Here is a 53788-nt window from a genome sequence, read left to right as displayed (position 1 = left end):
GGGGGGGGGGGGGGGGGGGGGGGGGGGGGGGGGGGGGGGGGGGGGGGGGGGGGGGGGGGGGGGGGGGGGGGGGGGGCCCCGCGGCGTCCCCCTCAACCGGACCCACCCCGCCATCCCAAGGAATGCCGGCTTTTGACGTTGCCCTGGCTTGCAGCAGGTGCAGGGCTGCAAGCCCTGCAAAACAAACACCACCCTACTTTGCCTGCTCGCAGAACTTCTGCCGGTACTCCAGCGCCTTCGGCATCAGCGCCTGCAGGTTCTGGATCCGGGTACCCGGGTTGGGATGCGTCGAGGAAAACTCCGGCGGCGACTGTCCGCCACTCGCCTGCCCCATCCGTTCCCACAACGGCACCGCCTCGCGCGGGTCGAAACAGGCCGCTGCCGCCAGCATCAGCCCCACCTCATCGGCCTGGGTCTCGTGGCTGCGCGCATATGGCAGCAGATAACCGTAGCCCATCGCCGACATCATCATCTGTTGCTGCTGCGCATCCATGCCGCTCGCCGCGCCTGCCACCTGGCCGATCTGCGTCAGCTTCTGCTGCGCCATCCGCTGTGCACCATGGCGCAGCAGCGCATGGGCAATTTCATGGCCCATCACCACCGCCATCGCATCGGTCGTGCGCGCCACCGGCACCAGGCCGGTGTACACCGCCATCTTGCCGCCTGGCAGGCAGAACGCGTTGGCCTGGTCGGACTGGATGACGTTGACCTCCCAGTCGAAATCACGCGAGAAATGCCCCGGCTGTACGCCGTGCTCCTGCGCCAGCGCGGTCTCCACAACGTCCACCTTGGCGATCAACCGCTGCGCGATGGCACGGATGTCGCGCGAGATCTGCGCGTTCGGATCCAGCGGCCGCTCCTGCGACAGGATCTCCTGGTAGGCCTGCAGGCCCAGCGCTTTTTCCTGGCTGGCATCCAGCGTGCTGTCGATCAGCACCTTCTCGCCGGTATAGGGGTCGACCGTGCGGTTGGAAAACCAGTAGAACGCCGCGTAGCCGGCCGCCAGCAGCAGCACCCACCAGCGGATGTTGCCGAACAGGCCGCGCCGCGGGCCCTGTTGCGGCGAGCGGGAAAAGGGATCGTTGCGCATCGACAGGTCTTCCAGCAGACCCCGCCGGCCGGCGGGCACGGCGCAATCTTAGTGCGCCGCCGCCCATGGCGGGTGAAGCCCGGCCCGTCTCAGATGCCGCGCACCAGGCGGAAGCCGATGCGCGCGCTGGTGGTGTCCGAGTCCTGCGACTGGCGCCAGGCCGCGCGGGTCTGTTCCGGGGCATTGGCCCAGTTGCCACCGCGGATCACCCGCGAGCGGCAGCCGGGGTTGAACCAGGCCGCACCATCGGACGGCGCGCGCCGGTAGCTGGCGTGCCAGCAATCGGCCACCCATTCACTGAGGTTGCCGGACAGGTCATGCAGGCCGAAGGCATTGGCCTGGAAGGTCGCCACCGGTGCCGGCCCCCACCAGCCATCGCCATAGCCGACGAAGGCGTTCTGCCAGTGCCGGCCCGACGGCGAGACGTCGCGGCTGCCGGTGTAGTTGCCGTTGCCTTCCGGTGGGAGGCCGGCATCGCCCCAGGGGTAGCGGCCGCTGTTGCCACCACGCATCGCGTATTCGAACTCGGCTTCGCTGGGCAGGCGGTAGGAACGCCCGGTCTGCTCGGACAGCCAGGTGGCGTAGTTCTCGGCGTCGCGCACGCTCACATGCATCACCGGCGAATTGCCCATCGCCCGACCGCCGTCGTAATCCGAGCGCCAGTCCACGCCGCTGCGGCGGATGAAGTTGCCGCTGCGCTCGTCATAGACCACCGAATGGCCACGCCGCGTCGCGCGCGGACGGGCGTTGGTCGCCTTCACGTAGCGCTCGAAGTCACTCACGGTGACCTCGGTGATGGCCATCGCAAAGCCGCGCTCGAAGCGCACGTAGTGCGAGGGCCGCTCGGCGTCGCTGGCGCCGGGCTCGGTATCGCCGGCGCCCATCTGGAAGCCGCCATGCGGCACCACGATCATCTGCGGGCCGCGGCCGCCGTCACGCAGCGCATCGCTGAACACCTGGCCCGGGCGGAAACTGCCGTAATGGGTGGCCAGGTCGATGCGCTCGCGCAGCTGTGCAACCACCGGATCACCCGGCAGGGCGATGCGCAGGGCTTCGGCCAGCTTCTCGCGCGCCGGCTTCAGGCCCTGCGGGGTGGTCAGGTCGCGCAGGCCACCGTCGCGCAGCTGCACCAGGGCGGCGGCGCGGATCTGTTCGATGCGCTCGAAGGCATCAGCGATGGTCGGCGAGGAATCGCGGACTTTGCTGGCCTCGGCAAGCCAGGCACCGGCACTGGCGAAGTCGCGCGCACGCGCGGCGTCCTCGGCACGACGGATCAGCCCGCTCTCGGCCGCAGCCAGGCCCTGCCGCGCACGCTGGTTGTCCTCGTCCAGGGCCAGGGCTTCACGGAAATTGGGAATCGCACCGTCGCCGTCTTCGCCGATGCGGTCGGCACGCAGGTCCTCCTCACCGGCACGGTTGTAGGCCACCACGCGCTGCGCGGTCTCGACCCGACCCTGCAGCACGCGCACTTTCTCGTCCTTCGGCGCGAGGGTCAGCAGCACCAGCGCCTGGCGGCTGGCCTCGGCCAGTGCTTCGCGCTGCTTCAGCGGCCGCGCCAGCAGCGCATCGGCCTGCTGCAGCAGGCGCCGCCGGGCACGCTGCAGGCCGGCACGGGCCTGGCGATCGTCCGGATCAACCTCCTGCACGGCCAGCCACAATGGAATGGCCGCCTCGGCATCCTCATACAGGTGGTCGCGGGCGAAGGCCTGCTCGGCCGCACGCCGCAGCTGTGCCTGGTTGCGCTGCTGCCGGTCCACCCGCGGCGGGGTCCATTGCTGGATGTCCTCGGCCGCATCGTCATCGGCGATGGTCACCGTGCCCTGCCCCGGTGCCGGTGCCGGCTGCTCCCGGGCCGGGCGCTCGTCACCGGCCCCGTCGGCGGGCACCGGAGGCGGCGGTGTGCAGCCGACCAGGGCCACGGCCAGGGCGGTGCACAGCGCGGACGACAGCGGAAAACGCAAGCGGGAGCTCCTTCAACACGGACGCGGACCGACGTTAGGCTATTCTCCCCTGCCTGAGCAAACCCGAGTAGTAGGCCCTGACCCGTGGCAACCTGGATCACCACCCCCGCCGAGCTGGACACCTACCGCCAGCAGCGCCCGAGCCGCATCGGCCTGGACACCGAATTCATCCGTGAACGCACCTTCTGGCCGCAGCTTGCGCTGGTGCAGATGGCCGTCGGCGATGACATCCTGCTGATCGACCCGCTGATTCCCGGCATGCCCGAAGCGCTGGCGCCGTGGCTGGCCGACGAATCGATCACCAAGGTGATGCACAGCGCCAGCGAAGACCTGGTGGCCTTCAAGTGGACCTGCGGGGTGATGCCGCGGCCGCTGTTCGACACCCAGATCGGCGCGGCGTTGGCCGGTATCGGTGCCGGCATGGGCTACCAGAAGCTGGTGCAGGAAATCACCGGCGTCGCCCTGGCCAAGGGCGAGACGCGGTCGGACTGGATGCGCCGGCCGCTGTCCGAATCGCAGCTGCAGTACGCCGCCGACGATGTCGAGCACCTGTTCGCGCTGCATGATGCGATTGACGGCAAGCTGCAGGCGCTGGGCCGCCAGCAGTGGCTGCACGACGATGCAGAGCGCCTGCTGGCCAGTGTCGCCAACGATGAAGAGCGCTGGCCGCACCTGGCCATGCGTGCGGCGCAGTTCCTTGATGCACCGGCCCAGCACCGCCTGCTGCGCCTGCTGCGCTGGCGTGACGTGCAGGCCCGCAGCAGTGATCGCCCGCGCAGCTGGATCCTGGACAACGAACTGGCCGCCACCCTGGCGCGCACGCCGCCGGCCGATGCGGCCGCGCTGGGCAAGCTGTTCGAGCAGTTCCCGAAGGCACCGCGCAAGCTGGCCGGCGCGGTCTGGCAGGCGCTGTCGACGCCGCTGGACGACGAAGCAGATGCGCCGCTGGCCATGCAGGCCACCGACACCAACAAGCAGCTGGTGAAGAAGCTGCAGGATGCGGTGGCCGAGCGCAGCCGCGAACTGGGCCTGGCCGACGGCGTGCTGGCCTCGCGCAAGCACCTGGAAAGCTACCTGGAGCGCCGGCAGTGGCCGGCCGCCCTGGTCGGCTGGCGCCAGCAGGAGCTGGAAGCCCGCCTGAAGGCCTTGCTGCCGGCACGTTGATGGCACGGCGCCGGTTCGTGCCGGCGCCATCCTCAGCGCATCCCGGCTGGGTAGAGTCGACCGCTGGTCGACTATCGCCCGCAGCGCGGGAACTCTTCTGCAGCGCCCAGAGCAGTCGACTGACAGTCGACTGACAGTCGACTCTACCGGGGAACGTCCACAACGCTTCCCCGCCGCCGTCGCTCAGACGTAACCGCGCTCCTTCAACCGGGCCCAGCGCTCCGGCCCGATCGCCCGGTGCATACCGGGCAGCGGATCGATGCTGCCCGTGTTGTCGGCCACGGCCACGGCCACCACGAAATCATCGGTGGTGTTGAGCAGCGCGCGGCGCTCGGGCGCGTCCAGCCAGGCCGCGACGTTCTTCAGCACCCGTTTGGCCGACACGTCGCTGCGGCGCAGCTCCACGTACTGCGAATGGTGCTTGCAGGCCTCGACCAGCGCCTCGTCATCGAACCAGCATTCGTCCGCATCGCCCTGCCCGCCGCGCATCTCATCCGGCGCCCACAGGTAGTACGCCACATCCTCGCCACGGGCCAGCACCGCGTCGCGGTATGACTGCCGGCCCCACACCAGGAACGGTGGCCAGGCCGCGGTGAAGTCGCTTTCGGTGAAGCACAGCAGCAGGCAGTACAGCGGTTCATCGCGCGGGATGCGGGACAGCTGCGGTAATTGCCTCGACCAGCAGCCGCTCGACCCCGGCGGTGACCGTCGCCAGCGTCTCGCCCGGGCGTGGCCGCTGGTACTGCAGGCGGCGCTGGCCGGTAACGCGGCCATTCTTGTCCAGGTACTCCAGCACGATGCGGTCGAGCTGGCCGGCATCGTCATAGCTGTAGACATCCTGGCACCACCACGTGCGCCCCGCCGTGCTTTAGTTGCACATCACTTCACGCAGCAGGCGGTCGCCTTCGCAGTGGCAGGTGCGGTCGATGCCGCGGCCCTCGTCCACCAGGTCCAGCGCCTGCAGTCGTCCTCCTTCCTCGCGGAACTCCCAGGCGGCGTTGATGCGGCCAGCGTCATGGAAGCTGAGGTACTGGCGACGACCCGGCGCATGCAGCCACACGCCGATGCGGCCGGACGGGCAGCGCTCGAACACGATGCGCCCTGCCTCATCCAGGCCGTGCTGCACGTGCTTGCGCGCATCCGCCTTCGCGTCGGCCACCCAGCGCGGCGGCGGCGTGCCACTGGATTCGCGCGGGAACGGCGTGATGTACCCCATCGATGCGGTCGCCCCGCGCCAGCTGACCACCTGCGCTTCGCAGCGCGCCTGCAGCGGGAGGGCGGCAGCGGGTTCGGCGTGGGCCTGGTACAGCGCCTTGAGCATGGTCGAGATCCATTCAACACGGCGCGCGACCATAGCATGTGCATCCGCGCCGTCATGGCACGCAGGTCGCGGAAACGACAACGCCCCGCAGATGCGGGGCGTTGCCGGGTGCCGCATGGAACCTGTGCTTACCAGTTCATGTTCAGCGAGACACCCACGGTACGCGGTTCGTTGTAGACCGCGGCCATGTAGTTCTCGATCACGCCCTTGAGGTTCTTCTCGTTGGTGATGTTGCGCGCGAACAGCGCCACTTCGTAGGCACCGTAGTTGCCGGAGTAACCCAGCTTCAGGCCGCCTTCGAAATCACCCTTGGAGTTGAACTCCTTGCTGTCGTACAGGACGAAGCTGGTGTAACCCTGCTTGTTCCAGTCGGTGGACACGAACATGGTGCCGGCGTCGCTGACCGGGAAGTCGTAACGCGCAGCGAAGTTCACGTTGTACTTCGGCGCGTTCGGCAGCGGGTTGCCGTCGATCTGGGCGAAGGTGTTCGCACCGACCTTGATGGTCGGGTCGTTCACGGTGCACACCACGGCGCCGTTCAGCGCGCAGACCTGCGCATACACGCGCTTGTCCTGGATCTCGCTGTGCAGCAGGCTCAGGCCGGCGCTCAGGGTCAGGTTCGGAATCGGGCGCAGTTCCATGTCGGCTTCAAAGCCGTAGGCCTTGGCCTTGTCGGCGTTGAACAGCACGCCGTTGCCGTCCGAATCATTGCCGTTGAGCTGGATGTCGTTGACGGTGTAGGTGAAGGCGGTGGCGTTCAGGCGCAGGCGGTTGTCCCACAGGCTGCTCTTCACGCCCGCTTCCCACGACAGGATCGTTTCCGAATCGGCGGTGGTGAAGTCGGCGTTGAACACGGCCGAGCGGCCCTGGATGGTCGGGCCGCGGAAGCCACGTGCCACCTTCGCGTAGACGCTCACGTTCGGGTTGAACTGGTACATCGCGCTCAGGTCCCAGCTCGGGGTGGTATCGGACATCTTCACGTCCGTACGGCCCTTGTAGGTGACCACGCCCGCAGCGGTGTCAGCGGTCTTCAGCAGGCGGGTGTGCTTCTCGTCCTTGGTCTGGCGCAGGCCGGCGGTGATGCTGAACTTGTCGGTGAAGGCGTAGCTGATCTGGCCGAAACCGGCCCACGAGGTGTTCTTGTTGCGCAGGCGCACCCAGTTGTTCGGGTTGCGGGCCGCGCCCTGCAGGAACCACGCGCGCTGGTAGAAGTCGGTGGTGTCGCTGCCGTTGAAGTAGAACGCGCCGGCCTGCCACTGCAGGGCGTTGTCGTCATGGCTGGCCAGGCGGAATTCCTGGGTCCACTGGTCCAGATCGCGGATCTGGCCCATCGACTGGCCGTAGCCGTTCGGCACGCCGTTGACCGGGAAATTTACTGCGGCGCCGCCGTCGGTGTCGCCACGGCTGTAACCAGAGGTGGTTTCGTAGGCAGTGATCGAAGTGAAATCGACCGCGCCGAAGTCATAGCGCGCCTTCACCGAGCCGCCGTAGGTCTTGTAGGCCTGCGGGTTGTTGTCGGCTTCGTCGTAGGCGACCTTGTCGCGCGGCACGTCGGTCTGGTTCGAGCCCTTGGTCAGCGCGTTGCGCAGGAACAGGGTCGAAGTGCCGTCGTAGTCGCGGGCGTGGGCTGAGGCCAGGATCGAGAACTGGTCGCTGGGCTTGAGCAGCAGCTGCGCGCGCACGTTGCGGTCGTCGAAACCGCCCATGGCATTCTTCTTCGGGCTGACCGTGCCATCGGCACTGGGGCCGGTGTAGGTGTTGTCGACGTAGTCGTCGCGGTGCTGGTACAGGGCCGACACGCGGAACGCCGCGACGTCATTGATCGGGCCACCGAAGCCGCCGTCGATCGACACGCTGTTGTAGCTGGCGTAGCTGGCGCTGACGCGGCCGGTGTACTCGTCGGTCGGCTTGAGGGTGTCGAACTTGACGATGCCGGCGGTGGTGTTGCGGCCGAACAGCGAGCCCTGCGGGCCGCGCAGCACTTCCACCTGGTCCACGTCATAGACCGGGTTGGACTTCAGCACCACGTGTTCCAGCACCACGTCGTCCTGGATGATCGACACCGGCTGCGAGGCACCCAGGTAGAAGTCGATGTTGCCCAGGCCGCGGATGTAGAAGCGCGGGAAAATGCGGCCGGTGGTGGTTTCCGCATACAGGCTCGGCACGCGGCCGGACAGCGCCAGCAGGGTGTCGTCGCCGCCGGCGGTGAAGTCGCGCATGCGCTCGCCCTGCACCACGCCCACCGACACCGGCACTTCCTGCAGGTTCTGTTCGCGGTGCTCGGCGGTCACGGTGATCGTGTCCAGCGCGGTCGCGCTCGGCGCGTGGTCCTGCGCGGCGGCGCCGAAGCTGGCAGCCAGGGCCAGGCCGGCACAGGCCAGGGCCAACGGATGGCGACGGAAGGAAACAACGGACGACATGCCCGACGAACGGCGGGAATCGATATGGGAAGGCATCGAGAGCTCTGAGGAGGCATCCGTGCGGCCTGCGCGAGCCGGGCGGTAGAAAAGGGAGACGCTGCGCAAGCGTTCATTATCGCCCGAATTGTTACGATTTCGTTGCGCACCCCGTCGCAGTCAGGTTGCCGCCCGCTGCGGCAAAGTGGGCCGTGCCCCCTATTCCTGCGCCGCGTTGGCCGGTCCGGGCCCCAGCAGCGTGCGTGCACCCGGCTGCCCATCGGCGCCCAAAGTCGCCACCGCATGCAGCTGGTCCAGGCGGATGCGTCGCTCGCCATCGTCCGTATCCAGCAGCAGGAATTCCTCCTTGTCCGCAGTGCTGATCGTGGTCCGCGCACGCGCAACGAAGCGGCTGCCATCGCGCAGTTCGACCTGCAGCAGGGCGTGGTGCAGGCAGGCGATTTCCAGCACATCGTGCAGGTCGCAATCCAGCGGGTGGTAGTCGGTCATGCGCTGCTCTTCCATCAGGTGAGGAAACAAAGTCTGTCACGGCTGAGCGCCTGCGGCCTGACCGCCCTTGCGGCAGCGCCGTCCATCATGGCCGTTCCGACCCAGTCTCCGGCCCGGCCTGCGCCGCCGTGCGCCACTGCCACCGCAGCGGTGGCAGGCGCTCGCCCTGTGCACTGCGAAAGCCGCCAGGCACGTCGGGATCATTGAGCAGGATTTCATACTCGCGGCCGGCAGCCATCCTTACCGGCATCACCAGCGCCCGACCGTCCGGGCTCCACTGAGGAGGTCCAAGGAAATCAGGCAGTTTTTCCCCGAACACGCCAATCGCACTGCGCATCGGGCGATCAAACTGCAGGCGCAGCTCGGCCTGTCCGGGCGCGACCCCAGTAGCGCCCCTGGCGGGCCAGTACTGGAGCCTCCACGCCTGCCAGGCTGGCGGCATCCGCGGCGCGGCCAGCACCTGCCTCAGCACAGCCACGCTCGCATGTTCGTGCAGCGGCGCGTGCATGCCTGCCCATCGTTCGGCCAGCGCAGCCGTCCATTCAAACCCGCGCTGCACGTCCTCTTCCATCGCGCGTCGCGCGGCGTCGGGACGCGCGTGATCCAGGAAATAGCGGATCGTCAGCGCGCGCGCCACCGTTTCATACAGCACCGGTCTCCATTGGCCATAGACACCCGGAATCACCCTCCGCTCGCCCGACGTTCGCAGGGCTGCCGCATTACGGTCCACCCAGGGATTTGCCCACGCATGCGCTGTCTCGTGCACGAGCAGGCGCTGCACGGCTTCTGCATTCCACTGCACATGTGCCGCGTCCGGTGCCTGCCCGACCCCGATAACCGCCCAGGCGTCCATGCTGCCATCGGCACGGACGACACGAGGTCCGTAGTTCCCACGGCCATGCAACGGGGCCACGATGATATGCAGCCGTACGACGTGTGCCATGCCTTCCAGCGCGCTGAACCAGGACACGTCGACGCCATCACCCAGCGCAGTTTGCAGTCCCGCGGCCATCTGCTGCAGTTCGCCCCGTTGCGATGCAAAGAAAGCTGTCGCCCGGCTTGCTTCTGCGAACGCGGCCAGGTCGCGCATCATCCGAGTGGCGGAGACCTCATCCCAATGGGTGGAAGCAACGGGCAGCCAGTCACTGACGGGGACAGCCGGCGTCCACTCCGCATCGGCAGCCAGTACCGCCAAGGCAACTGTATCGCCGTAGCCGATGTTGCGTTCGTGCCTGTACTGGCGCAAACGAAGAACCGCAGGGTGCGCGGCGAAGGGCAGGAAATAAGCCGCTACAGCCGCATCGTAGGACGCAACACCCTCGCCTTGGAACTCCTCGAAGCCGGCCAGGCGAGCCACGACCGCAGCCAGTTCGATGCGTTCATCAACGGACACCAGAGGCGACCCAAGCTCCGCCGCATGTGTCACCGGGCACAGCGAGAGCAGCAACGCGAACAGGCAGCGGCGCATACGGATTCCTTCCCATGGCGATGAATGGCCCATGCTGGCAGTTGTGGCGGCATGCCCGCAGTGGCGGAAGTCATCTTGCCCTGCACTTGGCAAGGGGTGTCCGCAGCGCTACACTAGCCCCGCCGTGGGGCCATAGCTCAGCTGGGAGAGCGCGTCGTTCGCAATGACGAGGTCAGGAGTTCGATCCTCCTTGGCTCCACCACTATTCAGAGAAGCCCGTAGATCCCAGCGATCCGCGGGCTTTTTCTTTGGGCCGCCGTCGCGGTGGCGGTCACCCATCCCACGCCCCTGCGCTAGGATCATCATCTCGACACCGACCGAGGATGCACGGATGCATGCAGTCACTGCCCTGCTGGCGCTGGTCGCACTGGTCGCGCTGGCCGTTCCCGCCGCCCCTGCACTTGCCGACGATGGCGCGCCGGAAGACAGCGCACAGTGGGGCCTGCGCAAGGAAAGCCCGATCAAGGTATGCCAGCCTGATGGCCAGCGGGCCTATCTCGAACAGCTGGTCTGCAGCGATCAGACGCGCCCGCGTTTCGAGCGTGGCGGCAACGTCGGCAGCCGCAATCCACCGTCCAGCGACCGTGTCGTCCGCGAACATCAGTTCGAGGCGATGATGACCTTCGCGCCGCTGGCCGAAGGCACGCCCGACTACCACGTCATCGACCGTTACGACGTGCACTGCGGCGAGACCACCACCGCGGTCTACATGGACATGTACCACTGCCCGGCCGTACCTGTGCCGCGCGCGCCTGCCGGGTTCACGCTGCAGGACTGAACGCCCGGGCAGCCGCAGCCGTCGCCGCCCTCAACCCGGCTCCTGGCTCCCATCCTTGCGCTGCGGCCGCCGCGAATGCGCGTCATGCACCTGCTGGTCCCGCTGGCCAGGCCGCTGCTTCGCCACCTCGTCCTGACGGCGGTCCTGGCGGCTTTCCTCGGCACCTTCGCGGGCCTGCTGCTGGTTGGGATTCTGCTTGTCGTTCATGGGGGCTCTCCGGCCGGCAACAGGCCGACCCGGTCAACGCACGCTAGACGCGCGCCGGTGATGCGATGGTCAGGCCGCCGCGAGCGCCGCGTGCAGGACGCCTGCGGCTCAGGCCTGCACGCACTCGCGCACCGCAAACGGATGTCCACAGGCACTGCATTCGGAATGACCGAAGGCCAGTTCCAGCAGCTGCTCGGCGCGGATATCACCATCGCCGCGCACCTGCTGCATCAGCCACTGCTCGGCCACGCCAACCGGTTCACCGGGCAGCAGCGCAGACGTCGCCGACGGGGCACCGGACACCGGGTCCTCATGGCAGACATACGGCGCTTCAATATCCAGCGTGCAGTACAGATCGGGCGAACAGGCCACGCACTCACCCACGATCTCGCCCTCGGCAAGCCGGTCCAGGTGCTGCGACCAGGCTTTTTCACCGCTCAGCCCAAGCCAGGCCTGGCGCAGCCAGCCACGCTCGCCATGTCCATCCTCGGACAGTGGCACCGCCTCCCGGCCACTGCCCCGCAGGCGTTTCTGCACCTTGCTGCGCAGCGCCTGGATGACATCGCCATGCGGCACCAGCCCGGGATCGCCCACGTCCGAGCCGGCAACGATGGCGCCAGCCAGCAGCAACGCATCATCGCCGTCGCTGCGCCCGGTCTGCCGTGCGATCGAGAGCAGCACCGGCAGCGCGGCGTGGCTGGCCGGGTAGACCGTGCCCTGGTGGCACAGATGCGACCAGATGTCGTTCCAGTCCTGCTGGTGCTGCGGGTCCATCAGCTCGGCCAGCAGTGCACCCGCTTCAGAGGCGTCGCCATAGGCACACTGCAGCGTGCCCCAATCGATGGCATGAACTTCCGCGGTCCTTGGCATGTCCTTCCCTGGTCGATGCGGTAGGCGCCCAGCATGCCCCATCAACGGGCCGATTGGACAGCGCGCTTGTGGCTGCAACCGACGCCCGGCCACAATCGGCACAGCCACCGACGCACAAGGAAGCGCCATGAATCGCCCCGCCCTGCTGGCCTCACTGCTGGTCCCGCTGCTGCTGACAACCGGCTGCGCCCACCGCCTGGCCGCCGCGCCGCCGGTGCCCGGCTACATCGGCAACTACGAAGCCGTGCGTGCCGCGCAGGACGATCCAGCGCGCGGCATTTCCGGCACCTTCGCCTTGTCCGTGCAAGCCGTCGGCAGCGAAGGTGGCCGCATCTACCTCAACAGCGAACGCGACTACCGGCACCCGCTGAACATCACCCTCAGCATGGATGCCGCGCTGCGCCCCGCACTGGAAGAAGCACTGGGCCTGAAGCTGGACTACCTGCAGAATCGCCGCCTGCTGGTGGGCGGTACCGCGCGCCGGGTCCGCATCGACTTCATCAACGCCAGCGGCCAGCCCAGCGGCAAGTACTACTACCAGACGCAGATCAGCGTCAGCGATCCACGCCAGGTGCGTTTCGCCCCGTGAGTGCGCCCGGCAGCGCACCGCGGGCGCTTGATTTCGATGCCGCCGACGGCAGCATCGGCCTGGGTGAGCTGCCGCTGAGGATCGGCCCAACGCTCACGCTGGCGCAGGCCCGCGCGGGTTTTGCCGTGCTGCTGCAGGACAGCCGCGACCTCGGCAACGGCTACCAGTGGCTGCACCTGCGCGGCCTGCAGCTGCAGGGCGTGCCGGCGGCAGTCGCCCTGTGCTTCCACGGGCAGGCGCTGTCGATGCTGTCCATCGGCGTGCAGCTGCCCGGCGCGCCGATGGAAGACGGCTGGCCTACCGAGGCCGCCATCGATGCCGAAGTCGCGTTCATGCGCCGCGCCCTGGCCAAAGCGCTCGGACGCCCGCTCAACGCCGGCCGCGCCCGTTTCGAGTGGGGCGAGGCCTGGGCGGTGTTCGACCCGAAGGGCTTCATGGCCAGCAGTGGGTTGTCCTACCGCTAGCGCACCGCCCTGCCCGGCCGAATCGCCTTGACAGGCTCAATCAAGCTTCACCACCAGCTTGCCGAAGTTGCGCCCCTGCAGCAGGCCGAAGAATGCTTCCGGGGCACGCTGCAATCCTTCCACCACGTCCTCTCGGTACCGGATGCGCCCTTCGCGCAGCCACTGCGCCATCTCGCGCTCGAACTCCGGCCACAGGTGCTTGAAGTCATGCACGATGAACCCGCGCACGGTCAACCGCTGGCGCAGGATCTGGCTGAACAGGGCTGGCAACCGGTCCGGACCCGGTTGCTCGACACCGCGTGCGTTGTAGGTGGCGATGGTGCCGCACACCGGAATACGCGCGAAATCGTTGAGCAGAGGCAGCACCGCCTCCAATACATGGCCGCCGACGTTCTCGAAGTAGACGTCGATGCCATCCGGCACTGCGTCGCGCAGCTGCGAGGCGAAGTCCGGCGCGCGATGATCCAGCGCCACGTCCACGCCCAGCGTGTGCAGGTAAGCCTGCTTGGCAGCGCCCCCGGCAATCGCCACCACGCGCGCGCCCTGCAGGCGCGCCAGCTGGGCAACGGTGGCGCCGACCGGCCCGCTCGCCGCCGCCACCACCAGCGTCTCGCCCGGCTTCAAGCGGGCAATTTCATGCAGACTGGAATACGCGGTGAAGCCAGGCATGCCGAACACGCCCAACGCCGTGCTCAGCGGCAATCCGGCCACGTCGAGGCGGCGCCCCAGCGCGGCGGCCGGCAGCACCGCATGGGTCTGCCAGCCACCCGGTGCCAGCACATGGTCACCCACGGCAACATCGGCCACGGTGGACTGCAGCACCTCAGACACGGTCTGCCCTTCCATCACCGCGCCCAGCGCTACCGGCGCAGCATAGGACGGGCCATCGTCCATGCGTCCGCGCATGTACGGGTCCAGCGACAGGTAGCGGTTGCGCAGCAGCACCTCGCCTGGCTGCAGTGCCGGCAGCGGGGCCTGTTCCAGGCGGAAACTGGCGTCGGTCGGCGCTCCCTGCGGGCGTGAGGCCAGGACGATGCGCGTGGTGTTGATCGGGGTATCGGACATGGCAAGGGTCTCTGCTGCGTGCAGCATCGAAAGGGAGAGCCGACGGTACGCCTCCGCGCCGGCCTTGGGCGGCGACGGAAACAGCGTTCCACCGGCCGCCGCACACGCAGCCCGACACAGCCCCTGCCGCTGCGACTTTGCCGATATCGGCGCACCGCTGATTTCCGTCGCAGAGCACGCTCGCGGGGCATGCCCCCGCGCTACCTGCATCCCCGCCAACCAGCCGCGCGCATTCCGCCGCGCACGCAGGATCAAGCACTTGCGCGCGCGCAGACGGCAATGTGAAGGTTTTTTGCCAAAACGCTTGCCGAATGCGGTCTACCTCCGTAACATGCGCGTCCTCGGCAGCGACCTCGCTGCAACGAAACAAGTGGCCGAGTAGCTCAGTTGGTAGAGCAGGGGATTGAAAATCCCCGTGTCGGCGGTTCGATTCCGTCCTCGGCCACCACTTTCGAAGGCCTGCAGAAATGCAGGTCTTTTTTTTCCGGCCACTGCGTCCGCGCGGTTGGCCTGCCAAACTGGCCGAGTAGCTCAGTTGGTAGAGCAGGGGATTGAAAATCCCCGTGTCGGCGGTTCGATTCCGTCCTCGGCCACCAGTTTGAAGACCTGCAGAAATGCAGGTCTTTTTTTTTGCCCACTCGCGGCATTCACACCCCACCACCGCCACTCGCCTACGCTCGAAGCTCTCGCCCGGAGCCCGCCCATGCCGATGCGCCTGCGCCCTGCCCTGCTGACCTGCCTGCTGCTGGCCGCCGCGCCGGCCTTAGCTGCCGAACCCGTGCGCGCCGTCGAGGCCCTGGACATCGACCGCTATGCCGGCCAATGGCACGAAATCGCGCACCTGCCGGTATCGTTCCAGAAACAGTGCGTGGGCGAGATCACCGCGAACTACGGGCTGCGCCGCGATGGCCGCATCAGCGTCACCAATGCTTGCCGCAACCGCGAGGGCGAACGGGTGGTCGCCGATGGCGTGGCACGCCCGGTGGAAGGCCAGCCCGGCCAGCTGCAGGTGCGCTTCGCTCCGGACTGGCTGAGCTGGGTGCCGCTGGTCTGGGCCGACTACTGGGTGATCGCCCTGGACCCGGAGTACCAGTGGGCCGTGGTCGGCGAACCCGACCGCAGGTACCTGTGGATCCTCTCGCGCCTGCCGGACATGGACCGCAGCCTGTTCGAGCAGCTCAAGGCCAAGGCCGAAGCGATGGGCTACGACCTTGCGCCGCTGAAGATGATGGCCCCGCTGCGCGATCCCGCGCCCACGCCGGCCGACTGAATGCCGCCATGGGCGGCGCTCAGCGCGCGCCTGCGTTCATGTTCACGCGCTACCCTCTGCGGCGGGTCGCCGCCGGCGATCCATTCCACCATACGCCGTAGTATGCTTATCCCACGCACCCCCTATAAAGGACCTGCGCCCATGCTCCACCGTTTCCGTTTCGCCTTGATCGTCCTGTGCACCCTGACCCTGGCTGCTTGCAGCGATGGCATCGTCAAGCGTGTTTCGGAACCGGCGGCCAGCCTGCAGCAGCTCACCGTGGGCGCCGACGGCAACTGGACCGTGGCCCTGCGCCTGCAGAACTACAGCTCGATGCCCATGACCTTCGACGATGTCTCGCTGACCCTGACCGTCGGCGACACCGAAGCGGGCACCCTGCAGGCCAAGCCGGCCATTTCCATCGGCGGCACCTCGGCCGACGTCATCAACATCAACCTGGTGCCCAGCTCCGGCGCGCGCCTGGTCGTGGCCGACGCCCTGGCCGGCAACCGCACCCTGGCCTATGGCCTGAAGGGCACGGTGGCCGCCACCCCGCAGGAAAAGAAGCAGCGCAGCTTCGACATCAGCGGCCGCAGCACCCTCAACCAGGCCCCGGGCCTGCCCGGCGTGCTGCGCTGAGATTCCCCTTTCGCCGCGGCATTGCCTGCCGCGCCCTTTTGTCCTGATCGAGACGTCACCGATGAGCAGCTACACCGCCCCGCTTTCCGACCTCCGTTTCGCCCTGCACGACGTGCTCAAGGTCGAACCGCTGTTCGCCCGCCTGGGTTTCACCGACGCCACCGCCGACGTTGTCGATGCCGTGCTGGAAGAAGCCGGCCGTTTCAGCGCCAGCGTGCTGGCTCCGCTCAACAGCGTGGGCGACGAGATCGGCTGCGTGCTCGACCAGGCCACCGGTGAAGTGACTACTCCGCCCGGCTTCAAGCAGGCCTACGACCAGTTCGTCGATGGCGGCTGGACCGGCCTGACCGCCGCACCGGAACTGGGCGGCCAGGGCTTGCCGCACACCCTGGGCGTGCCGCTCAACGAGATGATCAACGCCGCCAACCTGGCGTGGGGCAACTTCCCGCTGCTCTCCCACGGCGCCATCGAAGCACTGAAGCAGCACGGCGAAGCCTGGCAGCACGACGCCTTCCTCAAGCCGCTGATCGAGGGTCGCTGGACCGGCACCATGTGCCTGACCGAACCGCATTGCGGCACCGACCTGGGCCTGCTGAAGACCAAGGCCGAGCCGAATGCCGATGGCAGCTACTCGATCACCGGCACCAAGATCTTCATCACCGCCGGCGAGCACGACCTGACCGAGAACATCGTGCACCTGGTGCTGGCCAAGCTGCCCGACGCCCCTCCGGGTGCCAAGGGCATCTCACTGTTCGTCACCCCCAAGTTCAAGGTCGACCGCGACGGCAACGTCGGCGAGCGCAATGCACTGCGCTGCGGCTCGATCGAGCACAAGATGGGCATCAAGGGCTCGGTCACCTGCGTGATGAACTTCGACGGTGCGCAGGGCTACCTGGTCGGCCAGCCGCACAAGGGCCTGCAGGCGATGTTCACCATGATGAACACCGCACGCCTGGGCGTCGGCCTGCAGGGCATCGGCCTGTCCGAACGCGCCTACCAGAACGCGCTGAAGTACAGCCGTGAGCGCCTGCAGTCGCGCGCGCTCAGCGGCGCTAAGTTCCCGGAGAAGGCCGCCGACCCGATCCTGGTGCACCCGGACGTGCGGCGCATGCTGCTCACCATCAAGTCGCTGGTCGAAGGCAGCCGCCTGCTGGCCCTGCACGCCGCCACGCTCATCGATGTTGCGCACAGCGCCGACGATGCCGCCGAGCGTGAGCGCGCCGACACCCTGGTCAGCTTCCTCACCCCGATCTCCAAGGCCTGCCAGACCGAATGGGGCATCGAGAACACCTACAACGCCCTGCAGTGTTTCGGTGGCCACGGCTACATCCGCGAGCACGGCATGGAGCAGCTGGCCCGCGATGCGCGCATCACCACGCTGTATGAAGGCACCACCGGCATCCAGGCGCTGGACCTGATCGGCCGCAAGACCGCCTCCAGCCAGGGCGCCGGCCTGAAGCTGATGCTGGCCGAAATCGAAGCGTTCGCGAAGGAACACGAAGGCAACGAGGCACTGGCCGAGTTCATCGGCCCGCTGCAGGCCAAAGCCGCCGAGTGGGGCAGCCTGACGATGGACGTGCTCAAGCGCGCCGCCGGCAACCCGGACGAACTGGGCGCAGCCAGCTACGACTACCTGTTCTATTCGGGTTACGTGGTGCTGGCCTACTGGTGGGCGCGCAGCGTGGCCGCCGCCGACGCCAGCGCGCACGGCGCCGACTTCGCCCAGGGCAAGCGCGAAACCGCCCGCTTCTACTTCGCCCGCGTGTTGCCGCGCACCCTGGCTCACGCCGCCGCCATGCAGGCCGGCGCCGCCCCACTGATGGCGATGGACGACGAGCGCTTCGGCGCCTGAGCCCAAGGGGTCAGAGCCCCCGCGATGTATCTGGAGGAGAGCCCCCCTTTGTTAAGGGGGGCGCGCCAACGGCGCGGGGGATAGGAAGAATGCGCGGACCCGAATCATTGCGATTTGGATATCGCCCACCAAGCGATATCCAAATCGCAATGATTCGGGTATAAGCTGTTTTCCCGATGGAGACAGACACTACACGCTTGGGTCTGATCGAAGCCGGAGCCTCAATTTCTGCTCCGGGCGCCGCGTCATCGCCCAATGCCAGCCCGCTGCATCGCCCCGGCACCGTCCGCCTGCTCTCGCTTGATGCCCACGGACGCGTCCTGGATTGGATCACCTGGCAGGATGCCGCCTGTCTCTACGCCCGCAATGCGGTGTCCTGGACACTGGGCGACCCGTGCCTGCACATCCACGGCGGCACCAACCGGCTCAGCGGCCTGCAGAGCGGCATGGACCTGCATCCGATCATCGCCGCCCGCGGCCACGCCCGCTCGCGCGCCCCGGACCCCACGCCGAACCTGACCAACCCGGCCCTGTTCGCCCGCGACGCCCACCTGTGCCTGTACTGCGGCCAGCAGTTCAACCGTCCCACCCTGACCCGCGACCACGTCATGCCGCTGTCCAAGGGTGGCCTGGACTGCTGGGAAAACGTGGTCACCGCCTGCTTCCAGTGCAACTCGCGCAAGAGCAACCGCACCCCGCAGCAGGCCAACATGCCCCTGCTGGCCATCCCCTACCGGCCCAGCTGGATCGAGCACCTGATCCTCTCCAACCGCAACATCCTGGCCGACCAGATGGCCTTCCTGAAGGCGCAGCTGCCCAAGCGATCCAAGCTCAGCACCTGAACATCGGCACCGGCAACCCTCACCGTCCTGTCACGGACGGCGGCGTTTGCTTGCCCCACCCCCGATTGAGGGCGAAAATGGGCGTTCAGAACAAGTGCGAACACGATGATCGACTCTGCCCGCTATCCCCGCCTCGCGCGCATCCAGACGCCCGATGACCTGCGTACGTTCGACGAATCCGAAATGCGCGCGGTCGCCGATGAACTGCGCGCCTACCTGATCGAATCGGTGGGCAAGAGCGGTGGCCATTTCGCCGCCGGCCTGGGCGTGATCGAACTCACCGTGGCCCTGCACTACCTGTACCAGACCCCGCACGACCAGCTGGTCTGGGACGTCGGCCACCAGACGTACCCGCACAAGATCCTCACCGGCCGCCGCGACGAGATCCACACCGTCAAGCAGAAAGACGGCGTGGCGCCGTTCCCCAAGCGCGAGGAAAGCGAGTACGACACCTTCGGGGTCGGCCACTCCTCCACCTCGATCTCGGCGGCGCTGGGCATGGCCATCGCGCGCCAGTCGCAGGGCGATGACCGCAAGGTCGTGGCCGTCATCGGCGACGGCGCGATGACCGCTGGCATGGCCTTCGAGGCGCTGATGCATGCCGGCGGCATGGACCCGGAACCGAACCTGCTGGTGATCCTCAACGACAACAACATGTCGATCTCCGAGGCCGTCGGCGGGCTGACCAAGATGCTCGGCCGCGCCACCGGCAGCCGCACGCTCAATGCGCTGCGCGAGGGCGGCAAGAAGATTCTCGGCGACAAGAAAAACAACCCCGCGCGCTTCGTCAAACGCTGGGAAGAACACTGGAAGGGCATGTTCGTGCCGTCCACCATGTTCGAGGAAATGGGCTTCCACTACACCGGCCCCATCGATGGCCACGACATGCCCGCCCTGCTGTCCACGCTGAAGACGCTGCGCGCCTCCAAGGGCCCCAAGCTGCTGCACGTGATGACCACCAAGGGCAAGGGCTACGAGCCGGCCGAGGGTGACCAGATCGGCTACCACGCCGTGGGCCCGTTCGATCCGGACAAGGGCCTGGTGGCCAAGGCCGGCGCGAAGAAGCCGACCTATACCGATGTGTTCAGCGACTGGCTGTGCGATGCCGCCGCCGCCGAGCCGCGCCTGTACGGCATCACCCCGGCAATGCGCGAAGGCTCGGGCCTGGTGCGCTTCAGCAGGGAATACCCGCAGCGCTATTTCGATGTGGCCATTGCCGAACAGCATGCGGTCACCCTGGCCGCCGGCATGGCCACCCAGGGCGGCAAGCCGGTGGTGGCGATCTACTCGACCTTCCTGCAGCGCGCCTATGACCAGCTGGTGCACGACGTGGCGATCCAGGATCTGGACGTGCTGTTTGCGATCGACCGTGCCGGCGTGGTCGGCCCGGACGGTGCGACCCATGCCGGCAATCTGGACCTGAGCTTCCTGCGCTGCGTGCCGAACATGGTGGTGATGGCGCCGTCCAACGAAGCCGAATGCCGGCAGATGCTCAGCACCGGCCTGCAGCACCCGGGCCCGGCCGCCGTGCGCTATCCGCGTGGCACCGGCACCGGTGTGGATGCCGGCAGCGACCTGTCGACCCTGCCGATCGGCAAGGGCGAACTGCGCGTGCAGGGCAGCCGCATCGCACTGCTGGCCTTCGGCAGCAGCGTGGCCGCCGCCGAACAGGTCGGCCGTGAGCTGGGCCTGAGCGTGGTCAACATGCGCTTCATCAAGCCGCTGGACCGGGAGCTGGTGCTGGCCATGGCCAACAGCCACGACGGCCTGGTGACGATCGAGGACAACGTCGTGGCCGGCGGCGCCGGTTCGGCCGTGGCCGAGCTGCTGAATGCCGAAGAGGTGCTGCGCCCGATCCTGCACCTGGGCCTCCCCGACAGCTTCCAGCACCACGCCAGCCGCGAGGACCTGCTGGCCGAAGCCGGCATCGATGCTACCGGCATCCGCGCCGCAGTGCTGAAGCGCTGGCCGAAGCTGGCCAGCGGTACGCCGCCACTGAGCGCGGCGAGCTGAGTAGATCCACGCCATCCGTGGATGAGGGGTCAGAGCCCTTTCCTGCGGAAAGGGATCCGGCCCCAACTTCGACGCTCAGCCGTAGCTGACCGCCTCGACATACGCGCCACTGGCTTCCACGCGCACCGCGGCACGCTGCCCGGTGTCGGTGAAGTGCAGGCGCGCGAGGGTTTCGGCGAAATCGAAGGCGCGGACACCGTCGCGGAACTCGATCGGCTCCGGCTTGTCCGGGTGCAGCACGCGCCACTGGCGCTGCTCACATTGCAGACGGATCAACATGCGTTGCTCACTCCTTGAACAGCGTATCGATGACGGTGGGCACACCGGGAGGCGCACTGCCCCCGGCTGCCGACGATACGAGGAATGAACTGTGATCGCCATCAGATTAATCTGAATCTGAATGACGAAAACGCCAACGTCGTCCGATCAGTTGATCTGGAACTGGGCCCGGCAGCCATCACTGACCCACACACCCCGGCGGTCCCAGCCCCAGGTGCGGCCTTCCACGCAGGGGCTGCGCGAATCCTGCTTGACCAGGCGCACGTCGCGGCGGATGCGCGCGTCGCAATACTTCTGCCGGCGGTCGTTGGAATGGCAGGCGATCACCTGGCCACCGTTGCCGCCCCAACCGCCGCCATGGCCCCAGCCGCCGCCGCGGGATTCACCCACGAACTCGGCGCGGCAGCCTTGGGTCACCCACACACCACCGCGCGACTGGCCCCAGGTGCGGCCCTCCACGCAGGGCGAGCCGGACAACTGGCGGATCAGGCGCGCGCGCCCGTCCAAGCGGCATTCGTTGCTGCGGTTCTTGACCGACTCGCAGCGCACGATGCCACTGCCACGGTTGTCGTAGCGGTCGTCGTAGCCATAGCTCTGAGCCTGTGCAGCACCGGCAGATGCCAGCATCGGCAGCACGACGCACATCACGCTGCGCCAGTTGAATCCCTTGCCCATTCCCCATCTCCCGATGAATACGATGGGGGCAAGCATCCAAGATTCCGCGCCCGCCGCACAGAGGGGCTACCGGCACGGTTACCCATTCGTTCAAGCAGCTCAACCGCGCCTGACCAGCACCGGCGCCGCCGTCAGGAATCGGCAAGGCCCGCGCCAAGCGGCGTGCCAAGTTTCTGCTCGAACGCAAAGGCAAACAGCTCGGCATCGTTGTTGAACCCAAGCTTCTTCATCGCCGAGAGCCGCTGCCGGCTGATGGTACTGACCGTCCGCCGCAGCTGCGCGGCGATCTCCGTGATCGATGGACCGGATACGTAGAGGCGCAGCACTTCCAGTTCCTTGGGCGACAAGACCGACAGTGATCGCTCGCGCCCGGTCTCCAGCAGACACGACGCCAGTGCGGGGTCGAGATAGAGACGCCCGGCAAGCACGGTATCTACCGCGTCACGCACACTGCCCACGCCGCTGGCCTTGTGTGCCAACCCGCGCACCCCGGCACGCAGTGCCATCTGCAGCGAGGTGGCATTGGTGATCATCGTGGACAGGATCACCGGGACATCGGGGTGATTGCGACGCAGTGCCTGCAGCATCGCCTGCCCATCTGAGCGGTTGCTGCCGGGCATCGAAAAATCGGTTATGACCAGATCAACAGGCTCGCTGGCCAGGATCGAGAGCAGCTGTTCGGCGCAGTGTGCCTCCGCCACTACACGGTGCCGATCGCCAGCCTCGATCACCACGCGCGTACCCAGCAGCACGATCGGGTGATCGTCCGCAATGGCGATTCGAGTAAGCATGCTTGATATTCCCAACTGAAAACGCCGCAGAGCGCGACCACCAAACTAAATAATCATCAAGGCCGCCGTCAACTTAACAACGGGGATTTTTCAACAATCCTCAAAATCTTAAGAGCTCTTGAGAATTCAATTATTTGCATACCCTGAAAAATACATCGGAATGGCATTCAACTTTCCCAAAAGTTTCATGGATCAGGATCCACCAATCCGGTCATATAGGCCCCCCGATCATTCACCGCGCCACATCCATGGTCCGATTCCGCCGCACCTCGTTCGAGGATTCCAGGGCGCCATCCGCATCGTCGCTCTCCTCGTGGACACCGATCACGCAGGCCACGCTGCCCAGCGCTGCGCTGCCGTTCGTGCAGCAGATGCGCGTGTTCCTGGCGGGTGACACTTCGGCAGCACGCAGACCGGCCCATGCCGCTGTCATCCACGACGACGCCATCGTCTGCTGGCTGGACGCGAAGGACGACCGGATGATGACCACCGCACCCGCCCCCATCGCACTGGCGCTGCTGCATAAACTGCTGGCAGACGAGCACCCGCCATTGCGCCTGGCCCCGGTGACGCACGAAATGTTCATGCAGCGCGCGACGGTGTCCAGCAATCTGCCGCTGCGCCCGACGCTGTGGAATGTCGGCCTGGCCGCCACACGGCTGGACCGACCGATGCAGCCGCTGACCATGGATGTGAAGCTGCGCCTGCGCCGCTGGCCTGATTTCCGCATCCTCGCCCACCGTCACGATCACTTCCGCCTGTGCGCGCTGCTGATCAAGCAGGGAGCGTCGGTGCAGGCCTGCTGCGAGATCCTGGATCTGCCGCCGCGCCAAGTGCAGTCGTTTTTCAATGCCGCTTTCCTCACCGCCTACGCCTTTCCGGTCATGGGCGAGGACCTGCCCGCCCGTCCCTCGCCCACTGACGGACTCGTCAAGCTGTGGCGCCAACTTCGTATCCGCTGGAGTGCATGACCGTGCGTGAGCACAAGATCGTAGTAATGGGGCCTCTTGGCGCCGGAAAATCCACCCTGGTGCAGACCCTCACCCACGGAAAAGCCGTGGTGACCGAGGCCCGCAACACCGACCCCACCGTGGGCAAGGAATACACAACCGTCGCGATGGATTACGGCGACATCGACCTGCCCGGCGGTGACCGCCTGCGCCTGTACGGCTCGCCAGGCCAGGAACGGTTCTCCTACATCTGGCCGATCCTGCTGGCCGGTGCCGAAGGCGCCATCGTGCTGGTCGATGGCAGCACCGACGTGGACACCACACTCGCCGGCCAGCACCTGAAGGCGATCGCCGACACCGCACCCACGCTGCCGGTGGTCATCGGCATCACCAAATGTGGCCGCACCGACGACCCGCTGCTGCCGCACTGGCAGGCCTGGCTGGGCGAGCACGCGCCGCACCTGCCCGCGCTGCCATTGGACCCGCGTGACATGAAACAGGCGATCACCGCCATGGACCTGCTGATGAGCCAGATCGAATGCAACGCCATGGCGGCCGCACATGAATGACACTGCCTGCACCACGTCGGCACTGAAAACACTGGCGCGCGACGTCTCCGGCATACAGGCCATCGTCGTCGCCAGCGCCGATGGCTTCGCGTTGGCACAGGCCGGCCCGAAAGGCAGCGTTGCCGACCGGCTGGCGGCGATGACCAGCTCGATGCTGGGCCTGGCAGGCGCGCTCGGCCACGAGCTGCGCTTTGGCAAGCTGGACACGCTGATCCTCGATGCGGCCGGCGGCAAAGTGCTGATGCTGGCCATTCCCGGCGCACAGCAGCGCCTGCTGATGACGGCCTGCGATCACAGCTGCGTCATCGGCAATGCGCTTTGGCATGCCAAGCAATGCGTACGCACGCTGGCCGACAACACGTACCGATGAATGTCTCTCTCACTGTTCAAACGACTCTTTACTTCCAAACACCCGCAACGGACGACTGAAATGAATATCGCCATCAAAAAATGCCTGGACACCCTCATGCAGATCAACGGCGCCCAAGCCGTCGCACTGGTCGACTACGACAGTGGCATGCTGCTCGGTGAAGCCGGTTCGGGCGTGGACATGGAACTGGCCGCAGCCGGCAACACCGAGGTGCTCCGCGCAAAGATGAAGACGGCCGAAGCGCTGAACCTCAACGACAGCATCGAGGACATCCTCATCACGTTGGGCCGCGCCTACCACGTGCTGCGCCCGGTCTCGGCCAAGAAGGGCCTGTTCTTCTACGTCGTGTTGGACCGGCAGAAAGCCAACCTCGCCCTCGCCCGCCGTATGGTGCTGGACGTGGAAAGCTCGCTGGCGCTGTAACGCCCAGCCTACGACGTAGAGGGACGGGGATGGGAACGCCGGGGCCGCTGGGGAGAGCGGCCCCGGCCTGTGGACACAATCCTGCAGCATTTCCAGCACGTGAAGCTGCACCATGCGGCAAGCTTGCGCACCATCGGTCAGCTACATGCAGCCGCCGCGGGCACGTCCCTGGGTGGTGCTGTCGTTGCCGCAGCATGGATTACCGGTTAGCGCGGCCTTCTGCGCACACCTCCTGCGAACTACACCCCGCCGCTCGCATGCACGGCACCTTGGCGCTGCTACGCAGCCCGCACGGTGCGTGGCAGCGACTGGCCGATGTCAGTGACCCGTAACTGCTGCCCGCGGCATGCAGCACGCAATCATCCGAATAATCGCAAAACCCGGCATGAACGGCACTTTTACCAGTTTTTGAATATCGATCCGAACGCACCGGTGATTATCTATTGGCACGCTCTGGAACATTCATTCCACAGCCACCCATTCAATGGATAACCCCAAGGAGGATCTCATGATGAATACCAAACCTGCACGCGCAAAGTTTATGCCGCCACACAACTCCCGACAGAAGGGCTTTTCGCTCATCGAGCTGATGGTGGTAGTGGCCATCATCGGCATCCTGGCGATGATTGCGTTGCCGCAATACCAGAAGTTTGCAGCAAAGGCCAAGCTCGGCGCGGCGCTGGCAGAGGTGACACCCGGAAAGGTAGGCATGGAAACGCTGCTGGCTGAGGGCGCCGATTTGAGCACAATCAGTCCTGCAATGGTCGGCCTGCCGTATTCGGGATCGCGCTGCGCCTCGTTCGACGCGTCGCTGGCCGGCGACGGCACCGGCAACCTGGTATGCAACCTGAAGCCTGACGAGGCTTACGGCGGCAGCTCGCTGAACCTGGTCCGTTCCCCAGATGGAACGTGGACCTGCAACAGCGATGTGGACGACCAGAACCTGTTGCCCGAGGCATGTCGCGCCTGATCAGCAGATGCCCGGTGGGCAGGAGCTGCGTGCTCCTGCCCGCAGGGATCGATACGCCTACAGGAGAGCATCCTCTTGAACAGAACCATACCCCGCGCCGGGGCACGCCGCGCAGCGGGCGGGCGACAGCAGGGCTTCTCGCTGATTGAACTGATGGTCGTCGTGGCGATTCTCGCGATACTTGGCATGATCGCGCTGCCCAAGTATCAGAAATTCGCCGCCAAGGCGAAAATGGCTGCCGCACTGCAGGAGATTTCGATCGGCACTGGAGGCCTCGACCTCATTTACATAGAAGAAGGGACCGTGCAGCGGGTCATAACCCCGGAGGAAATCGGATTACCATCCACAAGTAATTACTGCGTCCAGCGCTACCTGAACGCGTCTGAATTCTGGTGCGTACTGAAACCTGATTCGGTGCTGGGACCCAACCCGACCATCGGCTTTCTGCGCGACAGCCATACCGGCAAGTGGCGTTGCCATGCCGGCACTGGAAACGGGGATCAGCAACTGATTCCGCAGCAGTGCCGCTACTGACGCTCCGGCAGTCCTTGAACAGAGGGCCATTCCCCTGCAGTACTTCCTCAAACAAACCGATGCCGCGCCTCACCCAAGCGCCAGGCCAGCAGGGCCTGCGCCTAAGTCCAGGCTCACTCCGCCCAGCCTCATCATCGCCGATGCCAATCCATGGGTACGCCAGGAACTGGGGGCGCATATCCGGCCCCTCCTGGCCCCTCACGCCGTGCAGGACGCACGCTCGCCTTCCGAAGTTCTGATGCGGGTCGCCGATCCCAACTGCAGGATGCTCGTGATCGATCCCTGCATGCCGACCCTCGGCCAGACCGACGGGGTGCCGCTGCTTCGGCGTATCTGCAGCCTGCGGCGCGACCTGCACATACTCGTGCTCGCGCAGCAGCCGCAGCTGCTGTTGCGGGACAAGGCGTTCCCGAGGCAGATCGCACATGTACACGGCAAGAGCATCCATGTCACGTGGCTGTGCCTGCTCATCGAACGGGCGCTGACAGAAGGCGAAGCGGCCTAGGCCGCGCTCACCGGCTGGACTGGCGTTTCAGTGATTGAAGTGCACCGCATCCACCGTACTGCCCAGTGCCTCCACGCGCACGGTGCTGTCCTGGCCGGTACGACGATGGTGGTCGCTGGCCCGCGCGACGGCGGCATCGAAGGCGGCGGCGCCGCTGGAGAAGGGTTCGGTCGCGCCGACGGCCGGATCCAGTATGGACCAATGGGCGGCAATGCATTTGACGGTAAAGACCATGACGGGCTCCTTGCAATGGGGCGCGCGGCAACTGCAGGGCCGCCCGCGGTTGCTGCCCACCCTAGGCACCTGCTCGGGGAGTTCCTATCGGATTAGTACGAAAAATCCGGATCGGGACGTCAGAACACCACCCCCATCACATCCCTGAGTCGGTTTAGTGAAAGTTTTTCGTGACTCTTGTCACGAAGTCAGCAGGGCTTCACACTACGCTCACTAACAGGGGCCCCTTCCACATGCGCACCTCGCTTCCGCTGCAGCGTTCGACCTTGCTCAAGTTCTACTTCGTGGCCAGCTACCTGGTCCTGCTTGAAGAAGTGGTGCGCGCCAGCATCAGCTGAGCGCTTGTCGCCAGGGCGGATGCGGCCGACACTGAGGCCCCCGCACCCGAGGCCACGCCGATGAAGACCGCTTTCCTGCCGGTGCTGCTGATGCTGGCCATGGGCGGCTGCGCCCAGCCCGAACCCGTGCCCGCGCCGACGCCTGCCCGCGATCCCGCCACCCCCGCGCCCGTTGTCGGCGGTGATCGCGACGCACACGGCTGCATCGGTTCGGCCGGCTACCAGTGGTGCCAGCGCAGCGGACGCTGCGAGCGACCGTGGGAGCTGGCCCAGGCACAGGACCTGGCGAACACCGCCGAGGCCATCGACGCGTGGTGTGCGCTGCCGCCCACGCCCGCGCGGAAGTAAACTTCCCGCATGTCCGACCTCAGCCCCCTGCCCCGCCTCGAGCCGGGTCGTTACCGCCATTTCAAGGGCGGTCTGTATGAAGTAATCGATATCGTGCGCAGCAGCGAGACCCTGCAGCCGCAGGTGCTGTACCGCGCCCTGTACGGCGAAGGCGGCCTGTGGGTGCGCCCGTACGCCATGTTCGTCGAACAGGTACCGGGCGAGCACGGCCCGCAGCCGCGTTTCGCCCGCATCGACGACTGAGCCCCGCGTTCACGGCGCCCCGACGCGCCGGCCGCGCATGCTTGGCAACACCTCCCGGGCTCGTCGGCCAGCATGCGCCAGTGCATCGTTCTGTTCGGCCTTTCCGTGGCCTGCCTGTCCGCACGGGCGGAGCCACCCTCCAGTCCTCCCGACTTTGACCGGCCCGGCCTTGGCGCTGGCACCGACACGGTGCCTCGCGGGGCCGCCGCGCTCGAGTTCGGGCTGCCTGCTTACCTGCGCGAATCCGGCGCCGAGGGTGTCCGCAGCACGACGTGGTCAGGCGATGTCCTGCTGCGCACCGGACTGGCGCCCGGCCTGGAACTGCAGCTCTCCGGCACCCCTTGGAACCGCCAGCGCCTGCGCGCGCCGGATGGCGCACAGAGCCGCCTGCGCGGGGCCAGCGACAGCAGCGCGGGCCTGAAATGGGCAGGCCCGGGCAGCAATGACCGCACCGCCTGGGCAGTACTGGCCTCGGCCGTGGTGGCGCGCGGCGATGCGGCCTTCAGCGACGGCCGCCAATACGCGCTGGCGGTCAGCATCGAACAGTCACTCAACGATCAATGGCAGCTGGCGCTGTTCGCGCAGCAGCAACGCGGTGCCGGCCAACGCACCACCATCTGGGCGCCCAGCATTTCGCTGCAGGCCACGCCGACGGTGTCCACCTACCTGGAAGCCGGTTTCTTCGACGCCAGCGATGGCCCCGACCAGTCCATTGCCGGCGCGGGACTGAGCTGGCGGATGCGGCCCAGCGTCCAGCTCGATGTTTCATTCGATGTGGGCCTGGACGATGAAAGCCCGGATCTCCAGTTCGCCACAGGGCTGTCGGTCTACCTGGACTGAGCCGGGCAGCGCTGGGCTACAATCATACCGTCCGGTCGGTTTCCTTCTCCCATGTCCCCATCCCCCGCCCTCGCGCGCCGCAAGGCGCCCGATCTCGTGCGCCAGGCCCTGCTGGACGCCACTGCCCGCGTGATCAGGCAGGAAGGGCTGGCCGCGTTGACGGTGCAGGATGTCGCTGACGTCGCCGGGGTCAGCAAGGGCGCCCTGTTCCACCACTTCAGCAGCAAGCAGGCGCTGCTGGATGCAACGCTGGGCGCGATGCTCGATGATTTCGAGCAGGATCTGCGCGCGCACATGCAGCAGGCGCCTGCCAGCCACGGCTGTTTCACCCGCGCCTATGTTGAAGTCACCTTCGATCATCTGCTGCAGCAGACCCGCGACAGCGACATCGGTCTGACCATGGCCAACCTGCTGGAACCGGCGATGCTGGTGCGCTGGCGCGAGTGGATGCGCGCAATGCTGGCGCAGTTCCCCGGCGAAGCGGACGACCCGCGCCTGTATACGGCACGCTGCGCCGCCGACGGCTACTGGGCCACGGCCTATGGCCGGCCGCTGGACGAGGAAGAGCGCCGCAATGCGTTGGCCATGGCGGCCGAGGCGATGAAACTGTGCACGCCCGGCTGAGCGGGAGGCCTTGATGAACCCCTACGCCTGCCTGGCCGCCGCGATCGCGCTGGAGGTGATCGCCACCTCGCTGCTGAAAGCCTCCGAGGGCATGAGCCGCCTCGCTCCCACGCTGGGCGCGCTGGCCTGCTACGGCGTGTGCTTCTACCTGCTGGCGCTCACCATGAAATCCATCCCCACCGGCATCGTCTATGCCATCTGGTCAGGGGTGGGCATCGTGCTGATCTCGGTCATCGGCCTGCTGGTGTTCAAGCAGCGCTTGGATACGCCGGCACTGATCGGCATCGGCCTGATCTGCGCGGGCGTGCTGGTGATCAATCTGTTCTCGAAAAGCAGCGCGCACTGAGCGCGCTGCTTGAGGCTGCCTTCGGCGCTGGGTCAGGCGACCTTCTTGGCGACGCTCATCCCGATCAGGAACAGGATCACCGCGATGATGATGCCGGCCCAGAACAGGAACTTGGCGATGCCGACCGCGGCACCGGCGATGCCGCCGAAGCCGAGCACGCCGGCGATGAGGCCGATGACGGCGAAAATGATGGCCCACTTGATCATATCGATCCTTTCCCCTGGGGAATGCTGACGGTATGAACAGGTTAAGCAGCGTCCGATGCCCTCTCCGTGAGCACGCCGCGCGCGTGGCGTGAACTTTCAGCGCGGACGGAAACGCAGCAGCGCCACCGCGAAGGCCAGGAACACGCTGCCCACCAGGCGCTCGAACCAGCGCTGCGCGAAGGGCTTGGCCAGCCAGCGACGCAGGCCGTGGCCGCCGGCGGCATACATCACGTACCAGAACAGTTCGCAGCTGGCGAAGGTGGCCACCAGCACGGTGTACTGCAGGCCCTGCGCACGCGCGGGATCGACGAACTGCGGCAGGAACGCGGCGGCGAACAGCAGCAGCTTCGGGTTGCTCAGGCCCACCAGCAAACCACCGCGGAAGACCGCCCCTGCACCGTGGACCGGCTCCAGCAGCGGCTCGCCTGCGCTGGCCGCCGGGGCCGGCCGACAGCTGTCGCGCCACGCCTTGATGCCCAGCCAGGCCAGGTAGGCCACACCGAGATAACGCAGCACCTCGAACAGCATCGGCGAGGAACGCAGCAGCGCGCTCAGTCCGGCAGCGGAGGCAGCAAGCACCAGCAGCATGGCCAGCAGGCAGCCCGCCATGGCCGGCACGCTGCGGCGGAAGCCCAGGCCGACGCTGCGGCCGAGGATATGCAGCATGTTCGGGCCCGGCGTGCCACACAGCACAAAGACCGTGGCGAGGAACCACCACCAGGTTTGCAGGGCCATTGCTGTTCTCGACGCGGAAAGCTTGCCAGCTTACGGCTTGGCGCCGCGCGGCGGTACGTACAGCCCGGTGCGCGATCGACGGTTACAGAAGGCGGCCAGCATGCGGGGCCGGTCTGTGCTGCAATGCGGCTTCCAGCACGGAGACACGCATGAAGACCCTGGGACTGATCGGCGGCATGAGCTGGGAAAGCTCAGCGCAGTACTACCGCCTCATCAACGAGGATGTCCGCCAGCGGCTGGGCGGTGCGCACTCGGCGCAGCTGCTGCTGTGGTCGGTGGATTTCGCCCGCATCAAGCAGCTGCAGCACGACGGCGACTGGCACGCGCTGGGCGCGGAGATGATCGATGCCGCCCGCCGGCTGCAGGCGGGTGGCGCCGAGCTGCTTGTGGTCTGCACCAACACCATGCACAAGCTGGCGCCACAGCTGGAAGCCGCCTGCCCGCTGCCGCTGCTGCACATCGCAGATCCCACCGCCGAGGCCATCCTGCGCACGGGCGTGCACACGGTCGGCCTGCTCGGCACGGCGTTCACCATGGAAGAGGACTTCTACCGCGGCCGGCTGAGCGAACGCTTCGGGCTGAAGGTGCTGGTGCCGGACGCCGACGACCGCCGCCACGTGCACGACATCATCTACCGCGAGCTGGTTGCCGGCGTAGTCAGCGAGGCCTCGCGACAGGTGTATGTGGAGGTGATCCAGCGCCTGGTCGCGCGCGGCGCCGAAGCGATCATCCTAGGCTGCACCGAGATCATGCTGCTGGTCCGCGAGCAGGACAGCCCGGTGCCGTTGTTCGACACCACCACCCTGCACGCGCGCGCCGCCGTGGATGCCGCGCTGGCAAGCCCTTTGTAGAGTCGAGCTTGCTCGACTACCGTTAACATAAGCAGTCGAGCATGGCTCGACTCTACAGAGGGCGCTTCAACCCGCCTGGATCTCCAGCGCGGTCACCAGCCACTCAACCACTGCGGGCGAATCGCACAGGAAGAACACGGCATCGCCGCTGCGTGCTTCGCTCAGCATGCGGTACACGCTGATGGCCGTGGCCGCCTGGTTGGCAATGAAGACTTCGAGGCTGCGAGGCCCTTCGACCTGCCGCGATTCGCGCTGCAGCGCCTGGCGCGCGGCAACGGTTTCGGCCGGTTCGGCTTCACGGCTGAGGTCCTCGCCGCGCAGGCCCCATGACACAAAGACACGCTTGTCCTTGAACGTGGTGTCCAGGACATGGACGCCGGCCGTGCCTGGGCCAGCCGAGCGATGAATGACGATACTGCTGATCAACGCAACCCCCTGTGGTCGTCGTGGTCCGCGCATCGTCCAGCACGCGCGCCGTTGCCGCCGGTGGCCGGAGCCGGGGCTCCGTCTGCTGGCGCGACGGTGGGTACTGGAAGAAAACCGATGCGATCGGATGTCCGCTGATGATAAGGGAACTGCCCGGCCGCATGGGCTGCGGGCCTGAACGCCCGGTATCGCGCGCCACGCCGAGAGCCAACAAAAAAGCCCACGCATCGCTGCGCAGGCTTTCTGTTTCATCACAGTGGTCGGGACGGCCGGATTCGAACCGACGACCCTCTGCCCCCCAGGCAGATGCGCTACCAGGCTGCGCTACGCCCCGACTGATGCTGCGATGTACCCGCCAGTGCGGCGGGCCGTGAAGTATAGCGGATTACGCTGGGTTTTGGATCACCGGCGAAGCAATTGCAGCACTTCTTCCAGCTCCATGCGCACCTGCTTGATGATCTGGTTGCTCAACGCGGATTCCTCGCGCGCATCCGGACCATCCAGGCGCAGGCGCGCGCCACCGATGGTGTAACCCTGTTCGTACAGCAGGCTGCGGATCTGCCGCACCATCAGCACGTCATGGCGCTGGTAGTAGCGACGGTTGCCACGGCGCTTGGCCGGCTCAAGGCTGGGAAATTCGGTTTCCCAGTAGCGCAGCACGTGCGGCTTGACGTCGCACAGCTCGCTTACTTCACCAATGGTGAAGTAGCGCTTGGCCGGGATCGGCGGTAGTTCGCGGTTACTGCCCGGATCCAGCATAAGCTTCCACCCTCTCCTTGAGCTTCTGGCCCGGACGGAAGGTGACCACCGTACGAGCGGAAATCGGAATTTCCTCGCCGGTCTTGGGGTTGCGACCCGGGCGCTGGTTCTTGCGCCGCAGATCGAAATTACCGAAGCCGGACAGCTTCACCTGACGTCCCTGTTCCAACGCTTCACGCAGCACATCGAAGAACGCGTCGACGAATTCCTTGGCTTCCCGCTTGTTCAGACCGACTTCGTCGAACAGCTTTTCCGCCATCTCCGCCTTGGTCAATGCCATTGCCTGCTACCCCTGAGTGCTTCCCGCTCAGCCGCGGATCCGTGCGTGGTGTTCACGTTCGATCGCAGTGACCGCCTCGGCCACCACCGCTTCCACGTCGCGGTCCGTCAGAGTGCGCGACTTGTCCTGCAAAATCAAGCCCATAGCGAGACTCTTGAATCCCGGCTCGACCCCCTGGCCGACGTAGCGGTCGAACAGGTTCAGCTCGCGCAGCAGCGGGCCGGCCGCCTGGCGGATGGTCGCGGCCAGGTCGCTCCAGGCCACCTGTTCAGGCACCAGGAACGCGAGGTCACGACGCACGGCCGGGAAGCGCGACAGCTCGCCGGCACGCGGCAGCGCACGGGCCGACAGCGCCTCCAGGTCCAGCTCGAAGGCATAGACGTCGGCATCGATGTCCATGGCCTTGGCCAGGCGCGGGTGGATCTGGCCGATCCAGCCGATCACCACGCCATCGCGGTACACCTCGGCCGAGCGGGCCGGGTGGCCGAAGACTCGGGTCGAGGGGCGGAATTCGAGCACGGCACCGCTGGCAGCGGCCAGCGATTCCAGGTCGCCCTTCAGGTCATGGAAGTCGACCTTGCGGGTCGGCAGGCCCCACTGCACGGCCTGCGCATCGCCACAGACGGCGGCGGCCACGCGCGGGGTTTCCAGCGGTGCCGGCGGGCTTTCGCCGGGTGACGTCTCGCCAGCCTGCTGGGCGAACACCCGGCCAACCTCGAACAGGCGCACGCGACCCAGCTGGCGGGCGGCGTTGCGGCCCAGGGTGGCGACCAGGCCCGGCAGCAGCGCCGGGCGCATCACCGCCAGCTCGGCCGACAGCGGGTTGGCCAGCGGCACCAGGTTGTCGCGCAGCTGCCACTGGGTCAGCAGGGCATCGTCGACGAAGGCGAAGTTCAGGGTTTCCTGCAGGTCGCGGGCGACCAGCTGGCGACGCACGCTGAGCACGTCCAGCTGGGTCTCGGTCGGCATCGCCACGCGCGCCGCGCCACCCGGCAAGGTGGTCGGGATCTGCTCGTAGCCGCGGATGCGGGCCAGTTCCTCGATCAGGTCTTCTTCGATGGCGATGTCGAAGCGACGGCTCGGCGCGGTCACCTGCCAGCCTTCGCCGGCCGCGGTCACGCCCATCCCCAGCACGCGCAGGATGCGCTCGACTTCGGCGTCTTCAATGGTGATGCCGAGCACGCGAGTGATGCGGGCGCGGCGCAGGGTGATCGTCGCCGCCTGCGGCAGATCGGCCTCGCGCACGGCCTCGGTGACCGGCGCCGGGGTACCGCCAGCCAGGTCCAGCACCAGGCGGGTGGCGTATTCGATGGCGGCGCGCGGCAGCGCCGGGTCGACGCCACGCTCGAAGCGGTGGCCGGCATCGGTGTGCAGGCCCAGCTTGCGGCCACGGCCCATGATGGCGGCCGGCGCGAAGTGCGCGGCCTCCAGGAACACGGCGGTGGTGTCGTCGGTGACGCGGGTATCGAAGCCGCCCATCAGGCCAGCCAGGCCGACCGCACGGTCGGCGTCGGTGACCACCAGGAAGCTCTCGTCCAGCACTGCATCGCGGCCGTCAAGCAGCTTGATGGCTTCGCCGGCGCGCGAACGGCGCACACCGATGCTGCCCTGCAGGGTGCCCAGGTCGTAGGCGTGCATCGGCTGGCCCAGTTCCAGCATCACGTACTGGGTGATGTCGACCAGCAGCGAGACCGGACGCACGCCGCTGCGGCGCAGGCGCTCGGCCATCCACAGCGGGGTCTTGGCGGCGGCATTGACGCCTTCGATGACACGCCCCAGGTAACGCGGCGCTTCAGCGCCGGCGTCGAGCTGGATGGACAGCTCACGGCTGCCGACCGCGGCAATGGCGTCGGCGGCGAAATCCAGCACCTCGCTGCGGGTGGCGGCGGCCACATCAAAGGCGATGCCACGCACGCTGAAACAGTCGGCGCGGTTGGGGGTCAGCTTGATCTCGATGCTGGCGTCCGGCAGGCCCAGGTACTCGACCAGGGTCTGGCCGACCGGCGCGTCATCAGGCAGTTCCAGCAGGCCCGAGGCATCGGTGTCCAAGCCCAGTTCCTTGGCGGAGCACAGCATGCCGTTGGATTCGACGCCGCGCAGCTTGGCCGGCTTGATTGCCAGCTCGCCGATCTGCGCGCCAACCATGGCCAGCGGTGCAACCAGGCCCGGGCGCGCGTTCGGCGCACCGCAGACGATCTGCAGCAGTTCGCCCTGCCCTGCGTCGACCTTGCACACCTGCAGGCGGTCAGCTTCGGGATGGCGCACGGCTTCGACGATGCGTGCCACGACCACGTGCTGCAGGCCGTTGCCGAGCGCGGTCACTTCTTCCACTTCCAGGCCGATGGCGGTCAGCACCGCGCTCAGTTCATCGCGCGAGGCAGAGGTCGGGACGTGGCTGCGCAGCCAGTTTTCGGAGAATTTCATGGTGTCACCCTGGTGGGCCCGGCGCATGCGCCTGGGCCTGCGAATTTAGGAGCAGCCGAGCATGGCCCGGCTCTACATGGCTGCGGCTTACGCGAACTGTTTCAGGAACCGCACGTCGTTCTCGAAGAACGCGCGCAGGTCGTTGACGCCGTAGCGCAGCATGGCGAAGCGCTCCACGCCCAGGCCGAAGGCGAAGCCGGTGTAGCGCTCCGGATCGATGCCGACGTTGCGCAGCACGTTCGGGTGGACCATGCCGCAGCCCAGCACTTCCAGCCAGCGGGTGCTGCCGTCGGGCTGCTGCCACGCGATGTCCACTTCCGCGCCGGGTTCAACGAACGGGAAGTAGCTGGGGCGGAAGCGCATTTCGAAATCGCGCTCGAAGAAGGCGCGCACGAACTCGGCCAGCGTGCCCTTCAGGTCGGCGAAGGTGGAGTGCTCATCCACCAGCAGGCCTTCGACCTGGTGGAACATCGGCGAATGGGTCTGGTCGCTGTCGCTGCGGTACACCTTGCCGGCGGCGATCATGCGCAGCGGCGGCTGGTGCTCGCCCATGTAGCGCACCTGCACACCGGAGGTATGCGTGCGCAGCAGGCGGCCATCGCCGAAGTAGAAGGTGTCGTGCATGGCGCGCGCCGGGTGGTGCGGCGGGAAGTTCAGCGCCTCGAAGTTGTGCCAGTCGTCTTCGATTTCCGGACCCTCGGACAGCTCGTAGCCCAGCCGGCCGAAGATGCCGGTGATGCGTTCCAGGGTGCGGGTGATCGGGTGCAGGCCGGCGCGGTCGCCGTTGCGGCCCGGCAGGGTGATGTCGATCGCTTCGGCGGCCAGTCGCGCATCCAGTGCGGCGTTTTCCAGCACGGCCTTGCGCTCGCCCAGCGCGCTGGACAGCGCGTCACGGGCCTGGTTGATGGCTTCACCGGCGGCCTTGCGCTCGTCGGCCGGCAGGGTGCCGAGCTGCTTGAGCTGGGCGGTGATGCTGCCGCTCTTGCCGAGCAGGGCCACGCGCAGCTGTTCCAGCGTGTCGGGGCTCTGTGCGGCGGCCACATCGGCCAGCGCCTGGGTGGTGAGGGATTGGATGTCGCTCATGGGGGGGCCGGAACTCCAGTCGGTCTACCATCGCGATGCGCGAAGGGCCGACCCCTGTCGCCACCGCCGGTCCCCGCACCGCGCGCCTGCGGCGTTGCCGGGACCCAAAAAAGAATGGGGAAGGACTTGCGCCCTTCCCCATGCATTGCCTCTACCTGACACCGTTCCCGTTGAACGGCAACGGCATCGGGAAGGACTTATGCCGCCAGTGCGCCCTTGGCCTTTTCGGCCAGTGCAGCAAAACCAGCTGCGTCGTGCACGGCGATATCAGCCAGGACCTTACGGTCGAGGGTGATGCCGGCCTTCAGCAGGCCGTTCATGAAGCGGCTGTAGCTCAGGCCGTTGATGCGGGCAGCCGCATTGATACGGGTGATCCACAGCGAACGGAAGTTGCGCTTCTTCTGCTTACGGCCGATGTAGGCGTACTGCTGTGCCTTGATGACCGCCTGCTTGGCGACGCGGAAGACCTTGCGACGAGCGTTGTAGTAGCCCTTCGCCAGATCAAGGATTTTCTTGTGGCGGCGACGCGCCTGTACGCCACGCTTAACTCGTGCCATTTTTCAGTTCCTCAGAGGTAAGGGAGCATGCGGTCCAGACGGCCTGCGTCTTCTGCACGGACATGGCCCGTCTGACGCAGATTACGCTTACGCTTGGTCGCTTTCTTCGTGAGGATGTGGCTACGGTTGGCGTGGCCGCACTTGTACTTGCCCGAGGCGGTCTTGCGGAAACGCTTGGCCGCTGCCCGGTTGGTCTTGATCTTGGGCATTGCAATGTCCTTGATGGGGGTGACCCTGGTTTCTGACTGATCTGGCGGTGGCCTGGGCCACTCTTTCCGTCCTGCCATGATCGGCGTACGACCCGTCCTGGGTGGGTCGAGCCGGGCATGATACAGGCAAAACCGCCCTGCCACCAGCCCCTGCAACCCTCAAACGTCCTGCAGCAAAAGCAAAGGGACGCCAATGGCGCCCCTTCACCCTGAACCATTCAGCCAAGCGCCCCGAAAGGCAGCCCCGCAGGCCTCAGGTCTTCTTCTTCGGCGCGATCATCATGACCATCTGACGCCCTTCCAGGCGTGGACGGGATTCGATGACGATGTCCTCGCCCAGATCGGTCTCGATCCGGTTGGCCATCTCGCGACCCAGTTCCTGGTGGCTCATTTCACGGCCACGGAAGCGGATGTTGACCTTGATCTTGTCGCCTTCCTCAAGGAAACCGCGCATCTTGCGCAGCTTGATCTGGTAGTCGCCCTCGTCCGTGACCGGACGGAACTTCACTTCCTTGATCTCGACCTGCTTGGTCTTCTTCTTGGCCTCGCTGGCCTTCTTCTGCGCTTCGAACTTGAACTTGCCGAAATCCATGATCTTGCAGACCGGCGGATCGGCCTGCGGCTGGATTTCAACCAGGTCCAGGCCTTCATCTTCGGCCATGGACAGCGCTTCGTCGCGCGACAACACGCCGATCATTTCTCCGTCACTGCCGATCACGCGGACGCGCGGCACACGGATTTCCTGATTCTTGCGGTTCTGTTTGTTGTCAGGTGTGCTGATATTACGTTCTCCCAAGGGTATCGAACCGGTCCGGGCGTTTATTCACCCGGACCGGACCTTTGCTTACGCGCCCTCGGCCTGGAGCCGCTCGATGAAGGCCTGCAGGCTCATGCTGCCAAGGTCTTCGCCAGAACGCGTACGCACCGCCACAGCTCCATTTTCCTTCTCGCGGTCACCGATGACCAGCAGATAAGGCACGCGCTGCAACGTATGCTCGCGGATTTTATAACCGATCTTCTCGTTACGCAAATCGGAGATGACGCGGAAGCCTTGCTCCGCAAGGGTTTTGGTCACGCCCGCGACGTATTCAGCCTGGGCATCGGTGATGTTGGCCACCACCACCTGGGTCGGCGCCAGCCAGGCCGGGAACTGGCCGGCGTGGTGCTCGATCAGGATGCCCAGGAAACGCTCCATCGAGCCGACGATGGCACGGTGCAGCATGACCGGGTGCTTCTTCTGGCTGTTTTCGTCCACGTACTCGGCGCCCAGGCGGCCCGGCATCATGAAGTCGACCTGCATGGTGCCCAGCTGCCAGGTACGGCCGATCGCGTCCTTCAGGTGGTACTCGATCTTCGGGCCGTAGAAGGCACCCTCGCCCGGCAGCTCCTGCCATTCCACGCCACAGGCGGTCAGCGCCGAGCGCAGCGCACCTTCGGCCTTGTCCCAGGTGGCGTCGTCGCCCAGGCGCGATTCCGGGCGCAGGGCGATCTTGATCTGGATCTCGTCGAAACCGAAGTGCTGATAGACCGCCAGCGCCTGCTGGTGGAACGCGGTCACTTCCGATTCGATCTGGTTCTCGGTGCAGAACACATGGCCGTCGTCCTGGGTGAAACCACGCACGCGCAGGATGCCGTGCAGCGCGCCGGACGGCTCGTTGCGGTGGCAGGAACCGAACTCACCGTAGCGGATCGGCAGGTCGCGGTAGCTGTGCAGGCCCTGGTTGAACACCTGGACATGGCCCGGGCAGTTCATCGGCTTGACCGCGTAGGTGCGCTTCTCCGATTCGGTGAAGAACATGTTGTCCTGGTAGTTGTCCCAGTGGCCGGACTTCTTCCACAGGCTCACGTCGAGGATCTGCGGGCAGCGCACTTCGCCGTAGCCGCTGCTGCGGTAGACCTTGCGCATGTACTGCTCGACCACCTGCCACAGCGCCCAGCCCTTGGGGTGCCAGAACACCAGACCCGGGGCCTCTTCCTGCAGGTGGAACAGGTCCTGCTGCTTGCCGATGCGGCGGTGGTCGCGCATTTCGGCTTCTTCGATGCGCTTGATGTACGCCTCAAGCTGCTTCTTGTCAGCCCAGGCGGTGCCGTAGATGCGCTGCAGCTGTTCGTTCTGCGCATCGCCACGCCAGTAGGCACCGGAAATGCGGGTCAGCTTGAAGGCCTTCAGGAAGCGCGTGTTCGGCACGTGCGGGCCGCGGCACATGTCCACATATTCCTGGTGGTAATACATGCCCATCGCCTGGATGTCGTCGGACATGTCCTCGATCAGGCGCAGCTTGTAGTCCTCGCCACGGGCCTTGAAGATCTCGACCACTTCAGCGCGCGGCGTCACCTTCTTGATGACGTCGTAATCCTGGGCGATCAGCTCGCCCATGCGCTTCTCGATGGCGGCCATGTCTTCCGGCGTGAAAGGGCGCTCGGAATAGATGTCGTAGTAGAAGCCCTCGGCGATGACCGGGCCGATCACCATCTTCACGTCCGGGTACAGCTGCTTGACGGCGTGGCCGACCAGGTGGGCGCAGGAGTGGCGGATAATCTCCACGCCCTCCTCGTCCTTGGCGGTGATGATGCGCAGGCTGGCATCGTGGTCGATGACGTCGCTGGCATCGACCAGCACGCCATCAACGGCGCCGGCGATGGTGGCCTTGGCCAGGCCGGCGCCGATCGACTGGGCGACGTCCATGACGCTGACGGGATTTTCGAATTCGCGGCGGCTGCCGTCGGGAAGGGTGATATTGATCATCGCAATGGCTTCGTGCGGGGCCCGCTCGGGCGGGCTGGAAAGCGTTCCGGGCGGTGCCCGGGCAATAAAAAGGCGCCGCGAGGGCGCCTGCGGAACAGGGCCTTCGGGGGCAGGTCAGCGGTGGGCGGTGGTAGTGCTCATGTCGCACGCTCGGCCGGCGCTGGGCGCGGGCCACCTTGTTCCAGTCAGGGTTCTGCGACGATCTTAAACCAGCGCGCAGGAAAGCCCAAGGTGCAGCTCCGGCCCCCCCCCTGAACCGGGATCGCTGGCAGCGGAAAATCGCAATGATTACCATGTGCGCGCAGCCATCTCCGTTGGCAGCTTGACCGATTCCTCCAGGACCCCTCCGCCATGCGCCCCGCGTACCTTCCGGCCTGCGCAGCCCCTGCGCACGTGGCCCCCATCCAGACACTTGTACCGCCAGGTGCCCGGCAATGATCACCGTGGGCCTGCCGTCGCTGGGCTTCTGCAGCCTGGCCGTGCTGTCGGCGATGTTCTCCGCGCTCGCGTTTTACGCCGCCTCGCCGCACTGCCGCTGGCCGCGCGTGCGCCGTGCCGGCCGCTTGGGCCGGCAGATCGGCCTGGTCGCCACGGTCGCCTCGCTGTGGCTGTGGATGGCCGAACTGGGCGTCGCCGCCGGTCTGGTGGCGATGGTGTGCACCTGGATGCTGGTGGCCCTGCTGCTGCCGGCGCTGGCGGCCTGGCACCGCCCGGCGGTGGATGGCAGCGCACGGGAGCCGCGCTGATGTGGATGCGCGCCCTGTCGGGCCTCTTCGTCGGGTTTTTCCTTGCCGCCGCTGCCACCGGCCTGCTGACCTGGCTGCCGCCGGGGCCGTGGCCGAGCGCGGTGGTGCCGGCCCTGATCGCCTTCGTCCCGCTGTGGATGCTGGCGGCGCTGTGGGCCTTCAGTTTCCGCACCGTGGCGCGCGCCTGGCTGGTGCCTGCCGGCTGCGCCGCCGCCGGCTTCGCCGTGTTGTGGCTGCTGCGCCTGAGCGGCGCGGTGCAATGAGAACGAGCGCATGAAATTCAGTTCGCAGACCCTGCGTACCTTCACCACCCTGCACACCTGGGTCGGCCTGGTGACCGGCTTCGGCCTGTTCGTGGCGTTCTATGCCGGCGCCCTCACCCTGTTCCACCACGATCTGCCGGTGTGGCAGACGCCGGGCGCGGCCAGCGTGCTGCCGGCCGGGCTGGACGACGCGCAGTACCTGCTGGACGACGTGCTGGCCAAGCACCCGGAAGCACGCCGCCATGTCGGCATGACCTTCCCCGGTGCCGAGCACCCGCAGCCGCTGGCCTACTGGCAGGGCGCCGACGGCGGCTGGCGCTATGCCTGGCCCGGCAACACCGGCGGCAGCGCCACGCCACCGCAGGCGGGCCTGGCCGAGCTGGTCAACGAACTGCACTACAGCCTTGGCCTGCCGGTCGCCGGCATCTACGTGATGGGCATCGTCAGCCTGCTGTACGGCATGGCCTTGCTCAGCGGCCTGGTCATCCACCTGCCCAAACTGCTGGGCGACCTGTTCGCGCTGCGCCCGGGCCGCAACCTCAAGCAGATGTGGCAGGACGCGCACAACGTGATCGGCGTGCTCAGCCTGCCGTTCCACCTGATGTTCGCGGTGACCGGTGCCCTGCTCTGCTTGGTCTTCATCCAGATCGCCCTGCTCAACCCGCTCATCTTCGAAGGCAAGGCGATGCAGGTGGTGCCGGCGGCGATGGATACCGCGCCGGTGCGCGAAGCCGCGGGCGTGCCAGCCGCGCCGGGCAGCCTGCGCGAGCTGCATGCGCGCGCGCTCGAGGTGGCCCGCGCACAGGGCGTGAGCGATTTCGAACCGGCCTACCTGAAGCTGGCCAACAGCGGCGATGCCAACGCCACCATCGAGATCACCGGCGAATCCAGCGGCACGCTTGGGCCGCTGGGCTCGGTGGCGCTGGACGTGGCCAGCGGCCGCGTACTGGCCAGCCAGCTGCCCGGCCACCGCGATGCCAACCACGCCACGCTCAGCGCCGCCTATGCCCTGCACTTCGGCGAGTTCGGCAACGGCGTGGTGGTCTGGCTGTACTTCCTGCTGGGGCTGGGCGGTGCCTTCCTGTTCTACTCGGGCAACCTGCTGTGGATCGAATCACGGCGCAAGCGCCGGCAGCCGCAGCAGCCGCGCGCGGGGGTGAACATGGCGCGGGCCACGGTGGGCGTGTGCATCGGCCTGTGCGTGGCGATCTCGGTAGCCTTCGTCACCGCGCTGGTGCTTGAGCGCATCGCCCCGGCGGCGGTGGACCACGGCATCCGCTGGGCCTGCTTCGGCACCTGGGCCGCGTGTGCGCTGTGGGCCGCCGTGCGCCGGCCGGCGCAGGCCGCGCGCGAGCTGCTGTGGGCCGCGGCCATCAGCACTGCGCTGGTACCCGTGATGCATGGCTCGCTCAACGGCGACTGGCCGTGGCTGGCCGCCGCGCGCGGGCTGTGGCCGCTGTTCTGGATCGACGTGGTGGCCCTGGCGATGGCCTTCGGCTTCGGCCGGCTGGCAGTGGCCAGCCAGCGCCGCGCCCGTGATGGCGACCCCAACAGCGTGTGGGCCAATTGAGGAAACCGCCGGGCATGGCCCGGCGCCAACGCGTTACTGCGGGTAACGGCTGACTTCGATCAGGTTCCCGTCCGGATCGCGGAAGTACACCGACTCGATCGGCCCCAAGGCACCGGTGCGCGGCACCGGACCCTCTTCCACCGCGACGCCCTGCGCCTGCAGGTGGGCCAGTACATCGGCCGTGGCCGTACGCGTGACCAGGCACAGATCGGCGCTGCCCGGGGTTGGCCGCACGGCATGCGGCTGCAGCGGCGCACTGGCTGGGTGCAGGTTGATCTTCTGCCGGCCGAACTGCAGCGCGGTGCGGCCGGCGCCGAAGCCCACGACCTGCATGCCGAGCACGCGATGGTAAAAATCACAGCTGCGGTCGATGTCGGCGACGGTAAGGACCAGGTGGTCGAGGCGTTCGATGAGGATCATGCCCGCAGCTTAGCGCTGCGGGCGTGGTGTCGATGTGCGCGGTCGGGCGGCCGGTGTTGCGGCATTTCGCCCGTGCGGCGGGCTCAATCGCCGACGCGGACCTTGTGCCACGGTGCGAGCATGGCGTTGAGCAGGCTGGCCTGCTCGTCGTCGCCGGTCAGTTCCCACATGAACACGCCGGCCAGGCCCTGCTCGCGGGCGAACTGCGCGCGCAGGCCGATCGAGCGCGGGTCTTCGTAGCTGATGAAGATCTTCTGGGCCGCGTTGTACAGCCACGGGCTCTGCGCCTGTGGCTGCCAGTGCTTCGTCCAGCCCGGCTGGTCCAGATAGCGCGACTTGATCACCCGCCAGTCACCGGCATCGGCCGGTGCGCTGTAGGCCTGGTACAGGCCATCGGGCGCGTCACCGGTGACCTTGAACCCGCGCCCGTAGAACGGCACGCCCAGCACCAGCTTGTCGGCCGGCACCCCGTGTTCGCGGTAGTACTGCACGGCGCCGGCGACGTTGTTCCAGCGCCGCAGTTCCGGCGCCAGCGGGTCGGCCGGCACTTCATGCAGCGGCGCATTGAAGGTCGACACCGCCGAGAAGCCGGTGCCCATGTCATAGCTCATCAGGTTGATGAAATCGAACACCTTGGCCAGCGCCGGCAGGTCGTAGCTGGCGGCCGGGTCATAGGGGCCATCGGTCTGCAGGCGGCCGGTCGCGAGCGCGGCGGTCAGCAGCATCGGTTGGCCGCGCTTGCGGCCACGCGCATCCAGCGCCACGCGGAAGGCCTGAGCGAGTCGGGTCATGTTTGCGCGGTCCTGCGGGCGATGGGCGAGCTCCTTCGGGCCACCACTGACCGGGAATTCCCAGTCGATGTCCACGCCGTCGAAGCTGCCTGCGTACTTCTCGAAGAACAGCGCCATGCAGGAATCAACCAGGCGCTTGCGGCTGGCCTCGTTCAGCGCGGCATCGGAGAAGCCGCCTGCGCCCCAGCCGCCGATGGAGATCAGCGTGCGCAGGTGCGGGTGCGCCTTCCTCAGTTCGGCCAGCGCGGCGAAGTTGTTCGGCGCTTCGGCACCCACCGTGCAGCGCCCCGCCTCGAGGGTGGAGAACGCGTAGAACAGGTGGGTGAGGCGATCGGCCGGAATGTGCGACACCGGGTAGCGCTCGGCCGAACCGCCGGGATAGTAGGCACCGTAGATCGGCGGCGGCGCCGCGTGGCTGGCGGCAGGAACGGCGGCGGCGATCAGCAGGGCAAGCCCGGCGAGGGTCTGGCGCAACATGAAAACTCCCGGTTGGTAGAGTCGAGCGTGATCGACTCTACACGGCGGGGAGCCCGTAGAGTCGAGCTTGCTCGACTGCGCTGCAACCAGGCAGTCGAGCAATCTCGACGCTACGAAAGGCGCGGAATCGCAGGCAAAGAAAAAGCGGGCCGAAGCCCGCTTTTTCATTTTCGAAGGCGTGAGGACCAACGGTCCTCACCTACCGTCATCGACCGGAGGTCGATTACTCGGCGCTGGCGCCTTCGCCTTCTTCGACGGCCTTCATCGACAGGCGGATACGGCCCTGCTTGTCGACTTCCAGGACCTTGACCTTGACCACATCGCCTTCCTTCAGCACGTCGCCGACCTTCTCGACGCGGTCGCTGGAGATCTGCGACACGTGGACCAGACCGTCCTTGCCCGGCAGGATCGTGACGAACGCACCGAAGTCCATGATCTTGGCGACCTTGCCTTCGTAGATGCGGCCCGGCTCGACGTCCGAGGTGATCTGCTCGATGCGGGCCTTGGCGGCCTGGGCAGCGATGGCGTTGACCGAAGCGATGACGATGGTGCCGTCATCCTGGATGTCGATCTGGGTGCCGGTTTCCTTGGTGATGGCCTGGATGGTCGAGCCACCCTTGCCGATCACTTCGCGGATCTTGTCCGGGTGGATCTTGATGGTCAGAAGGCGCGGCGCGTAGTCCGACAGCTCTTCACGCGGAGCGGTCAGGCCGTGGGCCATTTCGCCCAGGATGTGCAGACGGCCAGCCTTGGCCTGCTGCAGAGCCTGCTTCATGATCTCTTCGGTGATGCCTTCGATCTTGATGTCCATCTGCAGGGCGGAGATGCCCTCAGCGGTACCGGCAACCTTGAAGTCCATGTCGCCCAGGTGATCTTCGTCACCCAGGATGTCGGACAGGACGACGAAGCGATCGCCTTCCTTGACCAGGCCCATGGCGATACCGGCAACCGGTGCCTTCACCGGCACGCCGGCGTCCATCAGGGCCAGCGACGAACCGCAGACCGAGGCCATCGACGAGGAACCGTTCGACTCGGTGATTTCCGAGACGACGCGGATGGTGTACGGGAAGGATTCCAGCGACGGCATCACAGCCAGCACGCCGCGCTTGGCGAGGCGACCGTGGCCGATTTCGCGGCGCTTCGGGCCCATCATGCGGCCGGTCTCACCCACCGAGTACGGGGGGAAGTTGTAGTGGAACAGGAAGTTTTCCTTGTACTCACCGGAGACGGCATCGATGACCTGGCCATCACGGGCGGTGCCCAGGGTGATGGTCACGATGGCCTGCGTTTCACCGCGGGTGAACAGCGAGGAACCGTGGGTACGCGGCAGGATGCCGGTCTGCACGGCGATCGGGCGGACGGTGTCCAGCTGACGGCCGTCGATGCGGACCTTGGTGTCCAGCACCGAGTTGCGCATGGTGCTGTATTCCAGCTCGCCGAATTCCTTCGACAGCTCGGCCGGGTTCCAGCCTTCAGCGGCCACGCGGCCAGCCAGGCTTTCGACCACGTCCTTCTTGATCGCCGAGATGGCGTCACGGCGCTGCAGCTTGTCGCGCACCTGGAAGGCTTCGCCCAGGCGCGGGCCGATGGCTTCCTGCAGGGCGCTGATCAGCGCGTCGTTCTTGGCCGGGGCCACCCAGGTCGACGGCTTGGTGCCGGCTTCCACGGTCAGCTCGTTGATCGCGTTGATGACCTTCTGCATTTCGCGGTGACCGAAGGTCACGGCGCCCAGCATCACGTCTTCGGACAGCAGCGCGGCTTCGGATTCAACCATCAGCACGGCGTTGGCGGTACCGGCAACGACCAGTTCCAGCTCCGATTCCTTCAGCTCCGACACGGTCGGGTTGAGGATGTATTCGCCGTTCTTGTAACCGACCTTGGCGGCGGCGATCGGACCCTTGAACGGGGTACCGGCCAGCGACAGGGCAGCCGAGGCACCGATCAGGGCCGGGATGTCACCGTCGATTTCCGGGTTCAGCGACATCACCGTGGCGATGATCTGGACTTCGTTCTTGTAGTCTTCCGGGAACAGCGGACGGATCGGACGGTCGATCAGACGCGAGATCAGGGTTTCCTTCTCGGTCGCGCGGCCCTCGCGCTTGAAGAAGCCACCCGGGATACGGCCACCTGCGTAGAACTTCTCCTGATAGTCACAGGTCAGGGGGAAGAAATCCTGGCCTTCGCGCGCGCTCTTGGCGGCAACGGCGGAGACCAGCAGCACGGTGTCGTCGAACTTGACGATGACGGCGCCACCGGCCTGACGGGCGATTTCGCCGGTTTCAAGCGTGACGGTGTGCTTGCCGTACTGGAAGGTTTTGGTGATTTTTGCCACGGAGGGTGTCCTTGGGGATGCTGTCTGCGAATTTGGACCGTCGGCGACCCTTGCCGCCAGCGGGTGACCGGATCGTTCCGGTCTGAATCGGTATTCCGGTGCTACAAAACAAAACCGCGGCGCATCGCTGCGCCGCGGGGGATTCTTTGCTTAGCGACGCAGGCCAAGCTTTTCGATCAGGGCCTTGTAACGCTCGACGTCCTTCTTCTTCAGGTAGTCGAGCAGGCTGCGACGGCGGTTGACCATCTGCAGCAGGCCGCGGCGGCTGTGGTGGTCCTTCTTGTGGGTCTTGAAGTGGCCGGTCAGCAGTTCGATGCGGGCGGTCAGCAGGGCAACCTGGACTTCCGGGGAGCCGGTGTCAGCCGAGCTGCGCTTGTTGTCTTCAATGACCTTCTGGGTGTCGATCGACATTTTCTTTTTTCTCTGTGATGCGTGGCCGGCAGGAACGCGCTTCGCGCACCGCCAGGCTCGCCGTGAACTACGAGGGTGAAACCTGCGCGAGGCAGGTTGCCGGAAAACGGCCGCGAAATTGTAACGGTCAGGGGCTCCAGGAACAAGGACCGGGGCTGAACCGCCCTGCCCCGGTCAGAGGTTGAAGCGGCGCTGCGGGGCCAGCAGGCCACTGTCGTCGACCTGCCCCAGGCCCTGGACAGCATCGTCCGGCCCGTACACGGCCACCAGGCCGCGCGGCCAGGAGGCATCGCGCTGGCGCTGGCCGACACAGAAGCGGTGCGCCTGTTCAGCGTCGAGGTCGACCCGCGGGTATTCGGCCAGGCCGGCGGCCAGCGGCAGCAGCAGCGCGTCCATGCCGGCCTCGTCGCCGGACTCGACCATCGCCCGCAGCTGGTCCAGGGTGACCATGGCCGGAGCGTGGAACGGCTCGACCCACAGTCGGCGCAGCGCGCTGATATGGGCGCCACAGCCCAGCGCCTCGCCGAGGTCGCGGGCCAGGCTGCGGATGTAGGTGCCCGAACCGCAGGTCACCCGCAGCCGCAGGCGCTCGGCCTGCTGCTCGACCACCTCGATGGCATGCACCTGCACCTCGCGCTCGGGCGCCTCGATGACGTCACCACGGCGGGCCTTCACATACAGTGGCTCACCGCCCTGCTTCAGCGCCGAATAGATCGGGGCGCGCTGAAGGATGCTGCCGGTCAGCGGCGCCAGTGCGGCCTGCAGGGCCTCGGCGCTGACCGCCGGGACCGGGCGCTGCAGCAGCACCTGGCCTTCGGAATCATCGGTATCGGTGGTCTGTCCGAGCTGGATCTCGGCGTCATAGGCCTTGGCCGAGCCCAGCAGAAGGCCGGCGATCTTGGTCGCCTCGCCGAAGCACAGCGGCAGCAGGCCGGTGGCCAGCGGGTCGAGGCTGCCGGTATGGCCACCCTTCTCGGCACGGAACAGGCGGCGGGCCACCTGCAGGGCGGCGTTGGAGCTCATGCCGGTCGACTTGTCGAGCAGCAGGATGCCATCCAAGCGACGGAACTGAATTCGGGTCATGACGGGATTTTGTAGAGTCGAGCCATGCTCGACTGCCGAAGCGCGGCCAGCGTCCGGCCTCGCACGAGCAGAATGGAAAACGCCGGGCATCACCCGGCGCAAGCTTATTCTTCGTCGCTCTCGCGACGCTTCTCCGCGGCCAGCGTATCGGGCAGGTCGCGCAGGATGTTGTCGATGTGCTCACCACGGTCGACCGAGTCGTCGTAGTGGAAATGCAGCTCCGGCACATGTCGCAGCTTCATCGCGCGGGCCAGGTCCATGCGCAGGCGGTAGCCCAGCTCCTTCAGGCCGGCCACGGCTTCGGCCGAACGTTCCGGCATCAGCGCGGTGACGAACACCTTGGCATGGGCCATGTCGCGGGTGATTTCCACGTCGGACACGCTCACCGAGGGCAACCCGTGCTCGCGCACGGCGTTGTGCACCAGGGTGCCGAGTTCACGGCGCAGCTGGGCGGAGACACGGTCGGTTCGATGGAAAGTCTTGGGCACGAGATGCTCTTGGTTCAGTTGTCGCCCGACCAACGGTCGGGCGCTACCTTTGATTCGATTGTCACCCGACCAACGGTCGGGCGCTACATGTGCGTGGTGCGGCCCGACCGTTGGTCGGGCCACCTTGCAGCATTACAGGGTGCGCGGCACTTCGATACGCTCGAAGCACTCGATCTGGTCACCCGGCTTGACGTCGTTGTAGGCCTTCACCGCGATACCGCATTCGGTACCGTTGCGGACTTCCTCGACGTTCTCCTTGAAGCGGCGCAGCGATTCCAGCTCGCCCTCGAAGATCACCACGCTGTCGCGCAGCACGCGGATCGGCTTGTTGCGCTTGACCACGCCCTCGATGACCATCGAGCCGGCAACCGCACCCAGCTTGGAGCTGCGGAAGACGTCGCGGACCTCGGCGATACCGATGATCTCTTCGCGGATCTCCACGCCCAGCAGACCGGATGCCACCTGCTTCACCTGGTCGATCACGTCATAGATGATCGAGAAGTATCGCAGGTCCACGCCGTTGGATTCGATGATGCGACGGGCCGAAGCGTCCGCACGCACGTTGAAGCCGATGACGGTGGCCTTCGAAGCGGCGGCCGAATTGGCGTCCGACTCGGTGATGCCGCCCACGCCGGAGTGGATCACGTTGATGCGGATGTCTTCGTTGGACAGCGCGACCAGTGCCTGGCTCAGGGCCTGCACCGAACCCTGCACGTCGGCCTTGATGACCAGGTTGAGGACCTGCTGGCCCTCGCCCTTGCCGAGGGTCGCCATGATGTCTTCCATGCGGCTGCCAGCGGTGGCGACCAGGCGCGATTCGCGGCGCTTGGTCTCACGCTGCTGGGCAACGTCCTTGGCCAGTCGCTCGTCCTCGACGACCACGAAGTCGTCACCGGCTTCCGGCACGCCGGACAGGCCCAGGACCTGCACCGGGATGGACGGACCGGCGAACTCCGGCTGCTTGCCGGTTTCGTCGAACAGCGCACGCACGCGGCCGTACTGGATGCCGCACACCAGGTAGTCGCCCTTCTTCAGGCGGCCCTGCTGCACCAGCACGGTGGCGACCGGGCCACGGCCCTTGTCCAGCGAGGATTCGATGACCACGCCTGCGGCGCGGCCTTCGTCGACGGCCTTCAGTTCCAGCAGTTCGGCCTGGACCGAGACGGCGTCCAGCAGGTCGTCGATGCCCAGGCCGGTCTTGGCCGAGATCTCCACCATCTGGATGTCACCACCGAAGTCTTCGGCCACGACCTGCTCGGAGAGCAGTTCGTTCTTGACCCGCATCGGGTCGGCGCCGGACTTGTCGATCTTGTTGATGGCCACGATCAGCGGCACACCCGCCGAACGGGCGTGCTGGATCGCTTCCTTGGTCTGCGGCATGACGCCGTCGTCGGCGGCAACCACCAGCACCACGATGTCGGTCAGCTTGGCACCGCGGGCACGCATCGAGGTGAACGCGGCGTGGCCCGGGGTATCCAGGAAGCTGATGACGCCCTTCGGCGTATCAACGTGGTACGCACCGATGTGCTGGGTGATGCCACCGGCTTCGCCGTGGGCAACCTTGGTGCGGCGGATGTAATCCAGCAGCGAGGTCTTGCCGTGGTCGACGTGGCCCATGATGGTGACCACCGGCGGACGCTGCACGGCTTCGCCCTGGTTTTCACCGGTCGAGGCCAGCAGTGCGTCTTCGGCGTCGTTGTCATTGGCACGGATCGCCTTGTGGCCGAGTTCTTCGGTCACCAGCGCGGCGGTGTCGTGGTCGATGGACTGGGTGATGGTGGCCATCACGCCCATCTTGAACAGCGCCTTCACCACCTCGCCGCCCTTCAGCGCGAGCTTCTGCGCCAGGTCGGCCACGGTGATGGTTTCGCCGATCGCCACTTCACGCACGACCGGTGCGGTCGGACGCTCGAACGCGTGCGGGCCAGCGTTGTTGCCACCACGCGACATGTCGCGACGGCCGCCACTCTGGTTGCGACCACCCGGACGACCGCGGTTGTTGCTGTTGTTGCTGTTGCCACGACGCGCGCGGTCGGCAGCCGACAGGTGCATCTGGCCGGCGAAACGATCGCCCGGGCCACGCTCGCTGCGCGGCGCGCTGCGGTTGTTGCGGTCGTCGTTGCGCGGCGGTGCCGGCGGTGCACCACGCGGTGCGGCCGGAGCGGCAGCCGGGGTACGCGGCGGGCGCGGCGCGGTTTCGTCGATCGGAGCGCGCTTGGGCTTGGTGGCAGCCAGGGCCTCGGCGGCCTTGGCGGCAGCTGCAGCTTCCTCGGCAGCCTTCTTCTCGGCCTCGGCACGTTCCTTGGCGGCAACTTCTTCCTCACGGGCACGGACGATGGCTTCGTCGCGCAGACGATCCTTCTCGGCCAGGGCCTGCTGTTCGGCAAGGTTGCGGGCGCGCGACTCTTCCAGCTTGCGCAGGATGTCGGCGCGCTCTTCGTCCGGCGTCATGGCACGCGCACCATCCTTGACGTAGGTACGCTTCTGGCGCACCTCGACATTCACGGTCGTCTTGCTGCGACCGGAATTGACCGTCACTTCCTGCTGTTTCCGGCGGTTGAGCGTGATCTTCTTTGCAGACTGATCCGTCTCTTCCGGGGCCTGCTCGGGCTTGCCGTGCGAACGACGGAGGAAGCCCAGGAGCTTCACCTTCTCGGTGCTGGTCACGACCTGGTCGGGGCCGCTGAACTTCATGCCGGCACCGGCCAGCTGTTCCAGCAGTTTCTCGACCGGCGTGTTGACCAGTTCGGCAAGCTTGCGGATGGTGGTTTGCTGCGACATTCGGATCCTATGATCTTGTGGGCGCCCCCCCGCAGTTGGAGGTGGCGCGGATTCTACGCCCTGATCGGCTCAGGGCCCTGTTCATTGCCGGCTCATTCGCCGCGTTCCAGTCGGGCGATCTCCTCGGCACGCGCGGCCAGGATCAGCGCCGCGGCGCGCTCCTGGTCCAGCCCTTCGATGCCGAAGTCCATGACCTCGTCGGCGGCCAGGTCGGAAAGCTCCTCGCTGGTGCGCACGCCGTGGCCGGCCAACGCGTATGCGGTGGCTTCGTCCATGCCCTCAAGGGACAGCAGGTCCTGCGCCGGCTGGCCGTCTTCAAGGCCTTCCTCGACTGCCAGGGCCTCATTGAGCAGCGCATCGCGGGCACGAGCGCGCAGCTCTTCGACGATGTCCTCGTCGAAACCTTCCACGGCCAGCAGTTCGCCGACCGGGACATAAGCAATTTCTTCAACCGTACCGAAGCCTTCGCTGACCAGGATGCCGGCGATTTCCTCGTCGACTTCCAGCTTGTCCATGAACAGCTGGCGGGCCGACGACTGCTCGGCTTCCGACTTGGCGGTGACCTGGTCCTGGGTCATCACGTTCAGCTGCCAACCGGTCAGGCGGCTGGCCAGGCGCACGTTCTGGCCGCCCTTGCCGATGGCCTGGGCCAGGCGGTCTTCGGCCACGGCCAGATCCATCGAGTGCTTGTCTTCATCGACGATGATCGACTGCACTTCGGCCGGCGCCATCGCGTTGATGACGAAGTTGGCAGGGCTGTCGTTCCACAGCACGATGTCCACGCGCTCGCCATTGAGCTCGTTGGACACGGCCTGCACGCGCGAACCGCGCATGCCGATGCAGGCACCGATCGGATCGGTACGGGTATCGTGGGCCAGCACGGCGATCTTGGCGCGGTCGCCCGGGTCGCGGGCACAGGCCTTGATTTCCACCAGGCCCTGGCCGACTTCCGGCACTTCGAGCTTGAACAGCTCGATCATGAATTCCGGGGCGGCGCGGCTGATGAACAGCTGCGGGCCACGCGGTTCCGAACGCACTTCGGCCAGGTAGCCGCGCACGCGGTCACCAGCGCGCAGCACGTCGCGCGGGATGCCCTTGTCCTTCGGGATGAAACCTTCGGCGTTGCCGCCCAGGTCCACGTAGATGTTGCCGCGCTCGGCACGCTTGACCACACCGGTGATCAGCTCACCGACGCGATCCTTCCACGCATCGACGACCTGCTGGCGCTCGGCTTCGCGCACGCGCTGCACGATGACCTGCTTGGCAGCCTGGGCGGCGATGCGGCCGAAATCGGGGTTTTCGATCTGTTCTTCGATGTAGTCGCCGACGTCCACGCCTTCGGCTTCGTCGACGGCGTCCATCAGGCGGATCTGGCGGTCCGGCGATTCCATGACCACGTCATCGGCCACCACTTCCCAGCGGCGGTAGGTTTCGTAGCTGCCATCCTTGTGGTCGATGACCACGCGGGTCAGCACTTCCTCGTCGGCATAGCGCTTCTTCGCTGCGGACGCCAGGGCGGCCTCGATCGCATCGAAGATCACTTCACGCGGCACGCCCTTCTCGTTGGCGACCGCGTCCACTACCAGCAACAGTTCCTTGCTCATTGGCTCACTCCGCGCGCGGCTTCTTTGCCGCCGGCTCGTTGGAAGAAGAATTCTTGTCCGGCTTCGGACGCTTCGGCGCCGGGCCGGTCGGCTTGCTCGGGGCCAGGCCCAGGGCAACCCAGTCCGGCAAGATCCGGGCCTTGTCGATGTTGTCGGCCGACACGACCACTTCGGTCTTGTCGACGATGAAGGTGATGGTGTCCGCAGCCTCGTCGGTCGCTTCGATGCGGCCCTGCAGGCGACGACGGTTGTCCTGCGGCAGCTTCAGCGTGACCTTGGCCATTTCGCCCAGGTGACGGCCGAACTGCTCCAGGTTGAACAGCGGACGGTCGACGCCCGGCGAAGACACTTCCAGCGTGTAGTTGCCGCTGATCGGGTCTTCGACGTCCATCTGCGCGGACACTTCGCGGCTCACCCGCTCGCAGTCGTCCACGTTGATGATGCGCTCGGGCTGTTCAGCCAGCGGCACGTCGATGTAAAGGCGCAGGGTCGCACCGCCGGGGGCCGGCAGATACTCAACGCCCAGCAGCTCCAGGCCCAGCGACACAACGGTCGGGCCGAGCAGATTCGCGATGTCGGTTGCCTTGTCGCTCACAGCCTGCCTTGATCTCTTGGTTGGGTGCCGGCCACGGCCGGCGGGGAAAACATGACGCCCCGGAAACGACAAAGGGCCCGCTGGGCCCCTTTTTCCGGAAAGACTCCGGTGACTGGATTCCGGTTGCAACGCGCTGCGTAAGCGTGTTGCGAGCCCTCCTTCCGGACCGGGTCTCCCGTGGGGGAGGCCGCCTTCAGGGGTACTGCCTAGGCCGCTGATGATAGCGGCTGCACCTCGCTGGTGCAAGGCTTGGACCGGCTTGCTGCACCGGCAGTCGAGCATGGCTCGACTCTACAAACAGGCGGAACCCCAAAGAAAAACGCCTTCGAAGCAGGACTTCGAAGGCGATCTCTTTACTTGGTAGCGGGGGCAGGATTTGAACCTGCGACCTTCGGGTTATGAGCCCGACGAGCTGCCAGACTGCTCCACCCCGC

Annotated in this window: 59 protein-coding genes and 4 tRNA genes; 28 read left to right on the top strand and 35 right to left on the bottom strand. The window is 66.6% G+C overall.

Annotation, left to right across the window (positions count from 1 at the left end):
- Positions 1-193: 193 nt before the first annotated feature.
- The gene (locus NQ204_RS14320) at positions 194-1090 is read right to left on the bottom strand and encodes a M48 family metallopeptidase (RefSeq protein ID WP_108769401.1); all 897 of its coding nucleotides are present in this window, start codon (positions 1088-1090) and stop codon (positions 194-196) included.
- Positions 1091-1179: 89 nt separating this feature from the next.
- Positions 1180-3051 (bottom strand): formylglycine-generating enzyme family protein, encoded by a 1872-nt coding sequence (locus NQ204_RS14315; protein ID WP_116863062.1) that lies wholly within the window; start codon positions 3049-3051, stop codon positions 1180-1182.
- An 84-nt stretch (positions 3052-3135) separates the two neighbouring features.
- Between NQ204_RS14315 and rnd the strand changes: the two genes are divergently transcribed.
- The gene (rnd, locus tag NQ204_RS14310) at positions 3136-4215 is read left to right on the top strand and encodes a ribonuclease D (protein ID WP_116863061.1); all 1080 of its coding nucleotides are present in this window, start codon (positions 3136-3138) and stop codon (positions 4213-4215) included.
- 183 nt (positions 4216-4398) lie between these two features.
- Here rnd and NQ204_RS14305 read toward each other — a convergent pair whose 3' ends face one another.
- From NQ204_RS14305 to NQ204_RS14285, 5 genes are all read right to left on the bottom strand, one after another.
- Positions 4399-4989, bottom strand: a complete 591-nt coding sequence (locus NQ204_RS14305) for a hypothetical protein (protein WP_256644214.1) — start codon at positions 4987-4989, stop codon at positions 4399-4401.
- A gap of 94 nt (positions 4990-5083) precedes the next feature.
- Positions 5084-5536: a hypothetical protein gene (locus tag NQ204_RS14300; protein ID WP_256644213.1), complete on the bottom strand. Its 453-nt coding sequence runs from the start codon at positions 5534-5536 to the stop codon at positions 5084-5086.
- A gap of 128 nt (positions 5537-5664) precedes the next feature.
- Positions 5665-7992, bottom strand: a complete 2328-nt coding sequence (locus NQ204_RS14295; protein ID WP_256644212.1) for a TonB-dependent receptor — start codon at positions 7990-7992, stop codon at positions 5665-5667.
- A gap of 159 nt (positions 7993-8151) precedes the next feature.
- On the bottom strand, positions 8152-8442 hold the full coding sequence (locus NQ204_RS14290) for a Rho-binding antiterminator (protein ID WP_116863066.1): 291 nt from the start codon (positions 8440-8442) through the stop codon (positions 8152-8154).
- 85 nt (positions 8443-8527) lie between these two features.
- Entirely contained in the window at positions 8528-9910 is a 1383-nt protein-coding gene (locus NQ204_RS14285; RefSeq protein ID WP_165835677.1) for a DUF4932 domain-containing protein, read from the bottom strand.
- Positions 9911-10036: 126 nt separating this feature from the next.
- Here NQ204_RS14285 and NQ204_RS14280 point away from each other — a divergent pair.
- Positions 10037-10112 (top strand) — tRNA-Ala (locus tag NQ204_RS14280).
- Between the two features lie 129 nt (positions 10113-10241).
- On the top strand, positions 10242-10688 hold the full coding sequence (locus NQ204_RS14275; RefSeq protein WP_116863056.1) for a hypothetical protein: 447 nt from the start codon (positions 10242-10244) through the stop codon (positions 10686-10688).
- A gap of 30 nt (positions 10689-10718) precedes the next feature.
- On the opposite strand, the gene NQ204_RS14270 is transcribed toward NQ204_RS14275, so the two are convergent.
- Together NQ204_RS14270 and NQ204_RS14265 are read right to left on the bottom strand one after the other, a co-directional pair.
- Complete coding sequence (locus NQ204_RS14270; protein WP_165835676.1) at positions 10719-10895, bottom strand: hypothetical protein; 177 nt, start codon at positions 10893-10895, stop codon at positions 10719-10721.
- A 108-nt stretch (positions 10896-11003) separates the two neighbouring features.
- Complete coding sequence (locus NQ204_RS14265) at positions 11004-11765, bottom strand: hypothetical protein (RefSeq protein WP_256644211.1); 762 nt, start codon at positions 11763-11765, stop codon at positions 11004-11006.
- A 127-nt stretch (positions 11766-11892) separates the two neighbouring features.
- Here NQ204_RS14265 and NQ204_RS14260 point away from each other — a divergent pair, with 127 nt between their 5' ends.
- Complete coding sequence (locus NQ204_RS14260) at positions 11893-12354, top strand: hypothetical protein (RefSeq protein ID WP_116863054.1); 462 nt, start codon at positions 11893-11895, stop codon at positions 12352-12354.
- Complete coding sequence (locus NQ204_RS14255) at positions 12351-12818, top strand: hypothetical protein (RefSeq protein WP_256644210.1); 468 nt, start codon at positions 12351-12353, stop codon at positions 12816-12818. The genes NQ204_RS14260 and NQ204_RS14255 overlap by 4 nt, the downstream gene beginning before the upstream one ends.
- Before the next feature lie 36 nt (positions 12819-12854).
- Here NQ204_RS14255 and NQ204_RS14250 read toward each other — a convergent pair whose 3' ends face one another.
- Positions 12855-13883 carry an NADP-dependent oxidoreductase gene (locus NQ204_RS14250; RefSeq protein WP_116863052.1) on the bottom strand — a complete coding sequence of 343 codons (1029 nt, stop codon included), beginning with the start codon at positions 13881-13883 and terminating at the stop codon, positions 12855-12857.
- A gap of 372 nt (positions 13884-14255) precedes the next feature.
- Here NQ204_RS14250 and NQ204_RS14245 point away from each other — a divergent pair.
- The 7 genes from NQ204_RS14245 to dxs all read left to right on the top strand — a co-directional run bounded on the left by NQ204_RS14245 (position 14256) and on the right by dxs (position 20478).
- Positions 14256-14331 (top strand) — tRNA-Phe (locus NQ204_RS14245).
- 72 nt (positions 14332-14403) lie between these two features.
- Positions 14404-14479, top strand: a tRNA-Phe gene (locus tag NQ204_RS14240).
- Positions 14480-14586: 107 nt separating this feature from the next.
- A complete protein-coding gene (locus NQ204_RS14235; protein ID WP_116863051.1) occupies positions 14587-15153 on the top strand; it encodes a lipocalin family protein in 567 nt (188 codons plus the stop codon).
- A gap of 141 nt (positions 15154-15294) precedes the next feature.
- Positions 15295-15771, top strand: a complete 477-nt coding sequence (locus tag NQ204_RS14230; protein WP_116863050.1) for an LEA/WHy family protein — start codon at positions 15295-15297, stop codon at positions 15769-15771.
- 61 nt (positions 15772-15832) lie between these two features.
- Positions 15833-17623 carry an acyl-CoA dehydrogenase C-terminal domain-containing protein gene (locus tag NQ204_RS14225; protein WP_116863049.1) on the top strand — a complete coding sequence of 597 codons (1791 nt, stop codon included), beginning with the start codon at positions 15833-15835 and terminating at the stop codon, positions 17621-17623.
- 176 nt (positions 17624-17799) lie between these two features.
- Positions 17800-18465 carry an HNH endonuclease gene (locus NQ204_RS14220; RefSeq protein ID WP_079222565.1) on the top strand — a complete coding sequence of 222 codons (666 nt, stop codon included), beginning with the start codon at positions 17800-17802 and terminating at the stop codon, positions 18463-18465.
- 105 nt (positions 18466-18570) lie between these two features.
- Positions 18571-20478: a 1-deoxy-D-xylulose-5-phosphate synthase gene (gene dxs, locus NQ204_RS14215; protein WP_116863200.1), complete on the top strand. Its 1908-nt coding sequence runs from the start codon at positions 18571-18573 to the stop codon at positions 20476-20478.
- A gap of 75 nt (positions 20479-20553) precedes the next feature.
- On the opposite strand, the gene NQ204_RS14210 is transcribed toward dxs, so the two are convergent.
- From NQ204_RS14210 to NQ204_RS14200, 3 genes are all read right to left on the bottom strand, one after another.
- Positions 20554-20757: a hypothetical protein gene (locus NQ204_RS14210; RefSeq protein ID WP_116863201.1), complete on the bottom strand. Its 204-nt coding sequence runs from the start codon at positions 20755-20757 to the stop codon at positions 20554-20556.
- A gap of 147 nt (positions 20758-20904) precedes the next feature.
- A complete protein-coding gene (locus NQ204_RS14205; protein WP_116863202.1) occupies positions 20905-21432 on the bottom strand; it encodes a DUF3011 domain-containing protein in 528 nt (175 codons plus the stop codon).
- A 131-nt stretch (positions 21433-21563) separates the two neighbouring features.
- Entirely contained in the window at positions 21564-22223 is a 660-nt protein-coding gene (locus tag NQ204_RS14200; protein ID WP_116863203.1) for a response regulator, read from the bottom strand.
- A gap of 371 nt (positions 22224-22594) precedes the next feature.
- Here NQ204_RS14200 and NQ204_RS14195 point away from each other — a divergent pair, with 371 nt between their 5' ends.
- The 7 genes from NQ204_RS14195 (at position 22595) to NQ204_RS14155 (ending at position 26544) form a co-directional block, all read left to right on the top strand.
- Positions 22595-23194 carry a hypothetical protein gene (locus NQ204_RS14195; protein WP_243402671.1) on the top strand — a complete coding sequence of 200 codons (600 nt, stop codon included), beginning with the start codon at positions 22595-22597 and terminating at the stop codon, positions 23192-23194.
- The gene (locus NQ204_RS14190) at positions 23191-23742 is read left to right on the top strand and encodes a GTP-binding protein (RefSeq protein ID WP_256644209.1); all 552 of its coding nucleotides are present in this window, start codon (positions 23191-23193) and stop codon (positions 23740-23742) included. Before NQ204_RS14195 ends, NQ204_RS14190 begins: the two co-directional genes overlap by 4 nt.
- Entirely contained in the window at positions 23735-24112 is a 378-nt protein-coding gene (locus tag NQ204_RS14185) for a roadblock/LC7 domain-containing protein (RefSeq protein WP_256644208.1), read from the top strand. Before NQ204_RS14190 ends, NQ204_RS14185 begins: the two co-directional genes overlap by 8 nt.
- 60 nt (positions 24113-24172) lie before the next feature.
- Entirely contained in the window at positions 24173-24535 is a 363-nt protein-coding gene (locus NQ204_RS14180) for a hypothetical protein (RefSeq protein WP_116863205.1), read from the top strand.
- 511 nt (positions 24536-25046) lie between these two features.
- Positions 25047-25505 carry a pilin gene (locus NQ204_RS14170; protein ID WP_116863233.1) on the top strand — a complete coding sequence of 153 codons (459 nt, stop codon included), beginning with the start codon at positions 25047-25049 and terminating at the stop codon, positions 25503-25505.
- A gap of 75 nt (positions 25506-25580) precedes the next feature.
- Positions 25581-26039, top strand: a complete 459-nt coding sequence (locus tag NQ204_RS14160) for a prepilin-type N-terminal cleavage/methylation domain-containing protein (RefSeq protein WP_305888417.1) — start codon at positions 25581-25583, stop codon at positions 26037-26039.
- 238 nt (positions 26040-26277) lie between these two features.
- Positions 26278-26544: a hypothetical protein gene (locus NQ204_RS14155; protein WP_256644207.1), complete on the top strand. Its 267-nt coding sequence runs from the start codon at positions 26278-26280 to the stop codon at positions 26542-26544.
- Between the two features lie 27 nt (positions 26545-26571).
- Here the strand turns inward: NQ204_RS14155 and NQ204_RS14150 are convergent, their stop codons facing one another.
- Entirely contained in the window at positions 26572-26778 is a 207-nt protein-coding gene (locus NQ204_RS14150; RefSeq protein ID WP_256644206.1) for a hypothetical protein, read from the bottom strand.
- 398 nt (positions 26779-27176) lie between these two features.
- Between NQ204_RS14150 and NQ204_RS14145 the strand changes: the two genes are divergently transcribed.
- From NQ204_RS14145 to NQ204_RS14125, 5 genes are all read left to right on the top strand, one after another.
- On the top strand, positions 27177-27464 hold the full coding sequence (locus NQ204_RS14145) for a hypothetical protein (RefSeq protein WP_256644205.1): 288 nt from the start codon (positions 27177-27179) through the stop codon (positions 27462-27464).
- Positions 27465-27473: 9 nt separating this feature from the next.
- Positions 27474-27707: a DUF1653 domain-containing protein gene (locus tag NQ204_RS14140; RefSeq protein WP_079222578.1), complete on the top strand. Its 234-nt coding sequence runs from the start codon at positions 27474-27476 to the stop codon at positions 27705-27707.
- A 72-nt stretch (positions 27708-27779) separates the two neighbouring features.
- Positions 27780-28547, top strand: coding sequence for a transporter (locus NQ204_RS14135; RefSeq protein ID WP_256644204.1), 768 nt, complete (start codon positions 27780-27782; stop codon positions 28545-28547).
- 51 nt (positions 28548-28598) lie between these two features.
- Complete coding sequence (locus NQ204_RS14130; RefSeq protein ID WP_116863210.1) at positions 28599-29171, top strand: TetR/AcrR family transcriptional regulator; 573 nt, start codon at positions 28599-28601, stop codon at positions 29169-29171.
- Between the two features lie 13 nt (positions 29172-29184).
- Positions 29185-29517 (top strand): SMR family transporter, encoded by a 333-nt coding sequence (locus tag NQ204_RS14125; RefSeq protein WP_116863211.1) that lies wholly within the window; start codon positions 29185-29187, stop codon positions 29515-29517.
- A 32-nt stretch (positions 29518-29549) separates the two neighbouring features.
- Here the strand turns inward: NQ204_RS14125 and NQ204_RS14120 are convergent, their stop codons facing one another.
- Positions 29550-29723 carry a DUF1328 domain-containing protein gene (locus NQ204_RS14120; RefSeq protein WP_116863212.1) on the bottom strand — a complete coding sequence of 58 codons (174 nt, stop codon included), beginning with the start codon at positions 29721-29723 and terminating at the stop codon, positions 29550-29552.
- 96 nt (positions 29724-29819) lie between these two features.
- Positions 29820-30458, bottom strand: a complete 639-nt coding sequence (locus NQ204_RS14115) for a LysE family translocator (protein WP_200751935.1) — start codon at positions 30456-30458, stop codon at positions 29820-29822.
- A gap of 149 nt (positions 30459-30607) precedes the next feature.
- On the opposite strand from NQ204_RS14115, the gene NQ204_RS14110 reads away from it, so the two are divergent.
- Positions 30608-31309, top strand: coding sequence for an aspartate/glutamate racemase family protein (locus tag NQ204_RS14110; protein WP_256644203.1), 702 nt, complete (start codon positions 30608-30610; stop codon positions 31307-31309).
- 66 nt (positions 31310-31375) lie between these two features.
- On the opposite strand, the gene NQ204_RS14105 is transcribed toward NQ204_RS14110, so the two are convergent.
- From NQ204_RS14105 to thrS, 10 genes are all read right to left on the bottom strand, one after another.
- Positions 31376-31768: a hypothetical protein gene (locus NQ204_RS14105; protein WP_343238518.1), complete on the bottom strand. Its 393-nt coding sequence runs from the start codon at positions 31766-31768 to the stop codon at positions 31376-31378.
- Positions 31769-31992: 224 nt separating this feature from the next.
- Positions 31993-32069 (bottom strand) — tRNA-Pro (locus NQ204_RS14100).
- A 68-nt stretch (positions 32070-32137) separates the two neighbouring features.
- The gene (locus NQ204_RS14095; RefSeq protein WP_005410431.1) at positions 32138-32494 is read right to left on the bottom strand and encodes a MerR family transcriptional regulator; all 357 of its coding nucleotides are present in this window, start codon (positions 32492-32494) and stop codon (positions 32138-32140) included.
- On the bottom strand, positions 32475-32774 hold the full coding sequence (locus tag NQ204_RS14090) for an integration host factor subunit alpha (RefSeq protein WP_005410432.1): 300 nt from the start codon (positions 32772-32774) through the stop codon (positions 32475-32477). Before NQ204_RS14090 ends, NQ204_RS14095 begins: the two co-directional genes overlap by 20 nt.
- Before the next feature lie 27 nt (positions 32775-32801).
- Positions 32802-35198, bottom strand: a complete 2397-nt coding sequence (gene pheT, locus NQ204_RS14085) for a phenylalanine--tRNA ligase subunit beta (protein ID WP_116863235.1) — start codon at positions 35196-35198, stop codon at positions 32802-32804.
- A gap of 87 nt (positions 35199-35285) precedes the next feature.
- Positions 35286-36281, bottom strand: a complete 996-nt coding sequence (pheS, locus tag NQ204_RS14080) for a phenylalanine--tRNA ligase subunit alpha (RefSeq protein WP_150455548.1) — start codon at positions 36279-36281, stop codon at positions 35286-35288.
- Between the two features lie 197 nt (positions 36282-36478).
- Entirely contained in the window at positions 36479-36838 is a 360-nt protein-coding gene (rplT, locus tag NQ204_RS14075; RefSeq protein ID WP_005410435.1) for a 50S ribosomal protein L20, read from the bottom strand.
- Positions 36839-36849: 11 nt separating this feature from the next.
- Entirely contained in the window at positions 36850-37047 is a 198-nt protein-coding gene (gene rpmI, locus NQ204_RS14070) for a 50S ribosomal protein L35 (RefSeq protein WP_005410436.1), read from the bottom strand.
- Positions 37048-37300: 253 nt separating this feature from the next.
- Positions 37301-37843 (bottom strand): translation initiation factor IF-3, encoded by a 543-nt coding sequence (gene infC / locus NQ204_RS14065; RefSeq protein ID WP_079222586.1) that lies wholly within the window; start codon positions 37841-37843, stop codon positions 37301-37303.
- A 48-nt stretch (positions 37844-37891) separates the two neighbouring features.
- On the bottom strand, positions 37892-39793 hold the full coding sequence (gene thrS / locus NQ204_RS14060) for a threonine--tRNA ligase (protein WP_256644201.1): 1902 nt from the start codon (positions 39791-39793) through the stop codon (positions 37892-37894).
- A 434-nt stretch (positions 39794-40227) separates the two neighbouring features.
- Here thrS and NQ204_RS14055 point away from each other — a divergent pair, with 434 nt between their 5' ends.
- Genes NQ204_RS14055 through NQ204_RS14045 form a run of 3 tightly spaced genes read left to right on the top strand, consistent with a single transcriptional unit; the run spans position 40228 to position 42372 of the window.
- Positions 40228-40539, top strand: coding sequence for a hypothetical protein (locus tag NQ204_RS14055; RefSeq protein WP_116863218.1), 312 nt, complete (start codon positions 40228-40230; stop codon positions 40537-40539).
- Positions 40539-40802, top strand: coding sequence for a hypothetical protein (locus NQ204_RS14050; RefSeq protein WP_116863219.1), 264 nt, complete (start codon positions 40539-40541; stop codon positions 40800-40802). Before NQ204_RS14055 ends, NQ204_RS14050 begins: the two co-directional genes overlap by 1 nt.
- Positions 40803-40812: 10 nt before the next feature.
- Positions 40813-42372, top strand: coding sequence for a PepSY-associated TM helix domain-containing protein (locus NQ204_RS14045; RefSeq protein ID WP_256644200.1), 1560 nt, complete (start codon positions 40813-40815; stop codon positions 42370-42372).
- A 33-nt stretch (positions 42373-42405) separates the two neighbouring features.
- Here NQ204_RS14045 and NQ204_RS14040 read toward each other — a convergent pair whose 3' ends face one another.
- From NQ204_RS14040 to rimP, 9 genes are all read right to left on the bottom strand, one after another.
- A complete protein-coding gene (locus NQ204_RS14040; RefSeq protein ID WP_305888416.1) occupies positions 42406-42792 on the bottom strand; it encodes a VOC family protein in 387 nt (128 codons plus the stop codon).
- An 83-nt stretch (positions 42793-42875) separates the two neighbouring features.
- Positions 42876-44060: a glycoside hydrolase family 18 protein gene (locus tag NQ204_RS14035; RefSeq protein ID WP_256644199.1), complete on the bottom strand. Its 1185-nt coding sequence runs from the start codon at positions 44058-44060 to the stop codon at positions 42876-42878.
- Between the two features lie 223 nt (positions 44061-44283).
- Complete coding sequence (gene pnp, locus NQ204_RS14030) at positions 44284-46392, bottom strand: polyribonucleotide nucleotidyltransferase (RefSeq protein WP_116863223.1); 2109 nt, start codon at positions 46390-46392, stop codon at positions 44284-44286.
- A gap of 150 nt (positions 46393-46542) precedes the next feature.
- Positions 46543-46803, bottom strand: a complete 261-nt coding sequence (gene rpsO, locus NQ204_RS14025) for a 30S ribosomal protein S15 (protein ID WP_005410445.1) — start codon at positions 46801-46803, stop codon at positions 46543-46545.
- 174 nt (positions 46804-46977) lie between these two features.
- Positions 46978-47886 (bottom strand): tRNA pseudouridine(55) synthase TruB, encoded by a 909-nt coding sequence (truB, locus tag NQ204_RS14020; protein WP_116863224.1) that lies wholly within the window; start codon positions 47884-47886, stop codon positions 46978-46980.
- A 104-nt stretch (positions 47887-47990) separates the two neighbouring features.
- Positions 47991-48374: a 30S ribosome-binding factor RbfA gene (gene rbfA / locus NQ204_RS14015; protein WP_005410447.1), complete on the bottom strand. Its 384-nt coding sequence runs from the start codon at positions 48372-48374 to the stop codon at positions 47991-47993.
- A gap of 132 nt (positions 48375-48506) precedes the next feature.
- Positions 48507-51155 carry a translation initiation factor IF-2 gene (gene infB / locus NQ204_RS14010; RefSeq protein WP_108769447.1) on the bottom strand — a complete coding sequence of 883 codons (2649 nt, stop codon included), beginning with the start codon at positions 51153-51155 and terminating at the stop codon, positions 48507-48509.
- Positions 51156-51247: 92 nt separating this feature from the next.
- Positions 51248-52759 carry a transcription termination factor NusA gene (nusA, locus tag NQ204_RS14005; RefSeq protein ID WP_108769448.1) on the bottom strand — a complete coding sequence of 504 codons (1512 nt, stop codon included), beginning with the start codon at positions 52757-52759 and terminating at the stop codon, positions 51248-51250.
- Between the two features lie 4 nt (positions 52760-52763).
- Positions 52764-53354 carry a ribosome maturation factor RimP gene (gene rimP, locus NQ204_RS14000; RefSeq protein WP_256644198.1) on the bottom strand — a complete coding sequence of 197 codons (591 nt, stop codon included), beginning with the start codon at positions 53352-53354 and terminating at the stop codon, positions 52764-52766.
- Between the last annotated feature and the right edge of the window lie 434 nt (positions 53355-53788).

It is taken from the genome of Stenotrophomonas testudinis (genome assembly GCF_024499815.1).
Classification (GTDB): Bacteria; Pseudomonadota; Gammaproteobacteria; order Xanthomonadales; family Xanthomonadaceae; genus Stenotrophomonas.
The sequence above is the reverse complement of the archived record's forward strand: the minus strand, read 5'-3'. Positions and strand labels throughout refer to the sequence as shown.

Coding starts and splice junctions, on each gene's coding strand:
- NQ204_RS14320 (WP_108769401.1), bottom strand. CDS start 1,090: ATGCGCAACGATCCCTTTTCCCGCTCGCCGCAACAGGGCCCGCGGCGC.
- NQ204_RS14305 (WP_256644214.1), bottom strand. CDS start 4,989: ATGGCCGCGTTACCGGCCAGCGCCGCCTGCAGTACCAGCGGCCACGCC.
- NQ204_RS14300 (WP_256644213.1), bottom strand. CDS start 5,536: ATGCTCAAGGCGCTGTACCAGGCCCACGCCGAACCCGCTGCCGCCCTC.
- NQ204_RS14295 (WP_256644212.1), bottom strand. CDS start 7,992: ATGCCTTCCCATATCGATTCCCGCCGTTCGTCGGGCATGTCGTCCGTT.
- NQ204_RS14290 (WP_116863066.1), bottom strand. CDS start 8,442: ATGACCGACTACCACCCGCTGGATTGCGACCTGCACGATGTGCTGGAA.
- NQ204_RS14285 (WP_165835677.1), bottom strand. CDS start 9,910: ATGCGCCGCTGCCTGTTCGCGTTGCTGCTCTCGCTGTGCCCGGTGACA.
- NQ204_RS14275 (WP_116863056.1), top strand. CDS start 10,242: ATGCATGCAGTCACTGCCCTGCTGGCGCTGGTCGCACTGGTCGCGCTG.
- NQ204_RS14270 (WP_165835676.1), bottom strand. CDS start 10,895: ATGAACGACAAGCAGAATCCCAACCAGCAGCAGGCCCGCGAAGGTGCC.
- NQ204_RS14265 (WP_256644211.1), bottom strand. CDS start 11,765: ATGCCAAGGACCGCGGAAGTTCATGCCATCGATTGGGGCACGCTGCAG.
- NQ204_RS14260 (WP_116863054.1), top strand. CDS start 11,893: ATGAATCGCCCCGCCCTGCTGGCCTCACTGCTGGTCCCGCTGCTGCTG.
- NQ204_RS14250 (WP_116863052.1), bottom strand. CDS start 13,883: ATGTCCGATACCCCGATCAACACCACGCGCATCGTCCTGGCCTCACGC.
- NQ204_RS14235 (WP_116863051.1), top strand. CDS start 14,587: ATGCCGATGCGCCTGCGCCCTGCCCTGCTGACCTGCCTGCTGCTGGCC.
- NQ204_RS14230 (WP_116863050.1), top strand. CDS start 15,295: ATGCTCCACCGTTTCCGTTTCGCCTTGATCGTCCTGTGCACCCTGACC.
- NQ204_RS14225 (WP_116863049.1), top strand. CDS start 15,833: ATGAGCAGCTACACCGCCCCGCTTTCCGACCTCCGTTTCGCCCTGCAC.
- NQ204_RS14220 (WP_079222565.1), top strand. CDS start 17,800: ATGGAGACAGACACTACACGCTTGGGTCTGATCGAAGCCGGAGCCTCA.
- dxs (WP_116863200.1), top strand. CDS start 18,571: ATGATCGACTCTGCCCGCTATCCCCGCCTCGCGCGCATCCAGACGCCC.
- NQ204_RS14210 (WP_116863201.1), bottom strand. CDS start 20,757: ATGTTGATCCGTCTGCAATGTGAGCAGCGCCAGTGGCGCGTGCTGCAC.
- NQ204_RS14205 (WP_116863202.1), bottom strand. CDS start 21,432: ATGGGCAAGGGATTCAACTGGCGCAGCGTGATGTGCGTCGTGCTGCCG.
- NQ204_RS14200 (WP_116863203.1), bottom strand. CDS start 22,223: ATGCTTACTCGAATCGCCATTGCGGACGATCACCCGATCGTGCTGCTG.
- NQ204_RS14195 (WP_243402671.1), top strand. CDS start 22,595: ATGCGCGTGTTCCTGGCGGGTGACACTTCGGCAGCACGCAGACCGGCC.
- NQ204_RS14190 (WP_256644209.1), top strand. CDS start 23,191: ATGACCGTGCGTGAGCACAAGATCGTAGTAATGGGGCCTCTTGGCGCC.
- NQ204_RS14185 (WP_256644208.1), top strand. CDS start 23,735: ATGAATGACACTGCCTGCACCACGTCGGCACTGAAAACACTGGCGCGC.
- NQ204_RS14180 (WP_116863205.1), top strand. CDS start 24,173: ATGAATATCGCCATCAAAAAATGCCTGGACACCCTCATGCAGATCAAC.
- NQ204_RS14170 (WP_116863233.1), top strand. CDS start 25,047: ATGAATACCAAACCTGCACGCGCAAAGTTTATGCCGCCACACAACTCC.
- NQ204_RS14155 (WP_256644207.1), top strand. CDS start 26,278: ATGCGGGTCGCCGATCCCAACTGCAGGATGCTCGTGATCGATCCCTGC.
- NQ204_RS14150 (WP_256644206.1), bottom strand. CDS start 26,778: ATGGTCTTTACCGTCAAATGCATTGCCGCCCATTGGTCCATACTGGAT.
- NQ204_RS14145 (WP_256644205.1), top strand. CDS start 27,177: ATGAAGACCGCTTTCCTGCCGGTGCTGCTGATGCTGGCCATGGGCGGC.
- NQ204_RS14140 (WP_079222578.1), top strand. CDS start 27,474: ATGTCCGACCTCAGCCCCCTGCCCCGCCTCGAGCCGGGTCGTTACCGC.
- NQ204_RS14135 (WP_256644204.1), top strand. CDS start 27,780: ATGCGCCAGTGCATCGTTCTGTTCGGCCTTTCCGTGGCCTGCCTGTCC.
- NQ204_RS14130 (WP_116863210.1), top strand. CDS start 28,599: ATGTCCCCATCCCCCGCCCTCGCGCGCCGCAAGGCGCCCGATCTCGTG.
- NQ204_RS14125 (WP_116863211.1), top strand. CDS start 29,185: ATGAACCCCTACGCCTGCCTGGCCGCCGCGATCGCGCTGGAGGTGATC.
- NQ204_RS14120 (WP_116863212.1), bottom strand. CDS start 29,723: ATGATCAAGTGGGCCATCATTTTCGCCGTCATCGGCCTCATCGCCGGC.
- NQ204_RS14115 (WP_200751935.1), bottom strand. CDS start 30,458: ATGGCCCTGCAAACCTGGTGGTGGTTCCTCGCCACGGTCTTTGTGCTG.
- NQ204_RS14110 (WP_256644203.1), top strand. CDS start 30,608: ATGAAGACCCTGGGACTGATCGGCGGCATGAGCTGGGAAAGCTCAGCG.
- NQ204_RS14105 (WP_343238518.1), bottom strand. CDS start 31,768: ATGCGCGGACCACGACGACCACAGGGGGTTGCGTTGATCAGCAGTATC.
- NQ204_RS14095 (WP_005410431.1), bottom strand. CDS start 32,494: ATGCTGGATCCGGGCAGTAACCGCGAACTACCGCCGATCCCGGCCAAG.
- NQ204_RS14090 (WP_005410432.1), bottom strand. CDS start 32,774: ATGGCATTGACCAAGGCGGAGATGGCGGAAAAGCTGTTCGACGAAGTC.
- pheT (WP_116863235.1), bottom strand. CDS start 35,198: ATGAAATTCTCCGAAAACTGGCTGCGCAGCCACGTCCCGACCTCTGCC.
- pheS (WP_150455548.1), bottom strand. CDS start 36,281: ATGAGCGACATCCAATCCCTCACCACCCAGGCGCTGGCCGATGTGGCC.
- rplT (WP_005410435.1), bottom strand. CDS start 36,838: ATGGCACGAGTTAAGCGTGGCGTACAGGCGCGTCGCCGCCACAAGAAA.
- rpmI (WP_005410436.1), bottom strand. CDS start 37,047: ATGCCCAAGATCAAGACCAACCGGGCAGCGGCCAAGCGTTTCCGCAAG.
- thrS (WP_256644201.1), bottom strand. CDS start 39,793: ATGATCAATATCACCCTTCCCGACGGCAGCCGCCGCGAATTCGAAAAT.
- NQ204_RS14055 (WP_116863218.1), top strand. CDS start 40,228: ATGATCACCGTGGGCCTGCCGTCGCTGGGCTTCTGCAGCCTGGCCGTG.
- NQ204_RS14050 (WP_116863219.1), top strand. CDS start 40,539: ATGTGGATGCGCGCCCTGTCGGGCCTCTTCGTCGGGTTTTTCCTTGCC.
- NQ204_RS14045 (WP_256644200.1), top strand. CDS start 40,813: ATGAAATTCAGTTCGCAGACCCTGCGTACCTTCACCACCCTGCACACC.
- NQ204_RS14040 (WP_305888416.1), bottom strand. CDS start 42,792: ATGATCCTCATCGAACGCCTCGACCACCTGGTCCTTACCGTCGCCGAC.
- NQ204_RS14035 (WP_256644199.1), bottom strand. CDS start 44,060: ATGTTGCGCCAGACCCTCGCCGGGCTTGCCCTGCTGATCGCCGCCGCC.
- rpsO (WP_005410445.1), bottom strand. CDS start 46,803: ATGTCGATCGACACCCAGAAGGTCATTGAAGACAACAAGCGCAGCTCG.
- truB (WP_116863224.1), bottom strand. CDS start 47,886: ATGACCCGAATTCAGTTCCGTCGCTTGGATGGCATCCTGCTGCTCGAC.
- infB (WP_108769447.1), bottom strand. CDS start 51,155: ATGTCGCAGCAAACCACCATCCGCAAGCTTGCCGAACTGGTCAACACG.
- nusA (WP_108769448.1), bottom strand. CDS start 52,759: ATGAGCAAGGAACTGTTGCTGGTAGTGGACGCGGTCGCCAACGAGAAG.